The sequence below is a fragment of the Simplicispira sp. 125 genome, from assembly GCF_003096555.1.
In the GTDB taxonomy this organism is placed as follows: Bacteria; Pseudomonadota; Gammaproteobacteria; order Burkholderiales; family Burkholderiaceae_C; genus Simplicispira.
This window is the reverse complement of the sequence record NZ_QEKM01000001.1, coordinates 171,585-226,721: the sequence shown is the minus strand read 5'-3', so window position 1 is coordinate 226,721 and position 55,137 is coordinate 171,585. Positions and strand designations below refer to the sequence as shown.

Annotated in this window: 56 protein-coding genes (1 of these 56 cut by a window edge); 16 read left to right on the top strand and 40 right to left on the bottom strand. The window is 62.4% G+C overall.

Going from position 1 to position 55,137, the window contains the following annotated elements:
* The 9 genes from C8D04_RS01060 to C8D04_RS01020 all read right to left on the bottom strand — a co-directional run.
* Positions 1-1,882 carry the 5' portion of a D-(-)-3-hydroxybutyrate oligomer hydrolase gene (locus C8D04_RS01060; RefSeq protein ID WP_116003209.1) on the bottom strand. It extends 242 nt beyond the left edge of the window, so the window shows 1,882 of its 2,124 coding nt (coding positions 1-1,882); it begins with the start codon at positions 1,880-1,882; its stop codon lies beyond the left edge, outside the window.
* 50 nt (positions 1,883-1,932) lie between these two features.
* Positions 1,933-3,009, bottom strand: a complete 1,077-nt coding sequence (locus C8D04_RS01055; RefSeq protein WP_116003208.1) for a branched-chain amino acid ABC transporter permease — start codon at positions 3,007-3,009, stop codon at positions 1,933-1,935.
* 148 nt (positions 3,010-3,157) lie between these two features.
* Positions 3,158-4,141: a branched-chain amino acid ABC transporter permease gene (locus tag C8D04_RS01050; protein WP_116003207.1), complete on the bottom strand. Its 984-nt coding sequence runs from the start codon at positions 4,139-4,141 to the stop codon at positions 3,158-3,160.
* A 90-nt stretch (positions 4,142-4,231) separates the two neighbouring features.
* Positions 4,232-4,957 carry an ABC transporter ATP-binding protein gene (locus C8D04_RS01045; RefSeq protein ID WP_116003206.1) on the bottom strand — a complete coding sequence of 242 codons (726 nt, stop codon included), beginning with the start codon at positions 4,955-4,957 and terminating at the stop codon, positions 4,232-4,234.
* Positions 4,954-5,724 carry an ABC transporter ATP-binding protein gene (locus C8D04_RS01040; protein ID WP_116003205.1) on the bottom strand — a complete coding sequence of 257 codons (771 nt, stop codon included), beginning with the start codon at positions 5,722-5,724 and terminating at the stop codon, positions 4,954-4,956. Before C8D04_RS01040 ends, C8D04_RS01045 begins: the two co-directional genes overlap by 4 nt.
* Before the next feature lie 89 nt (positions 5,725-5,813).
* A complete protein-coding gene (locus tag C8D04_RS01035; protein ID WP_116003204.1) occupies positions 5,814-7,310 on the bottom strand; it encodes a PHB depolymerase family esterase in 1,497 nt (498 codons plus the stop codon).
* 149 nt (positions 7,311-7,459) lie between these two features.
* Positions 7,460-8,644, bottom strand: a complete 1,185-nt coding sequence (locus C8D04_RS01030) for a substrate-binding domain-containing protein (protein WP_116003203.1) — start codon at positions 8,642-8,644, stop codon at positions 7,460-7,462.
* Between the two features lie 170 nt (positions 8,645-8,814).
* Entirely contained in the window at positions 8,815-9,999 is a 1,185-nt protein-coding gene (locus C8D04_RS01025; RefSeq protein WP_116003202.1) for a substrate-binding domain-containing protein, read from the bottom strand.
* A gap of 151 nt (positions 10,000-10,150) precedes the next feature.
* Entirely contained in the window at positions 10,151-11,656 is a 1,506-nt protein-coding gene (locus C8D04_RS01020) for a sigma 54-interacting transcriptional regulator (protein ID WP_116005936.1), read from the bottom strand.
* 46 nt (positions 11,657-11,702) lie between these two features.
* Here C8D04_RS01020 and C8D04_RS01015 point away from each other — a divergent pair, with 46 nt between their 5' ends.
* Positions 11,703-12,122 (top strand): RNA-binding S4 domain-containing protein, encoded by a 420-nt coding sequence (locus C8D04_RS01015; RefSeq protein ID WP_116003201.1) that lies wholly within the window; start codon positions 11,703-11,705, stop codon positions 12,120-12,122.
* Between the two features lie 6 nt (positions 12,123-12,128).
* Here C8D04_RS01015 and C8D04_RS01010 read toward each other — a convergent pair whose 3' ends face one another.
* From C8D04_RS01010 to C8D04_RS00995, 4 genes are all read right to left on the bottom strand, one after another.
* Positions 12,129-12,572, bottom strand: coding sequence for a PaaI family thioesterase (locus C8D04_RS01010; RefSeq protein ID WP_116003200.1), 444 nt, complete (start codon positions 12,570-12,572; stop codon positions 12,129-12,131).
* The gene (locus C8D04_RS01005) at positions 12,569-13,246 is read right to left on the bottom strand and encodes a transglutaminase family protein (protein ID WP_116005935.1); all 678 of its coding nucleotides are present in this window, start codon (positions 13,244-13,246) and stop codon (positions 12,569-12,571) included. Before C8D04_RS01005 ends, C8D04_RS01010 begins: the two co-directional genes overlap by 4 nt.
* A gap of 87 nt (positions 13,247-13,333) precedes the next feature.
* Complete coding sequence (locus tag C8D04_RS01000) at positions 13,334-14,908, bottom strand: DUF3482 domain-containing protein (protein WP_116003199.1); 1,575 nt, start codon at positions 14,906-14,908, stop codon at positions 13,334-13,336.
* Positions 14,898-16,346 carry a DUF2868 domain-containing protein gene (locus C8D04_RS00995; RefSeq protein WP_116003198.1) on the bottom strand — a complete coding sequence of 483 codons (1,449 nt, stop codon included), beginning with the start codon at positions 16,344-16,346 and terminating at the stop codon, positions 14,898-14,900. The genes C8D04_RS01000 and C8D04_RS00995 overlap by 11 nt, the downstream gene beginning before the upstream one ends.
* A gap of 111 nt (positions 16,347-16,457) precedes the next feature.
* Between C8D04_RS00995 and C8D04_RS00990 the strand changes: the two genes are divergently transcribed.
* Positions 16,458-16,769, top strand: coding sequence for an I78 family peptidase inhibitor (locus C8D04_RS00990; protein WP_116003197.1), 312 nt, complete (start codon positions 16,458-16,460; stop codon positions 16,767-16,769).
* A gap of 31 nt (positions 16,770-16,800) precedes the next feature.
* Here C8D04_RS00990 and hemW read toward each other — a convergent pair whose 3' ends face one another.
* From hemW to C8D04_RS00965, 5 genes are all read right to left on the bottom strand, one after another.
* Positions 16,801-18,033, bottom strand: a complete 1,233-nt coding sequence (gene hemW, locus C8D04_RS00985) for a radical SAM family heme chaperone HemW (protein WP_116003196.1) — start codon at positions 18,031-18,033, stop codon at positions 16,801-16,803.
* 92 nt (positions 18,034-18,125) lie between these two features.
* On the bottom strand, positions 18,126-18,743 hold the full coding sequence (gene rdgB, locus C8D04_RS00980; RefSeq protein WP_116003195.1) for an RdgB/HAM1 family non-canonical purine NTP pyrophosphatase: 618 nt from the start codon (positions 18,741-18,743) through the stop codon (positions 18,126-18,128).
* A 42-nt stretch (positions 18,744-18,785) separates the two neighbouring features.
* Positions 18,786-19,517, bottom strand: coding sequence for a ribonuclease PH (gene rph / locus C8D04_RS00975; RefSeq protein ID WP_116003194.1), 732 nt, complete (start codon positions 19,515-19,517; stop codon positions 18,786-18,788).
* A 120-nt stretch (positions 19,518-19,637) separates the two neighbouring features.
* The gene (locus tag C8D04_RS00970) at positions 19,638-20,537 is read right to left on the bottom strand and encodes a PP2C family serine/threonine-protein phosphatase (protein ID WP_116003193.1); all 900 of its coding nucleotides are present in this window, start codon (positions 20,535-20,537) and stop codon (positions 19,638-19,640) included.
* Positions 20,534-21,550, bottom strand: a complete 1,017-nt coding sequence (locus C8D04_RS00965) for a serine/threonine-protein kinase (RefSeq protein ID WP_116003192.1) — start codon at positions 21,548-21,550, stop codon at positions 20,534-20,536. The genes C8D04_RS00970 and C8D04_RS00965 overlap by 4 nt, the downstream gene beginning before the upstream one ends.
* A gap of 74 nt (positions 21,551-21,624) precedes the next feature.
* Here C8D04_RS00965 and C8D04_RS00960 point away from each other — a divergent pair, with 74 nt between their 5' ends.
* From C8D04_RS00960 to C8D04_RS00945, 4 genes are all read left to right on the top strand, one after another.
* Positions 21,625-22,542 (top strand): YicC/YloC family endoribonuclease, encoded by a 918-nt coding sequence (locus tag C8D04_RS00960; RefSeq protein WP_116003191.1) that lies wholly within the window; start codon positions 21,625-21,627, stop codon positions 22,540-22,542.
* Positions 22,543-22,578: 36 nt separating this feature from the next.
* Entirely contained in the window at positions 22,579-23,199 is a 621-nt protein-coding gene (gene gmk, locus C8D04_RS00955) for a guanylate kinase (protein ID WP_116003190.1), read from the top strand.
* A gap of 15 nt (positions 23,200-23,214) precedes the next feature.
* On the top strand, positions 23,215-23,418 hold the full coding sequence (gene rpoZ, locus C8D04_RS00950; protein ID WP_116003189.1) for a DNA-directed RNA polymerase subunit omega: 204 nt from the start codon (positions 23,215-23,217) through the stop codon (positions 23,416-23,418).
* 93 nt (positions 23,419-23,511) lie between these two features.
* Positions 23,512-25,788 carry a bifunctional (p)ppGpp synthetase/guanosine-3',5'-bis(diphosphate) 3'-pyrophosphohydrolase gene (locus C8D04_RS00945; protein ID WP_116005934.1) on the top strand — a complete coding sequence of 759 codons (2,277 nt, stop codon included), beginning with the start codon at positions 23,512-23,514 and terminating at the stop codon, positions 25,786-25,788.
* Here C8D04_RS00945 and greB read toward each other — a convergent pair.
* Entirely contained in the window at positions 25,781-26,338 is a 558-nt protein-coding gene (gene greB / locus C8D04_RS00940; RefSeq protein WP_116003188.1) for a transcription elongation factor GreB, read from the bottom strand. The two genes, C8D04_RS00945 and greB, sit on opposite strands and share 8 nt — an antisense overlap.
* A 223-nt stretch (positions 26,339-26,561) precedes the next feature.
* Here greB and C8D04_RS00935 point away from each other — a divergent pair, with 223 nt between their 5' ends.
* A complete protein-coding gene (locus C8D04_RS00935) occupies positions 26,562-27,788 on the top strand; it encodes a multidrug effflux MFS transporter (protein ID WP_116003187.1) in 1,227 nt (408 codons plus the stop codon).
* 5 nt (positions 27,789-27,793) lie between these two features.
* On the opposite strand, the gene C8D04_RS00930 is transcribed toward C8D04_RS00935, so the two are convergent.
* The 3 genes from C8D04_RS00930 to orn form a co-directional block, all read right to left on the bottom strand.
* A complete protein-coding gene (locus tag C8D04_RS00930) occupies positions 27,794-29,272 on the bottom strand; it encodes a sensor domain-containing diguanylate cyclase (protein ID WP_116005933.1) in 1,479 nt (492 codons plus the stop codon).
* Positions 29,273-29,373: 101 nt separating this feature from the next.
* On the bottom strand, positions 29,374-31,209 hold the full coding sequence (locus C8D04_RS00925; RefSeq protein ID WP_116003186.1) for a DEAD/DEAH box helicase: 1,836 nt from the start codon (positions 31,207-31,209) through the stop codon (positions 29,374-29,376).
* Between the two features lie 253 nt (positions 31,210-31,462).
* Positions 31,463-32,041: an oligoribonuclease gene (gene orn, locus C8D04_RS00920; RefSeq protein ID WP_116005931.1), complete on the bottom strand. Its 579-nt coding sequence runs from the start codon at positions 32,039-32,041 to the stop codon at positions 31,463-31,465.
* Between the two features lie 37 nt (positions 32,042-32,078).
* On the opposite strand from orn, the gene C8D04_RS00915 reads away from it, so the two are divergent.
* Genes C8D04_RS00915 through rsgA form a run of 3 tightly spaced genes read left to right on the top strand, consistent with a single transcriptional unit; the run spans position 32,079 to position 34,690 of the window.
* A complete protein-coding gene (locus tag C8D04_RS00915) occupies positions 32,079-33,395 on the top strand; it encodes a M48 family metallopeptidase (protein ID WP_116005932.1) in 1,317 nt (438 codons plus the stop codon).
* Positions 33,392-33,727 carry a 4a-hydroxytetrahydrobiopterin dehydratase gene (locus C8D04_RS00910; protein WP_116003185.1) on the top strand — a complete coding sequence of 112 codons (336 nt, stop codon included), beginning with the start codon at positions 33,392-33,394 and terminating at the stop codon, positions 33,725-33,727. The genes C8D04_RS00915 and C8D04_RS00910 overlap by 4 nt, the downstream gene beginning before the upstream one ends.
* Before the next feature lie 18 nt (positions 33,728-33,745).
* Entirely contained in the window at positions 33,746-34,690 is a 945-nt protein-coding gene (gene rsgA, locus C8D04_RS00905; protein WP_116003184.1) for a ribosome small subunit-dependent GTPase A, read from the top strand.
* Between the two features lie 124 nt (positions 34,691-34,814).
* Here the strand turns inward: rsgA and C8D04_RS00900 are convergent, their stop codons facing one another.
* From C8D04_RS00900 to rpsP, 7 genes are all read right to left on the bottom strand, one after another.
* On the bottom strand, positions 34,815-35,894 hold the full coding sequence (locus C8D04_RS00900; RefSeq protein WP_116003183.1) for a hypothetical protein: 1,080 nt from the start codon (positions 35,892-35,894) through the stop codon (positions 34,815-34,817).
* A gap of 79 nt (positions 35,895-35,973) precedes the next feature.
* Complete coding sequence (locus tag C8D04_RS00895) at positions 35,974-36,960, bottom strand: CobD/CbiB family protein (RefSeq protein ID WP_116003182.1); 987 nt, start codon at positions 36,958-36,960, stop codon at positions 35,974-35,976.
* Between the two features lie 70 nt (positions 36,961-37,030).
* Positions 37,031-37,735, bottom strand: a complete 705-nt coding sequence (locus tag C8D04_RS00890) for a CoA pyrophosphatase (protein ID WP_116003181.1) — start codon at positions 37,733-37,735, stop codon at positions 37,031-37,033.
* A 76-nt stretch (positions 37,736-37,811) separates the two neighbouring features.
* Entirely contained in the window at positions 37,812-38,213 is a 402-nt protein-coding gene (gene rplS / locus C8D04_RS00885) for a 50S ribosomal protein L19 (RefSeq protein ID WP_116003180.1), read from the bottom strand.
* A 120-nt stretch (positions 38,214-38,333) separates the two neighbouring features.
* Positions 38,334-39,092, bottom strand: coding sequence for a tRNA (guanosine(37)-N1)-methyltransferase TrmD (trmD, locus tag C8D04_RS00880; RefSeq protein WP_116003179.1), 759 nt, complete (start codon positions 39,090-39,092; stop codon positions 38,334-38,336).
* Positions 39,093-39,111: 19 nt separating this feature from the next.
* Complete coding sequence (gene rimM / locus C8D04_RS00875) at positions 39,112-39,681, bottom strand: ribosome maturation factor RimM (protein ID WP_116003178.1); 570 nt, start codon at positions 39,679-39,681, stop codon at positions 39,112-39,114.
* Between the two features lie 86 nt (positions 39,682-39,767).
* Complete coding sequence (rpsP, locus tag C8D04_RS00870) at positions 39,768-40,019, bottom strand: 30S ribosomal protein S16 (protein ID WP_116003177.1); 252 nt, start codon at positions 40,017-40,019, stop codon at positions 39,768-39,770.
* A gap of 152 nt (positions 40,020-40,171) precedes the next feature.
* Between rpsP and C8D04_RS00865 the strand changes: the two genes are divergently transcribed.
* On the top strand, positions 40,172-40,693 hold the full coding sequence (locus tag C8D04_RS00865) for a GNAT family N-acetyltransferase (RefSeq protein ID WP_116003176.1): 522 nt from the start codon (positions 40,172-40,174) through the stop codon (positions 40,691-40,693).
* A gap of 7 nt (positions 40,694-40,700) precedes the next feature.
* Positions 40,701-41,147, top strand: a complete 447-nt coding sequence (locus C8D04_RS00860; RefSeq protein WP_116003175.1) for a TM2 domain-containing protein — start codon at positions 40,701-40,703, stop codon at positions 41,145-41,147.
* Positions 41,148-41,213: 66 nt separating this feature from the next.
* Here C8D04_RS00860 and C8D04_RS00855 read toward each other — a convergent pair whose 3' ends face one another.
* The 8 genes from C8D04_RS00855 to C8D04_RS00820 all read right to left on the bottom strand — a co-directional run bounded on the left by C8D04_RS00855 (position 41,214) and on the right by C8D04_RS00820 (position 48,632).
* Positions 41,214-42,224, bottom strand: a complete 1,011-nt coding sequence (locus C8D04_RS00855) for an inorganic phosphate transporter (RefSeq protein WP_116003174.1) — start codon at positions 42,222-42,224, stop codon at positions 41,214-41,216.
* A 22-nt stretch (positions 42,225-42,246) separates the two neighbouring features.
* Entirely contained in the window at positions 42,247-42,894 is a 648-nt protein-coding gene (locus tag C8D04_RS00850; RefSeq protein ID WP_116003173.1) for a DUF47 domain-containing protein, read from the bottom strand.
* 133 nt (positions 42,895-43,027) lie between these two features.
* Positions 43,028-43,390 (bottom strand): DMT family protein, encoded by a 363-nt coding sequence (locus C8D04_RS00845; RefSeq protein ID WP_116003172.1) that lies wholly within the window; start codon positions 43,388-43,390, stop codon positions 43,028-43,030.
* Between the two features lie 120 nt (positions 43,391-43,510).
* Positions 43,511-44,236 (bottom strand): ABC transporter ATP-binding protein, encoded by a 726-nt coding sequence (locus tag C8D04_RS00840; RefSeq protein WP_116003171.1) that lies wholly within the window; start codon positions 44,234-44,236, stop codon positions 43,511-43,513.
* Between the two features lie 2 nt (positions 44,237-44,238).
* A complete protein-coding gene (locus C8D04_RS00835) occupies positions 44,239-45,021 on the bottom strand; it encodes an ABC transporter ATP-binding protein (protein ID WP_116003170.1) in 783 nt (260 codons plus the stop codon).
* Positions 45,022-45,043: 22 nt separating this feature from the next.
* Positions 45,044-46,123, bottom strand: a complete 1,080-nt coding sequence (locus C8D04_RS00830) for an ABC transporter ATP-binding protein (RefSeq protein WP_116003169.1) — start codon at positions 46,121-46,123, stop codon at positions 45,044-45,046.
* Positions 46,124-46,135: 12 nt separating this feature from the next.
* On the bottom strand, positions 46,136-47,065 hold the full coding sequence (locus tag C8D04_RS00825) for a branched-chain amino acid ABC transporter permease (protein ID WP_116003168.1): 930 nt from the start codon (positions 47,063-47,065) through the stop codon (positions 46,136-46,138).
* A gap of 256 nt (positions 47,066-47,321) precedes the next feature.
* Positions 47,322-48,632 carry a replication-associated recombination protein A gene (locus C8D04_RS00820; RefSeq protein WP_116003167.1) on the bottom strand — a complete coding sequence of 437 codons (1,311 nt, stop codon included), beginning with the start codon at positions 48,630-48,632 and terminating at the stop codon, positions 47,322-47,324.
* Between the two features lie 115 nt (positions 48,633-48,747).
* On the opposite strand from C8D04_RS00820, the gene C8D04_RS00815 reads away from it, so the two are divergent.
* Entirely contained in the window at positions 48,748-49,335 is a 588-nt protein-coding gene (locus tag C8D04_RS00815) for a uracil-DNA glycosylase family protein (RefSeq protein ID WP_116003166.1), read from the top strand.
* A 73-nt stretch (positions 49,336-49,408) separates the two neighbouring features.
* The gene (locus tag C8D04_RS00810) at positions 49,409-49,765 is read left to right on the top strand and encodes a DUF1304 domain-containing protein (RefSeq protein ID WP_116003165.1); all 357 of its coding nucleotides are present in this window, start codon (positions 49,409-49,411) and stop codon (positions 49,763-49,765) included.
* Positions 49,766-49,777: 12 nt separating this feature from the next.
* On the opposite strand, the gene lolA is transcribed toward C8D04_RS00810, so the two are convergent.
* The 3 genes from lolA to C8D04_RS00795 form a co-directional block, all read right to left on the bottom strand.
* Positions 49,778-50,410, bottom strand: coding sequence for an outer membrane lipoprotein chaperone LolA (lolA, locus tag C8D04_RS00805; RefSeq protein WP_116003164.1), 633 nt, complete (start codon positions 50,408-50,410; stop codon positions 49,778-49,780).
* Between the two features lie 82 nt (positions 50,411-50,492).
* Positions 50,493-52,829 (bottom strand): DNA translocase FtsK, encoded by a 2,337-nt coding sequence (locus C8D04_RS19085; protein WP_116003163.1) that lies wholly within the window; start codon positions 52,827-52,829, stop codon positions 50,493-50,495.
* 60 nt (positions 52,830-52,889) lie between these two features.
* Entirely contained in the window at positions 52,890-53,564 is a 675-nt protein-coding gene (locus tag C8D04_RS00795) for a Crp/Fnr family transcriptional regulator (RefSeq protein WP_116005930.1), read from the bottom strand.
* A gap of 183 nt (positions 53,565-53,747) precedes the next feature.
* Between C8D04_RS00795 and trxB the strand changes: the two genes are divergently transcribed.
* Together trxB and rpmB are read left to right on the top strand one after the other, a co-directional pair.
* Complete coding sequence (gene trxB / locus C8D04_RS00790; RefSeq protein ID WP_116003162.1) at positions 53,748-54,707, top strand: thioredoxin-disulfide reductase; 960 nt, start codon at positions 53,748-53,750, stop codon at positions 54,705-54,707.
* Between the two features lie 186 nt (positions 54,708-54,893).
* Positions 54,894-55,127, top strand: a complete 234-nt coding sequence (gene rpmB / locus C8D04_RS00785) for a 50S ribosomal protein L28 (RefSeq protein WP_116003161.1) — start codon at positions 54,894-54,896, stop codon at positions 55,125-55,127.
* Positions 55,128-55,137 lie beyond the last annotated feature (10 nt).

Below are 55,137 nucleotides of genomic sequence, written 5' to 3'. Positions count from 1 at the left end.
CGGGCAGCACGGCAGGCAGGCCAATGAAGCTGTCAAAGTGCTGGGCGTTGGTGACTTCCAGGTAGCTGAGCTTGCTGGACGCGCCTTCGACCTTCTTGTTCAGTGCGGCATAGGGGCGCGAGGTGTGGCTGACGGGCAGCAGCGCGTCGGCCCGGCCGTGCACGATGAGCGTCGGCTTGCCGCGCAGGTTGCCGTTGCGGCGGGTCTCATCGACGCCCGCCTGCAGCTTTTTGGCGGCCGTGTCGGTGCCCGTGACCAGATTGCGCAGGCACAGCGCGCCTGCGGTGTTCCAGTCGGCCACGCCTGCGGCATTGAACGACAGGAAGTCACGTGCTGCGCCAAATTTGCCTGCATTGTTGATGAGTTGCACGCCGCTGCTGGGCGGCACACCATTGCCTGTGGCGAACATGCCCGCCAGAGCCGCAGGGGCCAGCGGCCCGACCGCGCCGGTGGACGTGATGGCAGCGTAGCTGAAGCCGCACAGGTGGTCCTTCACGCTGGCGCGCGAGAGCGAATTGGCAAAAGTCACCGCCACAGCAGGGGCCACTTCAAAGGCCGCCAGCGAGGCGTGCAAGTCGTTCGACTCCGGCTCCCAGCCGTAGCTGCGCAGCTTTTGCAAGGACTCTTCGGCCTGCGCCGCCACAGTACCGCCCGAGAGCAGACCTGCGGTCACCAGGGCCGCGCAGCGGTTGGGCGCGATCGGCAGTGCAGCGCCCGCAAAGCCCGCACCAAAGGCCGCCGCATAGGGCGAGCTGCTGATGGAAGGCGCCAGCGCAGCACACGACTGGTAAAGATTGGCGTAGGTGGTGAAATCAACCAGGGTCTTGCCCGTTACCGCCAGGGCCACGCCGCCGCGCTGCACCGTCACGCCGGGGTTGGCCGGCATCTCGATGGCGGGTTCGGACACGGCCACGCCGCTGATGAGGCCCTGCGTGTCCTGTTCGGCTGCGGCGATGGCAGCGCCGCCGCCGTTGGAGATGCTGGACGCTATGACGATGGTGTTGGCCGGGGTGAGAGACTTCAGGCGCTGGCCGTTGTCCAGCGCACCAAAGCGTTCGTTCAACACGTAATAGGCAAACTCCACGGCCTGCAGCGTGGTCTTGCCCCAATCCTTCTCGGCGTTCTGGCCCGAGTGCGCGTGCTTGAAGGCAAAGCGGTGGGGCGTGGCAGCGTTGAAGGCGGCCAGTTCCGCGGCGCTCAAACCGGCGTTGAAGGCCGCATTCTTGCCCGCCGCCGCAGCGCTGGTGCGCGTACCGTCGATCAACGGCACGGTGTCGTTCTCCAGGTCGTGCGGCGCCGCGCCCGTGCCCTTGTCCGAATAGGCCACGGCGCAGCCGCGCTTGAGGCCCCATTCCCCCGTAGAAATCGCGCCATAGACACCGCGCGAGCCCGAGGCCGTGGCCGTGATCACGCAGGGTTTCTTCGCGTCGAAACTGGCGGGTACCTGCACCATCAGCGTAACGTTCTGGCGGCCACTGCCGTCGTCGGCAAAGGCGATGTATTCGGTGCCGGGCACCTTGCCCTCGCCAGCGGTCACGACGCCCTTGGCGTCCACATTGGGGCCATACAGCGTGCCGTAGCCCCCATCCGCCGTCATGTCGAGCATGCCGCGGTAGCTGGTGTGGATAACCGTGCGACGCAGCTCGGCCGCCGTGGGCTTGAGCGGGTCGGCATAAGCAGGGGCCGCGGCTGCGGCCAGGCCTGTTTTGCCCAAACCAGCGGTGAGCAGGTCGTCTGTGCTGCCGTCATACGTGGTCACCTTGATGGCGCCCAGGTAAGCCGGCTTGGTGTTGACGTTGGCGTTGTTATCGCTACCACCACAGGCGGCCAGCACCGCAGCCGCGAGGGCTGCAGGAACGAAGGGACGGATACCGAGTTTCATGCGTTTGTCTCCAGAGAATGCTTTGTTGTGCAGGGATACCAGGGGGAAATTCAGCCCGCCTTGCGCGCCGCCGCCGCGCGCAGGCGACCCACCACACCGGTGGGAAAGTAATAGACCGAGAGGACGAACAGCACGCCGAGCCACAGCAACCAGCGGTCGGGCGAGAGCAACGCCGACAGCCAGGGCACGCTGCCCGCTGCCGCATCGCTGCCCAGGCGCAGCAAATCCTGCAGATAGCTTTGTGCCAATAGAAACAGCACAGCACCAATGGCCGAGCCGTAGATCGTGCCCATGCCCCCAATCACCACGATGAGCAGGCAGTCCATCATGATTTCAAAACTGAGCGACGTGTCCGGCCCGTTGTAGCGCAGCCAGATGGCCAGCATGCAGCCCGCGAGCGTGGCAAACAGCGCCGACAGCACGCTCGACGTGGTGCGGTACACCACCACGCGGTAGCCGATGGCTTCGGCGCGGAACTCGTTCTCGCGGATGGCCTGCAGCACCCGGCCAAACGGCGAGTTGACGATGCGCAGCAGCGCCAGCACCAGCGCCACCGCCACCACGAACAACAGGTAATAGGTCAGCAGGCGCCCGTCGAGCGAGACGCCCAGGAACGGCTCTTCGGCAAACTCGAACGAGGGCGACAGAAGCGCCGGCAACTTGAAGCTCAGGCCGTCCTCACCGCCGGTGATTTCGGACAGCTGCGAGGCCAGCGTCTGGAACGCCGCCGCCACCGCCAGGGTAATCATGGCGAAGAAAATGGCGCGCACCCGCAGCGAGAACAAGCCCACGGCCAAGGAGAGCAATAGCGACAGCAACAATGCGCCGCCAATGCCCACGCCCAGCGCCGTCCAGGTGGCGCCCAGCCGCGTGGAGGCTACAGCGATGCCGTAGGCACCAATGCCGAAGAACATGGTGTGTGCAAAGCTGACGATGCCGGTGTAACCCAGCAGCAGGTCAAAGCTGGCCACCAGCACCACAAAGATCAGCACCTTGGCCGCCACCGAAAGCGCCTTGACACCCGGGAACATAAAGGGCGCGAACGCCAGGCCCAGAAAGATGGCCACCAAAATCACCGCCAGCACCTTGCTGCGCGGGAAGTCGTTGGAAAGCAGTCGTTGGAACATACAAAACCTTTCCGCTATTCACCGTGTTTTTTGAGAATCACTGCGCCTGCAACCGGCGCAGCCGCTGCCAGCGACCGCCGTGCAAGGGCCGCCCCGCCGCACGGGCGGCGGCCCCCACGGGGGAAGGCGCGAAGCGACTTCAGGGGGGTCATCGATTAGCCACCGGGTACACACCCTGCGGGCGCCACAGCAAGATGGCCACCATGAGTGCAATGTTGGAGAACAGGGCCACCTTGGGTGCCAAAAAGCCCGTGTAGTTGGCCATCAGGCCCACCAGCAAGGCGCCGATGAGCGCGCCGCCGGTCGAGCCCAGGCCGCCGATGATGATGACGATGAAGATCAGCACGTTGACCTGCGCGCCCATCTGCGGGATCACGCTTTGCTGGTACAGGCCCCACATCACCCCGCCCAGGCCGGCCAGGGCCGAGCCCACCACGAACACGCCGACAAACAGGCGGCGGATGCGGTAGCCCAGCGACTCGACCATTTCGCGGTCCTGCACACCAGCACGGATCAGCAGGCCCACCTTGGTGCGCGCCAGCACCCAGGCCAGCACGCCGAACACCAGCAGGCCCACGACCACGGCCACCAGGCGGTATTTTTCGATGGCAGCGTCGCCAATCAGCAGCGAACCGCGCATGCCGTCGGGCAATGGCAGCGGAATCTGCGCCGGGCCCCAGACCACCTTGATGAGTTCTTCACCAATGATCATGCCGCCCATGGTGATCAGGATCTGCTTGAGGTGCTGGCCGTACACCGGCCGCACGATGAAGCGCTCGAACGCCAGGCCCACGGCACCGGCCACCGCCATGGCCACCAGCATGGCGGGCAGCACGGCCACCATGTTGCGCCACAGCTGGTCCGAGCCCGTCCAGTCACCCATGGCGCCCAGCACGCTGGTGGCCACAAAGGCGCCCAGGGCAATGAACACGCCGTGGCCGAAGTTGAGCACATCCATCAGGCCGAACACCAGCGTGAGGCCCGAGGCGATGATGAAAATGATCATGCCCATGGCCAGCCCCGCCACGGTGAGCGTGAGCCAGGTCGAGGGCGAGCCGATCAAGGGCAGCACGATGAGCGCCAGCAGCGGCACCAGTGCCAGCGGCTTCCAGTCAAAGTCACGGGAGATCATGGCGTGCCTTTCCAGAAAGGGAATTTGCTCTATTTTTAATAGCTGCTTGCGCTTGATGCGCAAGCGCTAGAGGCTGTTTTTTTATAAATTTCATAGCGACAACCCCAACAGCGATTTCTGCAGGGCCTCGTCTTGTGCCAGGGCGGCCATGCTGCCCGCATGCACGACGGCGCCGTTGTCCATCACGGCCACGGTGTCGCCCAGACGTTTGGCGAAGTTGATGTTCTGCTCGACCAGCAAAATGGTCACGCCACTCTTCTTGAGCTGGTCGAAGGCGTCGATCATGTTGTTGATGATGGCGGGCGCCAGGCCCTTGCTGGGCTCGTCCACGATGAGCAGGTCGCGCGGCTCGACGATGGCGCGGCTCACCGCCACCATCTGTTTCTGGCCGCCCGAGAGCTTGCCGGCGGGGTAGTCCCAGAACTTCTCGACCGCCGGGAAGAGCTTGAAAATCCATTCCAGCCGCGATGCATCCATCTGCGCCGCCGTGCTGGCGTTGCGCGCAGCCAGCAGCATGTTCTCTTTCACCGTAAGGTCGGAAAAAATGCCCATGTTCTCGGGCACGTAGGCAATGTTCAGGCCGGCAATCTGCGGCGTGTTCATCGCCGTGATGTCTTTGCCGGCAAAGTGAATAGACCCTTTGGAGGCATGCCACAAACCCATGATGGTGCGCAGCGTGGTCGTCTTGCCCGCGCCGTTGCGCCCGAGCAGCATGGTGAGCTGGCCCCGGGGAATAGCCAGGTCCACGCCGTGCAGGATGTGGTACGCCCCAATGTGGGTATGCACACCCTTGAGTTCGAGAAGGTTGGTGCTCATGCGGCCTCCTTGGAGACGCCCAGATAGGCCTCTTGCACCACAGGCGATGCAATCACGTCGGCCGGCAGCCCGTCGGCCACCAGCGTGCCATTGGTCAGCACGATGATGCGGTCGGCCAGCTCGCGCACCACGTCCATCTTGTGTTCCACCAGCAAAATGATCTTGGTCTTGTCTTTTTTGAGTTCGCGGATCAGGTTCAGGATCACGGGCGCCTCGTCGTGGCTCATGCCAGCGGTGGGCTCGTCAAACATGTACACCTGCGGCTCCAGCGCCATCAGCAGCGCCACTTCGAGCTTGCGCTGGTCGCCGTGCGGCAGGCTGGCCACGGGGGTGTCGCGGCGCTCGAACATGGCCACGGACTGCAGGATTTCCTCGGCCCGCGCGGTGAGCTGGCGGTGGTCGCTCCAGATACTCCACAGGTTCAGGCCGCGGCGGTGTTTTCCGCCCCGCGTGGCCTGCACGGCCAGGCGCACGTTTTCCAGCACACTGAGGTTGGGAAACAGGTTGGTCAGCTGGAACGCCCGGCCCAGCCCGGCGTGCGTGCGCTGCGAGACGGACTGGCCGGTCAGCTCACGCCCGCCCAGCGTCACGCTGCCGCTGCTGGCCTTGAGCTGGCCAGAAATCAGGTTGAAATAAGTGGTCTTGCCCGCGCCGTTGGGGCCCACGATGGCGGTCAGCGTGCCCGGCTCAAAAGAGCAGGTCACGGCGTTGACCGCCACGTGGCCGCCGAAGCGGATCGTCAAGTCCCGGGTGGCCAGGGTACTCATGGGTTCTTGCTCGCTTTCACAGTCTTCATCCTTAGAACCTATTTACGTTTTTGTGCCTGCCACCCGCGCCGTGCGGGGGTCCCGGCGGTTCAGGGACAGGTGCCGATCACGTAGTAGTTCGGGCCTGTCTTCTTCAATGTCGTTGTCGAAAAGATGTTCCACAGGCCCATGCTGTTCCCTGAGCCATTGGCATAGGTGAAGCCATACAGGGCATAGGCACGGCCGGCCATCGTGTGGGCATAGTTGCTGGCAGTGGTGCAGGTGGGCGCGTCACCACCGGCAGCAGCCAGCGTGGTGCCCGAAGCGGGGCTCGAGGCAGCGCCTTCTGCGCCATTGGCATCGGCGGCGCGCACGGTCCAGTGATAGGTGGTGGAGGCTGCGAGGCCGCTGTCGGTGTAGCTGGTGCCATACACGGTCAGTGCGTTGGCCTTGTTGCCATTGCGATAGACGTTGTAACCCGCGGCACCCGCCACACTGTTCCAGCCGATGGCCATGCTGCTGGCGGTGGCGCCCGAGGCGCTCACACCCGTGGGTGCGGGCAAGGCCACGGGATCGGGATCGGGATCAGGCACGGTGGTCGTGCCACCGCCACTGGTCAGGCGGTCCACCATGGCCTTGATGGCCGCCATCTGCGGGCCGGACTTCTTGGAATAGTTGGCGCTGTCATAACCCCACCAGTCCCAGCAGCTGTTGGTGGCTGCGGTGCTGGTCTGCGGGTACAGAACCACGATGTTGTTGCTGTCTGCCCAGCGGTTGTAACCCGTGTTGCGCACGTATTTCTGCTGCACATCGCTCACGTTCTGCTTGCAGCCGTGCAGCGCCACGTGCAGGCGGCAGGTGGCGTCGCCCCCCGCCTTGCAAGCCTGTGGAATATAGGCCCAGCCGGTGCTGGCCATGCCATGGTTGGTGATGAACTGGCCTTGCTTGAATTCGACAAAATTGCCCTCGGGCAAGGTGGCCGTGCTGCGTGCATTGAGTGGGCCATACAGGTGCTGCAACATGGCCCCAGCCAGATCGAAATTGCAGTTGTTGATATAGGGCGCGCCCTTGGCCGAGCAAGCGCTACCGTAGTCATCCGTCACCATGGAATGCTCGGCCGCCAGGTCCTTCTTGTAAACCACATTGGCGGCGGGCACAAAGCTGCTGTAGTAGGTCTTGAGGGCGTCCATCACGCCCGTTTTGACCACGCTGTCCACCGAACCCGAGAACAGATACACCTTGGAATTTTGCAGGTTGGACACCGGGTCCACATGCCCCTGGCTGGCCCAGGTATTGGTCGTGTTCACCAGCGTGCTGGTAGGAATACTGGCCGGACTGACCATGCAGCGCCCCGTGGCGCTGACGACAGAGCCCTCGGCGCAATAAAACGGGCCACCGGCCACAATGCCGGCGCCTTTGCCGAACACGGACGAATAAGCCACGTGCAGCTGGACCGCCATGAAGCCACCCGATGAGAGACCAGACACGGTGGTCTGGGTTTTGTCGATCTTGAGTGCAGGAAGGTCCACTGCGGCCCACGCAGGCGCTGCACCCACCACGGCCCATGCTGCAACTGCGGCGGCCGACCGAATCAATTTGAAGTCCATGTCTCTGTCTCCTGAATTTTTTGAGGCAAAACCCGTCCTGCCCCCCGTGTTTCCGGGGGGTCAGACGTCAATTCACTGGAAAAAGAGGGGCGGCCGCCCCTGCGGGATGAACCCCGGCGCGCACTGGCACCGGGCCTCGCCAACCCTGCTTACCGCGTGTTGCGGATCGGCACCTGCATCTCTTCAGGCTTGATTTCACGCACCAACTCCGGCACGCCCCAGGCGAAAGCCGGATCGACCTTGATCTTGAAGTGGTACATGCTCTGCATGGCCTGGTGGTCCTCCTTGCGGAAAGTCATCTTGCCCTTGGGCGTGTCAAAGCTCATGCCTTCCATGGTCTTGATGAGCTTATTGGTGTTCGTGTCGCCATTGGTGGCCTTGAGCGCCGTGACCAGCGCCATGGCCGACGAGAAACCACCCGCCGTGAAGAAGTCTGGCGGGGTCTTGAACTCTTTGTAGTGCGCTGCCACCATGGCATCGTTCACCGGGTTCTTGGGAATGCCGAAGTAGTAATACGTCGCGCCTTCCATGCCCGGGAAATTCTTGTAGGAAGCCATGGCGGGCAGGATGTTGCCGCCCGTCGAGATCTCGATGCCGTAGCGCTTCAAGTCCATGTCGGCAATCTTGAACGGATTGCCCGCGCCCGCCCATACGATCCAGATGATCTTGCGCCCCGGCTGGTCCTTGAGCTTGTCGATCAGCCGCTGCGCACCGGCCGTGAAGTCCGTCGTGGCGGCGGGCAGGTATTCCTCGTGCGAGAGCTTGGCTTTCTTCACCGAGTCCTTGAAGGCTTTCACGCCGTCACGCCCAAAGGCGTTGTCCTGCGCCAGCGTGGCAATGGTCACGCCCTCTTTGTCGATCGCCACGGCATTGCTGATGGCGTCCTGGCTGCTGTTGCGGCCCGTGCGGAAGATGTACTTGTTCCACTTGTCGCCGGTGATCGAATCGGCCACGGCGGGTTCGACAAGCAGGATCTTTTTGTATTCCTCAGCCACCGGCAGCATGGCCAGGGCTACGCCCGATGCCGTGGGCCCGACCGCGATGTCGGCCTTGTCGTCCGAGTAGGCCGTGGCCAGCAGACTCTTGCCCAGGTCAGGTTTGCCCTGGTCGTCTTTCTCGATCACCACCAGCTTCTTGCCTCCCACCATCATGGTGCCGCCGGTGGCGTACTCCAGGCCCATCATCAAGCCCGTCTGGGTTTGCTTGCCATAGGCTTCAAGCGGCCCCGTCATGCTGTGCACGTGGGCAATGCGGATCTCGCCCGACTGCGCAAAGGCGGGAGCGGCGAAGGTGGCGGCCAAAGCGGCCAGAGCTACAAGGGTACGTCGTTGCATGAGAAAGTCTCCTGTTGTGATGCCTGTATATTGCACAGTTCGTGCCAATCTGCAAATAGTTGATTTGCAAAGATTTTTAGCCCGAACTCCATGCAATAGTCTGATTTTTAGACACTCTGAATGTTTGATTTTCAGACAGTTGTCTATCTTTTTTTCAGGGTAACTACCGATCAGCGCTGGTTGCGGATCGGTAGATTCATTTCATAGGCCTTGATCTCGCGCACCAGATACAGATCCGCCATGGTGCCGGGCCGCGCACCGGGGGCCACACGGAAGTGGTACATGCTTTGCAGGGCTTGGTGATCCTCCTTGCGGAAAGTCATCATGCCCTTGGGCGTGTCGAAACTCATGCCTTCCATGGTCTTGATGAGCTTGTTGGTATTGGTGTCGCCATTCGTGGCCTTGAGCGCAGTCACCAAAGCCATGGCTGAGGAGAAGCCTCCGGCCGTGAAAAAATCGGGGGGTGATTTGTGCTTCAGATAGTGCTGTGTGACCAACCACAGGTTGGCCTGGTTGCGCGAGAAACCAAAGTAATAGTACGTCGCGCCTTCCATCCCCGGGAACTGGTTGTAGGCCACCATGGCCGGCAGGATGTTGCCGCCCGTAGCAATCTCGATACCGTGGCGTTTCAAATCCATGTCGGCAATCTTGAACGGGGTACCCGCACCCGCCCACACGATCCAGATGATCTTGCGCCCCGGTTGGTCCTTGAGCTTGTCGATCAGGCGCTGCGCACCGGCCGTGAAATCGGTGGTGGCGGCAGGCAGGTATTCCTCGTGTGCAAACTTGGCCTTTTTCACCGCATCCTTGAAGGCTTTCACGCCGTCACGCCCAAAGGCGTTGTCCTGCGCCAGCGTGGCAATGGTCACGCCTTCTTTGTCGATCGCCACAGCGTTGCTGATGGCGTCCTGGCTGCTGTTGCGGCCGGTGCGGAAGATGTACTTGTTCCACTTGTCACCGGTGATCGAATCGGCCACAGCAGGCTCGACCAGCAGAATCTTCTTGTATTCCTCGGCCACCGGCAGCATGGCCAGCGCCACGCCCGAGGCCGTGGGACCCACGGCGATGTCGGCCTTGTCGTCCGAGTAGGCCGTGGCCAGCAGACTCTTGCCCAGGTCAGGCTTGCCCTGGTCGTCTTTCTCGATCACCACCAGCTTCTTGCCTCCCACCATCATGGTGCCGCCGGTGGCGTACTCCAGGCCCATCATCAGGCCCGTCTGGGTCTGCTTGCCGTAGGCTTCGAGCGGCCCCGTCATGCTGTGCACGTGGGCAATGCGGATTTCGCCCGTTTGTGCAAAGGCGGGGGCTGCGAGGGTGGCCAGTGCGGCCAGGGCTACAAGGGTGCGTCGTTGCATGGCGTTGTCTCGTAAAGTTGTGTCCGAATGTTGCAGCATTCGTGCCAGCATGTTCCACACCCTGGGCAAGCCACTTGCCCCTTCTCAAGCCCTCCATTTGCCTGAAATTCAGGCAAATTATTCGACTGAATTCAAGACAGTTGCCTGATTTTTAATCAGGGTTTTCCAGCCTTCCGTACAAAGTGGCCCGCGAAATCCCCAACAGACGCGACGTCGCCAGCTTGTTACCGCCGTTGGCGGCCATGGCGGCAGCAATGGCCCGGCGCTCCAGCTCGGCCACCTGCACTGCCAGAGGACGCAGCAGGCTGTCCTGGCCAGCAGCCGCCTCGGGCAGGTGGACTTCCGCCACGGGCGCAGCCGGTTCCACGCCGCTCTCACGCAGGATCATGCGCAGCTGTTCAGCATCGATGGACTGGGAGTCGCTGCGCATGGCGGCCTGTTCCAGCACATTGCGCAGTTCACGGATGTTGCCGCGCCAGGGCTGAGCGGCCAGCAGGGCCATCGCATCGGAAAGCAGCTCGGGCGGAGCCGTTCCATTGCGCAGGGCCAGGTCTTCGCCCAGCACTTCGACCAACGCGGGGATATCGCCCGGTCGCTCGCGCAGCGGCGGCACGCGCACCGGCAGCACATGCAGGCGGTAGAACAGGTCTTCACGAAAGCGCCCCTCGCGCACCAGGGCGCCCAGATCGCGCGAGGTCGCGGCCACCACGCGCACGTCAAAGGGCACCAGCGTGTTCGAGCCCAGGGGTTCGATTTCGCCCTCCTGCAGCGCGCGCAGCAGCTTGGCCTGCAGGCTGGGCGGCATGTCACCGATCTCGTCAAGAAACAGCGTCCCGCCATCGGCCAGCTTGAATTTTCCGTCACGCCCCTTGCGGTCGGCGCCGGTATAGGCGCCCGGGGCCACACCAAAAAACTCCGCTTCCAGCAGCGTGTCGGGCACGGCCGCGATGTTCACGCCCACAAAGGGCCCACTGGCACGCTGCGATGCCGCGTGGATGGCGTGGGCCAGCAGTTCTTTGCCGGTGCCCGTTTCACCCAGCAGCAGCACCGGGCTGGCCGACTGTGCGGCCCGGCGCGCCTGGCGCTTGACTTCGGTGGCGGCCGGGCTGGAGCCCACAAAACTGGCAAAGGTGTATTTGGTGCGCCGGTCGCCCGCACCCGCGCCCCGCTGGGATTGGCTGCGCTGCGCGGCCAGCTCGCGGCGCGCATCGTCCAGGTCGCGCTGCAACAGGGCGAACTTGCTGATGAGCGGCTGCAGCGTGGTCTCCGGGTGGTCAAACAGCACGATGCCGATGGCGCCGATCACCTTGCCTGCGTCGTCGCGCAGCGGAATGCGGCTGACCACAAAAGTGCCTGCCCGGTTGGTCAGCAGGTCGATCAGCACGGCCTGGCCCGTCTCCAGCACGCGGCGCATCTGCGTGTTCGGGATCACCTCCTCGACGGTGCGACCCACAAACTGGTCGACGGAATTCAGCCCCAGATCGGGCAGAAAGCGCTGGTAGCCCTCATTCACCCACACGATGCGTCCCCGCAGGTCCACCAGAAACATGCCCTGGCTGACCGTGGAGAACAACTGGAACATGGAACGCGCCGCCAGCTCCAGGATGCCTTGCGCATCCAGCGGCAGTGCGGGTATCTGGTCGGAAGAATCTGGCATGGCGTGGATGGTAGCGTGCGGGCCTGCTGGCTGCACAATGACGGGCATGAGCACCCTGGAATCCCTGCGCATCGACAAATGGCTGTGGTGCGCACGTTTTTACAAGACGCGCAGCCTGGCGGCCGATGAAATCGCCAAAGGCCGCGTCACCGTCAACGGCCTGGCCGCAAAGGCTTCGCGCGAAGTGCGCCCCGGCGACACCGTGGTGCTGCGCCAAGGCCCTGTGCAGCGCACGGTGGTCGTACGCGCCCTGAGCAGCATGCGCGGGCCCGCGCCCGTGGCACAGCAGTTGTACGAGGAAACCGCCGAAAGCATCGCCCTGCGCGAAAAAGCACAGGAGCTGCGTCGCCTGGCGCCCGAGCCTGCAGCAGCCTTGCACGAAGGCCGCCCCACCAAACGCGACCGCCGCGACATCGACCGGGCCCGCGGCTGGGGCAGCCGCTGGAGCGCTTCGATCGACGACTGAGCGAAATCAGCCCGCCACTTCGCCCGGAATGGCTGGTCCGATCTTGAAGACACCGCTGGCACGTGCGCAGGGCACACCATCGGCACGCACCAGGCCCTGGGCAAACACCAGCGATCGCGTGGCACGCAGCAGTTCGGCCTCGCCTTCGACCCAGCAACCCAGCGGCGAGGGGGCCAGGTAGTCGATCTGCAGGCTGATGGTGGGCAGAAAGCGCATGCCCACCTCGCTGTTTTTGCGGTGCACCGACAGCGGCAACAGCATGTCGCAAAAGGTGGCCATCATGCCGCCATGCAGGTTGCCCATGGGGTTGCTGTGCCGCTGCTCGACCCGAAAGCCAAACTTGACCACATCGCCCTGGTGCAGCAGGTACAAAGGGCCATTGCCCTGCATGAACGACCCACCGGCCTCGAACGGGTGAAATCCCGGGGGAATCAGGGGCGGCTCCATCATCGCGTTTCCTTCTCCACGTCTTGTTGAAAACTGGCGGACTGCAACGCTGCCGGGTCCGTCATCCAGGACCCATAGACGTCTTGGAAATCCGCAACAATTTGCTCCAGCGGCAGGTCGTCAAAAGTGCCGCGCTGGCGCACATATTCCATGTGGCGGTTGCCTGCACGGTCAAAGGGGTGGTAGATCGAATCGCTGCGCCCATCAAATTCGAGGGGCAGCAAACCGAAACGCTCACACAAACCTATATTGAACGCCGGTGTCGCCTTCACCCAGCCGCCCTCGATCCAGATGTCGGTGTAACCGTGCCAGATGAACAGGTCGGTTTTCATGGTCTCTCGCATGCGCTCGGTGCTCAGATGGTTGCGCACATCGGCAAAGCCCAGCCGTGCCGGTATGCCGGCCGCACGGCAAGCGCCCGCCAACAAGACGGCCTTGGGAACACACCATCCATACCCACTGGCCAGCACCGTACTGGCCCGCATGCCCAGGGGAGACAGATCAATGCGATAGGGGTCGTAGCGAAACCCGTCACGCACCGCAAGGTACAACGCCACAGCGCGCTCTCGGGTGTCATTGCCTTGTGCATGCTGGCGGGCAAAGGCGACGATTGCAGGGTGGTCGCTGTCTATCACCGCCGTGGCGGTCGATGCAGCCGGAGTCGGGTGGTCGGTCATCTGGCGCAGTTTCACCCAAGCTACTGCTTGGTAACTGTCGCGCAGGTGCCAACGCCACCATGAACCTGTGCACCATGGGCACAAGAACTACTGCGGCTCCATCCCGGCAGCCGGGTCGCTGCCTGCCTTTTGCCGCACATCAGGCAAGGGCACGGGCGGCACAATGTGATCAACCCGGGGCAAGATCACCCCGGCATCCGGGTACAGGTGCAACAGCACATTGCGCAAAACCGTTTGCACGAGGGCGGCGCATTGAGCGTGCACCTGCGGCGCGGGCGGCAGAGCACTCGCTTGCGACCACAGATGCGCAATCTGCGCCTGTTCATTCAAAAGCACCGCCTGGACGGCCGCCGCCCATTCCAGCGGATCTTTCTTGCGGCGCCACTGGCCCTGCCCCCGCCCGAAATGGGCGATGGACAAATACAGCATGGTGGCTTTGCCCAGGGCTTCGGTGAGCGAATCGGCGCTCCAGCGCACGATTTTTTTGTCTTTGTGGGTATAGACGTTGTAGCCCCTGGCGAGGGCGGCACCGCCCAACGCGCCCATGATGCCGCCCACCAGCGCACCTGTTCCCAGCGACAGCCCTCCGGTCAGAAGGTCGGCGGCAAGCCCGGTCAGGATGCCGGAAACCACCCCTCCGGCCAGGGCCGACGAGGAGGCATCGACCGGTTTGAGGATCGCCAGTTTGCCGTTGGCCATTTCCATGATTTCAGCCGCCGAAACGCCGTCCAGCCGGTGCAAGGCAATCAGTTTGTCTGTGACGCTCTTGGTTTGCTCGGCATAGCGCTGCGCCAGGCTTTGCATACCCGACTCAAAGGGCGTCTGCTCCATATTGCGGCCTCCGGGGATGCGGGCACGCACGCTCTTCCAGGCATCCTTGATGCCATCAAACCAGCGCGCGTCCATTTCTACCGTGTCATTGGACAGGCGCAGCAGGTACTCGGCCAGCGCCTCGACCGAGGCATCGAAACGCCTGCGGTAGCCCTGCCCCAGCAGCAACGCCAGCTGGTGGTAGGCGGGGCGGTCGCTCTCCGGCAGCACCTGGCCGATTTCATTGAACAGCACCAGCTCCTGCAGCCAGCAACGCGTGTAGCCATCCAGGCACAGCACGCGCTGGACCACGGGGAAGCCGCCCAGGTAGTGGCGCCATTCGGCGGCGCGGCGGTCCCCGGCGCCTTGGTCACCCCCCTGGTTGAGCAATACCAGCACGGGCTTGCCCACCCAGGCCAGGATCTCCAGTTCAGGCAGCACATACACCGCGTCCACGGGGCTCTCCAGCAGGTTCACCGGGTACAACACCACGCTGGCCCGCGCACGCAACTCCAGGGCCAAGCGCTGCCCCCGCCACAGGGCAGGGTGAAAGCGCCGGTCCCAGACTTCACGCACCAGCCAGGCCAGCCAGCGCTGCTTGCGGCGCAAGCGGCCCGCCAGCCGAAAGCTGTCGCCAAACCCCGGGGTGTCCCATAAGCGCAAGGCACCGCCGTCTGGCGCAACGACCAGGTCGTAGGCGGCCAGCGCCTGGGTCACATCGGGGGCGTCTTCCACTTCGCCCACATCCTGCCCCAGCAGGGTACGCACCAGGCTGGTCTTGCCCACATTGGTATGGGAGACCACAAAAATGTCGATACAGGGCGATGGCGGGGGCGCAGTGTCAGTGGTCATGGTTCAGCCGTTGGTGCAGGGCCTGCAGGTCTTCTTCGCGAGTTTGCTGCAAATCGACGAACAGGGGCTTGCAGCCCACCTTGTCCAGCACGCGGCGCCATTGGTTGCAGCGCTGGCGCAGGCGGTCGATGTCCTGGAGCGGAAAGCCCCCCATGTCGACCACCGGCACCACAGGTGTATCGCTCCCTGCGCTGCGCTGCAAACGCTGGAGCAGCACGCCCTGGGCATCGGCTTCTGCCGTGGCCGCCAGCGGGAAAAGGGCCAGTACCGCCACATGGCCTTCGGGGTGAATCGCTTTCTTCCAGTCGGTGGCATCGTTGCCCATCAAAACCGGTGGCTCGATGGCAGTGTCCACGGCCAGGCCGTAGATGCGCTCGAGCATCGTGGCCAGCCTGCGGCGCACGTCGGGCGACAGGGCATAGCGGAACGGCACCACCACGACACCGATGCTCTGGCCCCTCCAGAGAGCGCCCAGGGTAATGAAATAAGCCCCGCGCATCGGCAAGGGGAAAGCACGCCGCAAACGCCAGCGGGCCAGCGCGTTGAGCAGCACCAGGCACAGCCGGGGCGCCGCAACCCACACCAGCACGGAGGCACCATACAGCCAGATCCAGGGCTCGGCGACTTCGCCCGCACTGCCCGGCATGCGCAAGCGGTCAATGTGCTGCGCATCCGGAATCGGCAGGTTCAGCAGCCAGGCGCCTGGCGCCAGCACCACGCTGACGATGGCGTGCAACAGTTCGCCGTTCACAAAGGCGTAGGTGGTTTTCCAGCCTGCACGGTACTCTTCGCTGATGCCCCGGGCCCAAAAACTGCCCACTGCGCCCAGTGCAAACAGCAGCGCGGCAAGGTGGGCTGCGAGCCTGAAGCGCACCGCCTGCAAAGGCGCCGCCAGCGTGGCCCAGGCCTGGCGGAAGTCCGCAGCCCAGGGGCGGCTTTTCCCACTGCGCAAGCCCAGCATCTCCCAAACCCACCAACGCCCCAAGGCAGCGGCTGGCAACCCGTGCGACCCGTGGCCCGGGCTAATCCGGCGCCACAGCCAGGCCAGGCAGAGCCAGGTAAACACCAGCCAATTCCAGCCAATCAACAGCACCAAAGGCCATTCCACCACGTCGATATGGGGCTGCGCCGCCAGGTAGTCGGTGGCAAAACCGGCCAGCAAGGCGCACACGGCCAGTACCCATCCCGCCCAAAAAGGCAGTCTGGGCACTCGCAGCCGAACCACCTGATCAGGGCTGCGGCGCTGGATTTCCTCCAGTGCCCACTGCGCCCTGCGGGCCACGAAGACATGAAAGGGCGCACCACGCCCCACCAGCTCCCGTGCGGCACGGGTCGCCTCATGGGCATCGCCCGCGGTCCACAGCCCCCCGTTGTCCCGGGTTTGTTCCAGCACCCGGACCAGGGTGATTTGCTGGGCTTGCAATTCGGTCAGCAGCATGTCGATGGTTTCATGGTCTCTTTGAGGATACCCGGACAATCGCTTACAGCAAGAGCACGCCCCCTGCGCCGCGCTTGCGTTAGCCTTGCATTTTTTGACAGGAACCCACTGATGCTGAAACACGCTGTTTTGAAGGGCCTTGTGCCCGCCCTGGTTGTGCTGCTGGCAGGCTGTGCCAGCCAAGGCCCGGCCACCGGCCCCAGCGGTGCACCGCTGGGGGGCACCTGCAACGCCCAGCCAGCGCAATCGGCCGTCGGCAAAAACAGCACGGCCAAGGTGGTGGAGGCGGCGCGCGTCTCCGCCGGTGCGCTGATGGCACGCATCATCCGGCCGGGGCAAATGGTGACCAAAGAATTTGACGCCGAGCGCCTGAACCTGGAAGTCGATGCCGCAGGCCGCATCGTCGCAGTGCGCTGCGGCTGATCTGGCGCCCACTGCGGGGCCGCTGTAGCCCTCAATCGGCCAGAAACAGCTCCTGCAAATCGCTCAGGAAGTCGAATCCCCGCTCCGTCGGCTGCACACGGGCCATGTCGCGCACGATCAGGCCTTTGCGCTCGGCCTCGTCCAGCGCCTTGGCCAGCACCGTCACGGGCAAACCGGTGCGCTCGGTAAAGTCCTGCAGCGCAAACCCACGGCGCAGGCGCAGGGCGTTGAGCATGTATTCAAACGGCAGGTCGGCGCGGCGCACATCGTCGTCCAGCGCCAGGGCGTTGCCCGCCAGGGCGCTGTCCATGTACAGGCGCGGCTCGCGCAAGCGGGCCTGGCGCACCACGCGGTGCGCAAAGCTGATCTTGCTATGCGCGCCGGCACCAATACCCAGGTAGTCGCCAAATTCCCAGTAATTGGTGTTGTGCACGCACTCGTGGCCGGCGCGGGCATAGGCCGAAATTTCGTAGCGCTGCAGCCCCACCTGCCCGGTCAGCTCGGTGATGCGGTCGAGCATGGCGTAGGCGTCATCGTCGGGCGGCACCACAGGCGGGTATTTGGCAAAGAAAGTGTTGGGCTCGATCGTCAGGTGGTAGACGGACAGGTGCGGCGGTGCCAGCGCCAGCGCGGTGCGCAGGTCTTGCTCCAGCCCGGCCAGATCCTGGCCGGGCAGCGCGTACATCAGGTCGAGGTTGAAGGTGTCGAACGCCTGGGCGGCTTCCTCTACCGCTGCCAGGGCCTGGGCACGGTCGTGCACACGGCCCAGGGCCTGCAGGTGCTGGTCGTTGAAGCTTTGCACGCCGATGGACAGGCGCGTGACGCCCGCCGAGCGGAAGGCGCGGAAGCGGTCTTTCTCGAAGGTGCCGGGGTTGGCTTCCAGCGTTACCTCGCAGCCCGCCGCCAGCGGCAGGCGGGCGCGGATGTCGCCGAGCAGCCGGTCAATGGATGCGGGCGCAAACAGGCTGGGCGTACCGCCGCCGATGAAAATGCTTTGCACCTGGCGGCCCCAGACCAGAGGAAGCGCGGCTTCCAGGTCGGCGCACAGGGCATCGAGGTAGCGCTGCTCGGGCAGCGCTACCTCGCCCGCCCACGCATGCGAGTTGAAGTCACAGTACGGGCACTTCTTCAGGCACCAGGGCAGGTGTACGTAGAGCGACAGCGGCGGCAGGCTGGTGAGCTGCAGCAGGCCGGGGCGCATGTAGTGCTGGATGTCGCGCACGAGGACGCCGGGCGGTGCTGCGGGGACGATGGGGATGTTCATGGTGATATCAAAAGCATAGCTGCTTGCGCTTGTTCATCAACGATTTCAATATTAAAAATAGTTGAAACTGTTTATTTACGAGCGCTGGCAGCTCACTTTTTTGATTCATCCACAAGCCAGCGCTCGCGCATCAACGCCCGCATTTGCTGGGCTGCGCGCCCGCGGTGGCTGTGTGCGTTTTTGACCTCGGGGGGCAACTCGGCAAAAGTTTGCCCGAATTCCGGGATGAACATGACGGGATCAAAGCCAAAACCATGCGCACCGCGCGGCGCGCGCGTGATCTCGCCCACCACGCGGCCCACGGCGATCAGTGGCTCGGGGTCTTGCGGGCTGCGCACGGCGACCAGGGTGCTGACCAGGGCAGCGCGGCGGTTGTCCTGGCCCTGCATCTGCTCCAGCAAGGCGCGCACGTTGTTGTCATCGCCTTTCTCGTACCCGAACTGGGTGGCGTAGTAAGCGGTGTCCACACCCGGCAGGCCGCCAAAAGCATCGACACACAGGCCGGCGTCATCGGCCAGCGCAGGAAGGCCGGTGTGGCTGCTGGCAAACCGCGCCTTGGCCAGCGCGTTCTCGACAAAGGTGCGGTGCGGCTCCTCGGCCTCGCCCACGCCCAGGTCGGCCTGGCGCACCAGCTCCACCCCCAGCGGCGCAAACATGGCTTGCAGCTCGGCCAGCTTGCCACGGTTGTTGGATGCCAATACGATTTTCATAGTCGAATCACCCTCTAACGATTATCCATCAAGCGGAGCAAGCTATTCTTTTTGTAGTGCTATCTGCTGCATCTGCATCAGCTCGCCAATGCCTTTTTCGGCCAGTGCCAAAAGCTGGTCCATCTCGCGCCGCGTGAAAGCCACGCCCTCGGCCGTGCCCTGCACTTCCACGAAATGCCCGGCGCCGGTCATGACGACGTTCATGTCGGTGTCACATTGAACATCTTCCACATACTCAAGGTCGAGCACGGGCTGGCCCTGCACGATGCCCACCGAGATAGCGGCCACCGGCTCGCGGATGGGCGAGGTCGTCAGCTTGCCGCTGGCGAGCAACCGGTTGACTGCATCCTGCGCTGCCACCCAGGCGCCCGTGATGGCGGCGGTGCGCGTGCCGCCGTCGGCCTGGATCACGTCGCAGTCGAGCACGATGGAGCGCTCGCCCAGAAGCTTCAGGTCAAACACCGCACGCAGCGAGCGTCCGATGAGCCGCTGGATTTCCTGCGTGCGGCCGCTTTGCTTGCCGCGCGCGGCCTCGCGGTCGCTGCGCGAATGCGTAGCGCGCGGCAGCATGCCGTATTCAGCAGTCACCCAACCCTCGCCACTGCCGCGCTTGTGCGGTGGCACTTTTTCTTCCACGGTGGCCGTGCACAGCACCCGGGTGTTGCCAAACTCAATCAACACCGAACCTTCGGCGTGCATGGTGTAGTGGCGGGTCATGCGCACAGGGCGCAACTGGTCGACGGCGCGGCCGCCGCTGCGTTCAAAAGTGGTCATGGAATTTCCGGTGTAACAAATGGGTGGGCCTCATGCACAACCCAGGGCCCACCCGAAGCGTGCGACCAAGGCCTGCGACCACCGCGCAAGGGTCGGCGCGCAGCGACACTCAGGGGGTTGTCATGCTTTGCGTGCGGCAGAGCGGCGAATGGCCTCGTTGATTTCGGCAATGGAGCGTTCGATGGCTTCATCGTCCAGATCGTCGACGAGGCCATCAATGGGCCCTGCCTGGATGGTGGAAGCGAACACATCGTCACTGATGCTGTCGGTGGACACGCCCTGGGTGGACTCGTAGGCGTCGGGGGTTTCCCACTCCATGGCCACTACCGTGACGTTGTCGCTGCTGTCACCCGCTTTGCGCAAAGCCTGTTCCACCAGTTCCGGCACGGAATTTGATACTGTCTGGCTGCCCAGCTGCTTGCCGATTTCCTCGTCGCTGAGGGTGCCCCACAGGCCGTCGGAGCACAGCAGAATACGGTCGCCCTGCTCCAGGTGCACGGGCCCCGTCATGTCATAGATGGGTTTGGTGGGCGAGCCCAGACAGGTGAACAAGACATTGCGGTTGATGCGCTCCAGCCCGATCGGCATGTTGCGCAGCTCCAGGTAGGAGTGATCGCGCGTGCGCGTCAGCAACTCGCCACCGCGCACCATGTACAGGCGCGAATCGCCACAGTGGATCCAGGTGGCACTTCCCGCCTGCACCACAGCGGCCACCAGCGTGGTGCGCGGCGAATCGATCATGCCTTTGTCGCTGGCATAGCGCAGGATCTGGTGGTGGGCCGCCAGCAGTGCAGAGGACAAAAACTCCTGTACATCCTCCAGCACAGGCCGCGCCTGGCGCTGGAACAAGGCCGCCACGGTCTGCATGGCGATCTGCGCAGCCACCTCGCCCTCGGGGTGTCCGCCCATGCCGTCGGCCAGCACGAACAGGCCGGATTCCCGCGTGTAGCAGTAACCCATACGGTCTTCATTCTTCTCACGGCCACCACGGCGGCTGATCTGGAATACGGAGAATTTCATTTGGGCTTGGCTCCGATTCCTGTGGCGTCACCCACTTTTTGTACATTTTTCTTGGTGTCGGACACCAGGGTATCGAGTTGCAGGCGCATTTTTTCGCCCACACTCAGCTTGGTATAGCGGCGCTCACCTTCGCGCGAGAGCTCCTTTTGCAGCGCAAACACCGACTGCGGGCGCGACAGGGGATCGAGCGCCATGCACCATTCGACCACCTCGATGAGGTTGTCCGAATACACCCCGCGCAGCTTGGCCAACGCCAGCGACAGCCGGTCTTTTTCCTGGCGCTGCGGCGCCTCGTTGGGCGGAAAACCCTGCATGCAGGCGTAAATGCATGCGCCGATGGCGTAGATGTCGGTCCAGGGACCCATGGACGAGTCGCGCCGGTACATCTCGGGAGCGGCAAATCCGGGCGTGTACATGGGGCGGATGAAGTTGCCTTCCTTGGACAGCACCTCGCGCGCGGCGCCAAAGTCGATCATCACGGCCTTGTTGTCGTCGGTGATGAAGATATTGGCCGGCTTGATGTCCAGGTGCAGCATCTTGTGCTGGTGCACGATGCGCATGCCGCGCAAGACTTCATCGAACAGACTGCGGATGGTGGACTCGCGGAACACCTTTTGCGTCTTGAGATCGCGCGCGGTGATGATGAAATCCTGCAGGGTTCCCCCCTCCAGGTAGTTCATCACCATGTAGACGGTTTCGTTCTCACGAAAAAAATTGAGCACGCTGACCACCGAGGCGTGCGAGATCTGGGCCAGCGCGCGCCCTTCCTCAAAGAAACTCTTGAGCCCCAGACGGTAGAGCGACAGTTTTTCGGGGGGCACCTTGGGCAACAACTCGCCCGGAGCGCGGGTCGCCAGCGACGACGGCAGGTATTCCTTGATGGCCACCTGCTGCCCCTCGGCATCCACGGCCAGGTAGACGACACCAAAACCACCGGAGGACAACCGGCGGATCACACGGTAACCACCAATCGTGGTATCGGGCGGCAGCGGCGCCGGTTTGATTTTTGACATATTTTGCGCAGAAGATTTGGGGGCCGATCAGAACCCGGATAATCGCCGGATCGCAAGCAACCATCAAAAGCCCAATGCCAGTTTACAGTATGACCGGATACGCCAGCGCCCAGCACGGTGCGGGCGCCGGGAGCAGCGAAGCCGAAGCCCGGCCGCTCCCCGGGCGGCGCCTGGGACTGGAGATCCGCTCCGTCAACAGCCGCTTCCTTGATCTCTCGTTCCGCCTTCCTGACGAACTGCGCGCCATGGAACCCGTGCTGCGCACCCTGCTGACCGCGAAGATCAAACGCGGCAAGGTCGAAGTGCGCGCCACACTGGAAAGCGGCGACTCTTCGACCATTCCCGATCCGTCGCCGCGCATGCTGCAACGCCTCAACTCAGCACAGGACGCCGTGCGCGCCTGGCTGCCCCAGGCAGCCCCTTTGAGCGTGGCAGAGGTCTTACGCCTGTGCACAGGCCAGGGCGCAGGCACCGAGGACTGGAGTGAAACCGTACCGGCACTGGCCGAACAGGCCCTCACTGCCTTGCTGGAAGCCCGGCAGCAGGAAGGTGCGCGCCTGGTGACCATGCTTCGGGGCCACGTCAAGCAATTGGGCGCCTTGGCCCAGCAGGCGACGCCCCTGGTTCCCCTGCTGGTAGAGCAGCAGCGCCAGCGTTTTATGGAACGCTGGAAGGAAGCCATGGGCCTGGCCGAAGGCGCCGCAACGCCCGAGGCCGCACAGGATCGCGCCTTGTCAGAGGCCACGGCCTTCGCCATCCGCATCGACGTGGCCGAGGAAGTCACCCGCCTGCAATCGCACCTGGACGAAATCGAAAGGCTGCTGAAAAAAGGCGGCGAGGTCGGCAAGCGCCTGGACTTTCTCATCCAGGAACTGCACCGTGAGGCCAATACCCTGGGCTCCAAATCATCGGCGCTTGACCTCACACGCATCAGCGTGGACATGAAGGTTCTGATCGAGCAGATGCGCGAGCAAGTGCAAAATATCGAGTGACGCTTTAATTTTCATAGCGCATTGCGCTCACCCCTTATGGAATATCCAGGCAATCTATTCGTCGTCGCTGCACCCAGCGGAGCGGGCAAGTCCAGTCTGGTCAAGGCTTTGCAGGAACTCGACTCCCAGGTGCACGCCTCGGTTTCGCACACTACGCGCGGCCCCAGAGGCCAGGAAAAACACGGGCGCGAGTATTTTTTTGCGTCGGAGTCAGAGTTCGACGCCATGGTGGCATCCAATGCTTTCGTGGAATGGGCCAATGTGCATGGCCGCCGCTATGGCACCTCGAAAAAGGCCATCGAAGAACGCATCTCCCAGGGCAACGATGTGATTCTGGAAATCGACTTCCAGGGCGCACTCCAGATCAAGGAGGTTTTTGCCAATGCCGTGCTCATTTTTATCCTGCCCCCGAGCTGGGACGAATTGCGTTCGCGTCTGGAGCGCCGTGGCGAAGACTCTGCCGAGGTCATCGAGGTGCGCCTGAAGAACGCGGCCAAGGAGATGGCCCAGGTAAGCCGATTCGACTTCGTTATAATCAACGAGTTATTTGAGCGTGCGCTTTTCGATCTGAAAGCCATTGTCCATGCACAGCGACTCAAATATGCGGCCCAGCGCCGCGCGCGCGCAGAGACTTTTGTGTCGCTCAACATTTCCTGACACCCCGGAGAAACCATGGCCCGCATCACCGTCGAAGATTGCCTTGAGCAAATCCCCAACCGTTTCCAACTGGTGCTGGCAGCCACGTACCGCGCGCGCATGCTCAGCCACGGACATGCTCCCCGCATCGAAAGCCGCAACAAGCCCGCCGTGACAGCGCTGCGCGAAATCGCTGCAGGCAAAGTGGGCATTGAAATGCTCAAGAAGGTTCCCGGCTGATATTTCTGCCGCCGACCTAAAAAAGAAGCACCGCCAGGCGGTGCTTTTTTTATGGATCCCATCTCCAGGCGGCAGCCGCGCTACATTAAAGGCATGAAAGCGGTGTTGAACAATTCCCCTGCGGGCGACATTCGACCGGGCGAGTCCTCGGCGATTCCGGGCGCCAGTTCTGCGGCGGCTGCCAATGCAGCAGCGGCCAGCTTTGCCGCACTCACCGACAGCCTGGACTACCTGGATGCCACCCAGGTAGAGATGGTCCGCCAGGCTTACCGCTACGCCGACGAGGCACACCTCGGCCAATTACGCAACAGCGGCGAGCCCTACATCACCCATCCGATTGCGGTTGCCGCCCAATGCGCCACCTGGAAGCTCGACGCCCAGGCGCTCATGGCCGCACTGCTGCACGACGCCATGGAAGATTGCGGCGTCACCAAAGCTGATCTGATTGACCGCTTTGGCGCACCCGTCGCCGAACTGGTCGATGGGCTGACCAAACTCGACAAACTGCAGTTCGACACCCGCGAAGAAAACCAAGCCGAGTCCTTCCGCAAGATGCTGCTCGCCATGGCCCGCGATGTACGGGTCATCCTGATCAAGCTGGCCGACCGCACACACAACATGCGGACCTTGTCCGACATGCCGCGCAGCAAATGGGGGCGCATTTCGTCCGAAACGCTGGAAATCTACGCGCCCATCGCCCATCGCCTGGGACTCAACCAAACCTACCGCGAACTGCAAGACCTCTCTTTCCGGCATCTGCACCCGTGGCGTTACGTCACGCTCGCCAAAGCGGTGGGCAAGGCGCGCAATCGTCGCCGCGACCTGGTGCAAAAAGTCCAGGCCGATGTCGATGCCGCCTTTGCACGTATTGGCATGCAGGCCCGGCTGGCTGGGCGCGAAAAAACCCTCTACGCCATCTACCAGAAGATGGAACTCAAGCACCTGAGCTTTGCACAGGTGACCGACATCTATGGCTTTCGGGTGATCGTCCCCGGCATCACGGATTGCTACACCGCCTTGGGCGTTCTGCACCAGATGTACAAGCCTGCGCCAGGCAAGTTCAAGGACCATATCGCCATTCCAAAACTCAATGGCTACCAGTCGCTGCACACTACGCTGGTAGGCCCTTCAGGCGTGAACATCGAATTCCAGATGCGCACCGAAGAAATGCACCTGATTGCGGAGGCCGGTGTGGCAGCCCACTGGCTTTACAAGGCGCAGAGTACGGACGGTACAGCGGCAGAGCGGCTGGGCACCAAATGGCTGCAGTCCCTGCTCGACATCCAGAATGAAACCCGTGACGCCGCCGAGTTCTGGGACCATGTGAAGGTGGATCTGTTCCCGGACGCGGTGTATATCTTCACCCCCAAGAGCCAGATCATGGCCATGCCCCGCGGCGCCACCGTGGTCGATTTTGCCTACGCCATCCACAGCAATGTCGGCAACCATACCAGCGCGGCCAAAATCAACAACGAGCAGGTTCCGCTGCGCACCGAACTGAAAAACGGCGATGTGGTGGAAATCATCACCACACCCAACGCAACCCCCAACCCGGCCTGGTTGGGTTTTGTGCGCACCGGGCGTGCGCGCTCCAAAATTCGCAACCATCTCAAGACCCTGGCGCAAAGTGAATCGGAAAGCCTGGGCGAAAAACTACTGACACAGGCACTGCGTGCAGAAGGCCTGGAGCAGTTGCCAGATTCTGGTGATGAGACCCTGCCGATCTGGGACAAACTCCTGCGCTTCACTGGAAGCCGCTCGCGCAGCGACCTGATGACCGACATTGGTCTGGGCAAACGTGTTGCCTCCATTGTGGCCAAGCGGCTGGTCGGGTTGATGTCTGAGCACGGCCACCGCCCCAACGCACTGCTCCTGACACGGGAACGCTACACCTCGCACGAGACAGTGTCCCAAGGGGGCGTTACCCTGGATGGCAGCGAAGGCGTGTCTATTAAATATGCCCCATGCTGCCGCCCCATCCCGGGCGACAGCATCGTGGGCTATCTGGGCCGTGGCGAGGGACTTGTCGTGCACGTCGCGCAATGTGCGGTGGCCAAGCGCCTGCAGAACAAGGACAGTGAGCGTTTTATTGCGGTGGACTGGTCGGAAGAACCGGTGCGCATGTTCGAGACACGCATCATCGTGACCGTGAACAATGGCAAGGGTGTTCTGGCCCGCATTGCTTCCGAACTGGCCAATTCGGAAGCAGACATCACCCATGTGGACATGGACGATGAGACTGCGCTGGACACCATCGACCTGCGCTTCATCATCGCCGTGCGAGACCAAGCCCACCTGGAAGCAGCCCTGCGCAATCTGCGCCGCACACCTGCCGTATTGCGGGCCATGCGCGCGCTGCCGCTCAGCTGATCGCTTGCGGATAGGAAACCGCGAGTATTTCAAGGGCCCGGGAGCCCGCCGGTGTGGGCAACGCCACTTCGTCGCCCACCCGCGCCTTGAGCAGCGCACGGGCCACTGGGGAAACCCAACTCACCTGCCCTAGACTGCTGTCGGCCTCGTCAATGCCCATGATGGTGATGGTGCGCGTGACATCCAGATCATCCACATACGTCACCGTGGCGCCGAAAAACACCTGCTCGCTGCCTGCATGGAGGGCGGGATCGACGATTTCGGCCATTTCCAGCCGCTTTGTCAGAAAGCGAATCCGTCGGTCGATTTCGCGCAAGCGCTTCTTGCCATAGAGATAGTCGCCATTTTCCGAGCGGTCGCCATTGCTGGCTGCCCAGTGCACGATTTCAACCATCCGGGGTCTCTCGTTGTCCATCAGCTCCAGCCACTCGGAGCGCAGCCGCGCATAGCCCCCGGGCGTCATGTAGTTCTTGGTTCCTGCAGGCAAAGGTGGCAGTTCGTGACCGTCGTCCTCGTCTGCATCGGTTTCTTTGGTAAATGCCTTGCTCATGTCGAATCTATCGGTACATTTGGTAAAAAAATTCTTCGGTCCGCGGAATGGGAACCCGCCACTTCATACCAGCGCCAGCTTACCCGTTCAGCCTGCAATGTCGACCGCCCGCTCCGGCAAAAGGCGCTGTCTGCACGGGCGCGGCACACCGCCGTGCTTTCGCCCATAATTTGCTGCTTCTCTGCCGCGCACAGCCTGCGCTTCACCCGCCTGCCTTGTCACTATGAACCCGCAAGCCAATGAACTCTGGCGCGCGCCCCGTTGGGCGCTGGCCGTACTGCTGGCTTTGCTAGGCATGCTGGGCCCGTTCTCGATCGACACCTATCTGCCGGCCTTCTCAGGCATCGCTGGCGCTCTGGGTGCCACTCCGGTCGAAATGCAGCAAACGCTCTCAGCCTACCTGTTTGGCTTTGCTTTCATGAACCTGTTCCATGGCGCGCTGGCAGACAGCTTTGGCCGCAGGCCCGTCGTGCTGTGGGGCATTGCCATGTTCACCCTGGCATCGGCGGGTTGCGCCCTGGCGCAGAGCATTGAACAACTGGTGCTGTTCCGTGCCCTGCAGGGCCTTTCAACTGGTGCGGGCATTGTTGTGTCGCGGGCGGTCATCCGTGACATGTTCCCTCCCGCCCAGGCACAGAAGGTGATGAGCCAGGTCACCATCTATTTCGGTGTGGCACCAGCCGTCGCGCCCATTGTGGGTGGATGGCTTTATGTGCATACCGGCTGGCACAGTATTTTCTGGTTTCTCACCGCCATCGGAGTAGCGCTGTGGACAGCCAATTACCGGCTCCTGCCAGAGACCCTGCACACCGACCACCGCCAGCCATTCAATGTGCAGCACCTGATGCGTGGTTACTGGCAACTGGGCTCCAGCCCGCGCTTTTTGCTGCTGGCACTGGCCAGCGGTGTTCCCTTCAATGGCATGTTCCTGTATGTTCTGGCGGCCCCGGCGTTTCTCGGCCAGCACCTGGAACTGGCTCCTACGCAGTTTTTCTGGTTTTTCATGCTGACCATCTCGGGCATCATGTCCGGCGCCTGGCTCAGCGGCCGCCTGGCGGGGCGCATAGCACCCAAACGGCAGATTCGCCACGGGTTTCTGATCATGCTCACCATGTCAGTCCTGAACCTGGTGGCCAACCTGTTTTTGCCCCCCCATGTGGCCTGGGCCATGCTGCCCATCGCCCTCTTTGCTTTTGGCTGGGCGCTGATGGTTCCGGTGGTAACGCTGCTGGTCCTCGATCTCTACCCTGAGCGCCGGGGCATGGCCTCGTCCTTGCAAGCCTTTGTCGGATCGACAGCCAACGGGCTGGTGGCAGGCGTGGTGGTGCCCTTGATCATGCATTCGACTCTGCTATTGGCCACCGCATCTCTGCTCATGATGAGCGTTGGGCTTGTGGCCTGGATCTACCTGCACCACCGCTGGCCCGAAATCGGGCAGCACGCGGGCTGAAAGACTCAGGCTTGCGAATCGCTGCTGCCACGGCGCTCGCGGGGTTGCTGCTGATAGTAGTGCTGCTTTTCGACATACATGGCTTTGTCTGCACGATGCAAGGTCGACTCGACCTGATCGCCCGAGGAGCAGGTGGCCGTGCCCATGGCTAGACTCAAATGCTGCCCGGGATAGAACTGGTTGCTGATGTCCACCAAAGAGCTGATGCGCTCCTGCACCGCGAGCGCCCCCCGTTCATCGGTGCCTGGCAGCAGCACCGTGAATTCGTCTCCACCAATACGCGCAGCGCAGGCTGATGCCTCCACGGCCTTGGCCAGCACCTCGCCCATTCGCCGCAGCAGCGCATCACCCGCAGCATGGCCATGCTCATCATTGATGGACTTGAGGCCATTGAGATCAATGGTGATCACACTCAAAGGCCAGGGTCCCTTGCGCGTGATGCGGTTGAGTTCCTCGACATAGAAGGTCCGGTTGCGCAACTGGGTGAGTACATCGTGCTTGCCCAAGTATTCCAGATAGGCTTCGGCCTTCTTGCGCGCTGTGATGTCCACCAGTGACAGGAGAACCAGATCCCATTGCTCATGGTGGTCTTCGAGCACCGAAAACTGCATGTGGATGTACACGGGCTCTCCCGAAAGCGCATAGTTGATGACCTCGCGCTGCTGGAACAGTTTGCCGTCCCAGAGGTCCTGCAACTGTTCGGCGAAAGAATCGTGCATCTCGCCGCGAAAAATGCGCCCGATGTTGTTGAGCAATTCGCCCTTGTCCACGGCGCCAAACATCTTCAGTGTCAGCTGATTGATGTCGATAACCCGTATCTCTTCCATGCAACGCGAAACAAACTCGGGGTGCACCTTGATGAAAGTCTTGAAATCGCGAATACCCTGGGCACGCACCCCATCCATGAGGCGCTTGACGGCTGAAAAATCCTCTACCCAGAGCGACACAGGGGAATGCTCGAACAGGTCGCGCGCATAGCGTTCGCTGCGCTGTAGTTTGAGGGCGCTCTGCACCTGGGCCGTTACATCGTCCAGCGAGACCAGTACCCGACTCCAAGTTGCCTCATGCCCTGGGAGGATGCGCGCCCGGATTTTTACATCCAGACGCCGCCCATCCAGAGCGTAATTGACCGTCTGGTTGGTGAACTCCGGTGAGCCCGACCACAGTTGCGACAACTCATGGGCGACCTGGGTTTGCATGTCATCCCGAAAAACCTTGTCCAGGTTGTGCATCAACTCGGTCTGGCTGGATGCGGCAAAAAGCTCCAGCGTGCGCTGGTTCACCCGCAAAACCTTGTAGCAAGCAATGCACTGGTGCACTCTGGCAGGGTCCTGCGCCAGGTGTTCACGCAGATCGGTCACACCCTCGGCGCGCCAGGCATCGAATAGCTGTTTGAGTGCACTGAAGTCTTCCAGCCAGAGCGATGTGGGCGCCAGCTCGAACATGTGCTCGAAGTCGGTACCCGAAGAGAGTGTTGGCGGCACGGTAATTTCTCCTGTTTCGTCCATTGTCCGGGCAGCTTTTGATTTTGTCTTGCGGATGACCAAAAAAAACCGGCCCTCAAGGCCGGTTCAGGTTGCTGCGGTCAGCGCGCAGGACGCGCTGGGCGCTTGCGTGCGTCGTGCGGGACAAACGACTTGCCTGCACCTGGTTTGGAGAACGATGGCTGCGGACGCGGCGCGAAATCACCGCGCGGGGCGGCTCCTTCATGCCGTGGAGCAAAACCGCCACGGGCCTGCTCACCAAAGCCAGGCTTGCGGCCAGCACCTTCACCGTCGCGGCGCGGAGCAAAACCACGGTCGTCACGGCCACCACCAAAACCACCCGGCGCAGGCCGGCGGTCGTCGCCGGGGCGCCCTTGCACGCGCTGGCGGTCATTGAAACCACCGCCAAATCCGCCGCCAAAATTGCCACGGTCAGCGCCGCGCGAAGGAGGCGCACCGAACTTGCGATCACGCCCGCCGCCGCCAGCACCGCCCCGGTTGGCATAGTCGGGCGCAGGGCGCGACGATGGCATGCGCTGCATGGGCTCAAGACCTGGGATGACCTCGGCCTTAAACTGCTGGCGGCTGTAACCCTCGATGTCGAAGATCTTGCGACGATCGCGGAACTCGGCAAAGGTCACGGCCAGGCCATCGCGGCCTGCGCGGCCGGTACGGCCAATGCGGTGCGTATAGTCCTCAGCCTTCATGGGCAAACCATAGTTGAAAACGTGGGTCACGGTGGGCACGTCAATGCCACGCGCGGCCACATCGGTAGCGACCAGAATTTGCACTTCGCCACCGCGCAGCGCCATCAGGCGGCGGTTGCGCAAACCCTGGCTCAAAGCGCCGTGCAGTGCCACGGCGCTGAAGCCGTCCTGTTGCAAATCGGCGGCCAGGCCGTCGCATTCCACTTGGGTGCTGGCAAAAACGATGGCCTGGTTGATGGTGGTGTCACGCAGCCAGTGATCGAGCATCTTGCGCTTGTGCTGGGCGTTGTCGGCCCAATACAGCATCTGCTTGATGTTGGTGTGTCGTTCCTGTGGCGAATCGATCTGGATCTTCTGCACCGAAGCACCGCCGTCGTGCATCACGCGCATAGCGAGCTGCTGGATTCGGGGGGCAAACGTGGCGCTGAACATCATGGTCTGCTGGCGCTGGCTGGTTAGCTGATTGATCTCGGCCAGATCGTCAGAGAAGCCCAGATCAAGCATGCGGTCAGCCTCATCGACCACCAGGAACTGCACCTTGTCAAGCTTGATCTGCATCGAGCGCTGCAGGTCCAGCAGGCGGCCGGGCGTCGCCACCACCAGGTCGGCGTTTTGCAACTTGGCGATCTGCAGTTGGTACGGCATGCCGCCCACCACATTGGCCACACGCAGGCCGCGCACATGCTTGACCAGGTCGATGGCATCGTGCGCCACCTGCTGCGCCAGTTCGCGCGTGGGGCAGACAATCAGGGCGCCCGGAATAGCCGGCTTGAAGTTGCGCGTGTTGGTCGGGTCCTTGCGCTTGGCGCGCTTCGGGGCGGCCTCGCCGCGTGCGGCGGCTTCCGCGACAGATTTCTCAAACTCTGCACGGGCAGCCGCTTCAGCCTGGGCCTGCTGGCGAATCAGCGTATGCAGCACGGGCAGCAGGAACGCAGCGGTCTTGCCGCTACCGGTCTGGCTGGAAACCATCAGATCGATGAAGCGACCGCCTTCGGAGCCCGAACCCATGGCCAGGGGAATGGCCTTGAGCTGAACGCTGGTGGGCTGGGTATAGCCCAGGTCGGCAACGGCCTGCACGAGTTCGGGCGCCAGGCCCAGTTCGACAAAGCCATTGGGCTCGGCAATCACGTCGGCAGCCAGATGCTCAGGGGCATCCTGCACAGAAATTTCGGCGACAAAGGAAGATTCAGCAGGCGCGAATTCGCCCTGCACTTGGAAAGTGTCAGTCATATTTTTCTCACACGAAAACACCCACAAGCGCAGCTTGTGGTGGGTTCGTCAATGGTCAAAAAACATCAACCATCAAACGAAACCTGCGCCAGCGTCGCGCTGGTGCGGGTGGGTATTCATCGCAACATGGAAGGCCTTGGCCTGTTCCAGGATTTGCGGACCCAGTGTGTGAAGGGAGATGCACAAATATTGCAGTGCATGTGCATTGCAAGTCTGCGATTATCGCACAACTTCGGGTTTTCCCGCAAGCACCCTACAAAGACAGGAAGTTTGTCCGGTAATGCGCCAGTTCTTCGATGGACTCCTGCACATCGGCGAGTGCCGTGTGTTTCTGGGCCTTTTTGAAGCTGCTGTAGGCCTCGGGCTTCCAGCGTTTGGCCAGTTCCTTGAGGGTGCTCACATCCACGTTACGATAGTGGAAGAAGGCTTCCAGGCGGGGCATGTAGCGGGCCAGAAACCGCCGGTCCTGGCCAATGCTGTTGCCGCACATCGGCACCTTGCCCTTGGGCACATAGCGCGCCAGGAACTCGATGATCTGCTCCTGCGCCTGCTCTTCTGTCAGCATGGACGCCTTGACCTTGTCGATCAGGCCGCTGCGGCCATGCGTGCCTTTGTTCCAGGCATCCATTTTCCCCAGCAGCTCATCGGACTGGTGGATCACCAGCACCGGGCCTTCCACCCGGGGCTCCAGCGAGGGGCCGGTAACGACCACAGCGATTTCGATGATGCGCTCCACTTCGGGGTCCAGCCCGGTCATTTCACAGTCGAGCCAGACAAGGTTCAGGTCGGATTTAGCCAGCACAGGGGCTGGTGCCATGGGTGTTTGAGACATGGGCGGCATTGTCGCTGATGCCCTACACTCGCGCGACATGCCCGTAGACACCCCTGCTTCCCTCTCGCCCTCGCTGGCCCTCACTCTGGCTTTTGCCTTGGCCCTGGTCGCCGGCTTCCTGCTCAAGGCCTGGTTGACATCGCGGCAGATTCGCCACGTGGCACGCCACCGCCAGGGCGTCCCGGCCACGTTCGCCGCGCACATTCCGCTGCAGGCCCACCAGAAGGCTGCCGACTACACCATCGCCAAGGCGCGCTTTGGCCTATTGGAAATGGCCCTGGGCACTGCAGTTCTGATGGGCTGGACGCTGATGGGCGGGCTCGATGCGCTGAACCAGGCGCTGCTGTCCTTGCTGGGCGGCGGCATGCGCCAGCAGTTGGCCCTGCTGGCCGCGTTTGCACTGGTCAACGGCCTGATCGATCTGCCCGCCACGTTGTACCAAACCTTTGTGCTGGAGCAACGCTTTGGCTTCAACCAGATGACGCTGCGGTTGTGGTTGACCGACCTGCTCAAGTCCACGCTGCTGGGAGCGCTTATTGGCCTTCCTGTTGCAGCAGCCGTCCTGTGGCTGATGGGCGCTGCAGGGATGCTGTGGTGGTTATGGGCCTGGGGCCTGTGGATGGGACTGAACCTGCTGCTCATGGTGGTGTACCCCACCTTTATTGCCCCGCTGTTCAACAAGTTCCAGCCCCTGCAGGATGAGTCGCTCAAAACCCGCGTCACCGCCCTCATGCAACGCTGCGGTTTCGCGGCCAAAGGCTTGTTCGTGATGGACGGCAGCCGCCGCAGCGCGCATGCCAATGCCTACTTCACGGGTTTTGGCGCGGCCAAGCGCGTGGTGTTCTATGACACCTTGCTCAAACAACTCACTCCCGGCGAGGTAGAGGCAGTGCTGGCACATGAACTAGGGCACTTCCACCACCGCCATATCCGCAAACGCATGGTGGGCCTGTTTGCCATGAGCCTGGCGGGCTTTGCACTGCTGGGCTGGCTTTCAAGCCAGCCCTGGTTCTTTACAGGCCTGAGCGTACAACCCAGCCTGGCGCTGCTGGTGACCGATACACCTGCAGCACCCAACGACGCCCTGGCGCTGTTGCTTTTTCTATTGGCGGTGCCGGTCTTTACCGTGTTTCTGGCACCCCTGTTCGCCCAGCTCTCACGCCGCCATGAATTCGAAGCGGACGCCTATGCCATGGCCCAGGCCAACGGGGCAGACCTTGCTTCGGCGCTGCTCAAGCTCTACGAGGACAATGCCTCTACGCTCACGCCAGACCCGCTCTACGTGAAATTCCATTACTCGCACCCGCCGGCTGTCGAAAGACTGGCGCGCATGCCCACCCCTGCATCCACATGACATCCTATTTAAAGAAAAAAGACTGGTCAACGCTTACCCGCAAAGCGCTGACAGCTACAGAAATAGTAGCAAAACTGGCCCAACTCGAAGGCTGGAGCCTGCACGGAGACGGCGCCAACGTGGCCATCGAAAAGACCTACCGCTTCGCCAACTATTTCGAAACCATCGCTTTCGTGAATGCTCTGGCCTTCATCGCCCACGCCGAAGACCACCACCCGGATCTGTCCGTGCATTACAACCGCTGCGTGGTGCGCCTGAACACGCACGATGTGGGCGGTTTGTCGGCCAGCGACTTTGACTGTGCGGCGCGCTTTGACGCCTTGGTCGCGTGATGCCGATGCCGCATTTCCATGGCTGAGCGCAGCACCCTCCAGGAAGGCCTGATCGTTGCCAGCCATGGGCGGCACTGCATGGTCGAGTCGCCCGACGGCGAGCGCCGCATTTGCCACCCGCGTGGCAAGAAAAGCCAGGCTGTGGTGGGCGACCATGTGCTGTGGCAGGCGCCCCCATCCGGGCAGGGCAGCGAGGGCACGATCGAGAAGGTACAGGAACGGCGCAACCTTTTCTACCGCCAGGATGAGATCCGCACCAAGTCGTTTGCGGCCAATCTGGACCAGGTGCTGATCCTCATTGCGGCCGAGCCCGTTTTTTCCGAAAGCCAACTGGCCCGCGCGCTCATTGCAGCCGAGGCCGCGCACATCACTCCGCTGATTGCCCTGAACAAGAGCGACCTGACCGAACCCTTCGCCCGGGCGTGGGAGCGTTTGCGTCCCTACCGCAACATGGGCGAAGGCCGCTCCTATGAGGTGCTGGCACTGTCCCTGGCGCAGGCCGATGCCACCAGCCGCGCCGAGCTGGTACGCCACCTGCAAGGCAAAACCACGCTGGTGCTGGGCCCCTCTGGATCGGGCAAGAGCACGCTCATCAACCTGCTGGTGCCGGGTGCCACGGTGCTCACCGGGGAGATCTCACAGGCCTTGAATTCAGGCAAGCACACCACCACCAGCACCACCTGGTACTGGATGGACGGGGAGCGCACCACGGCGCTGATCGACTCGCCGGGGTTTCAGGAGTTTGGACTGCAGCACATCGCCCCCATGCAACTGGCTGGCTGCATGCCCGACATCGCGGCGCATGCCAGCCACTGCAAGTTCTACAACTGCACCCATCTGCATGAACCGGGCTGCGGCGTACTGGCAGCCCTGCGACAGGGCGAAGGCAGCAACGGGCTCAGCGCCCATCGCCACAAAATCTACAGCGAATTGTTCGCCGAACTGGGGCAGACGCGGTACTGATTCCATTTCCAAATCATTCGTGTCTAGGCGCGAAGCCGCAGACAATGCTGCAGCACGGCAAGGCGAAGCAACAACGACACGGGTGATTTAGAAATGGAATGAGCAGGCACCGCACAAGCCAGGCTTAGCAACGACCCAGCCACACCAGGTAGTCGTCCCAGCCCGGCTCGTGCGTCACGGCCAATTCAAGGGCCTGCGCATCGGCCAAACAACGCTGTGCCACGGTCAACGCAGCCTGCACGGCGGCGGGGCTGTCAGCCACATAGCAGCACAGATGGCGCCAGCCGTCGCGCTGCACCACATGGCTGCAAATGCCCTGCTGGTGCACCGCCAGAGACGCCGTCCAGGCCTTTTCGAACGCCCGTGCCGCTGCCAGCGCGCTGGCCGTGTCCACGGGCAGGCTGGCATCCACCCGCCAACCCAGGTCGGCACGGCCTACCAAGGTGTTGGCGCTGCGGTTGACCTGGACGTGTATTTCGCTGCCCTGGGCGCTGCGGCCCTGGAGTGCCTCCCAGTCGGGTGAACCCGCCGGAAACTGGCCATTGCGTCCCAAGGCATCGCGCCACAGTGCATCCACCACGGCCACCGCCTGGTCCAGCGGCAAAGGCGGTGCAGCATCGAAACCCGTGCCTTCGCTCAGGCCATCTTCTTCAAACTCCACCAGCCCCACTTTTACCGCCAGATCGAACTCGCCCAGCATGTGGTCCAGCAAGATGAACGCCATGTGCCGCGCATGGTCCTGCATGTCCATGGGCACTGGCTGGGCAAACGACAGACCCAAGGCCACCCGGCCTTCGAACTGCCCTGCGCGCACCAGGAGGTCGCGGCTGGAGAGTTCAAACTTGTCCATGCGCATACCAAAGCCCTCGCCGGCGCGCTGGCGAAAAGCCACCACTGCCCACGGCAAGTCCTGGGGCGTTTGGGACACCACGGCCTGTACGGCAGCAAAGTGCGCTGTGCTGCCGTGCGAGGTGAACACCAGCTGCGCAGCGGTGCCCACAGGACCCTCGGCAGCGCCGCCCGCCACTTCAGCCGCCACACCAGGTACCACAGGCTCCAGCAGGGCATTGAGACGCTCCACCAGGTCATGCGCGGACAGGGCTTGCAATGCGCCCTGCTCTGCCTGCATAGCCTTCCAAAACGCACGGGATCCCTCGGCCAGTTGCTCAGGCGTGGGGGGAAGGGTGTCTGTTGTCTCGTTCATCGATCTGCCAAAAATAGGAATAAATAGGGCTATAGCGCTTGATACACAAGCGCTAACAGCTATCAATTTTGAAAATCAATCAACCCAGCAAACGGGCCAGGGTCAGCAAGGCCAGCAACAGCAGCCACACCACGACCGAACGCCAGACCAGGCCCACCACACTGCGCAGATGGCCTACCTCAGGCTCGCGCCCGGGGGTGCTGTCACTCTCACCGATGCGGGCGTCCACCTCGAAATCCTGCGTCATCTGCGCATCGGCACGCGACTTGAGCGCCTCGCCGCCCAGGCGCACATTGATGGCCCCTGCAGTCGCGGCCAGGATTACGCCGTCGTTGTCATTGGGGAAACGCTGGGCATGAAAGCGCCAGCCGTCGATGGCCTCTTCAAAACTGCCCACGACGGCAAAAACCAGCGCCGTCAGGCGTGCAGGCACCCAGTCGATCGCAGTCCAGGCATCGGCCGTGGCCTTGCGCAAGGATGGGCTGGCCCGCTGCGCAGCGTCGCCGCCCTGGTCGGCCCAGTAGCGGGAAACAAACTCGGCCATGCGGTACAGCACCGCACCCATGGGCCCCAACCCCAGCGCAGCCAGCACAGAGAACCAGGCCAATACCCCGAACACATGGCGGTGCGCGGCCAACACCGAATATTCGATGACGTGGCGGACCACCTCGCTGCGCGGCAGGTCACCCACATCCACCTGCTGCCAATGCGCCAGGCGTTCACGGGCAGCGTCTTCATCGCCCACTTCCAACGCATCGCGAATACCGGTGAAATGGTGGCTGAACTGCCGAAAACCCAGGGTGACGTAAAGCACTGCCACGTTCCAAAGCACCGCCACCGGCCAGCCCACGAACCAGAGCAGCCCTTGGTACACGGCCAGCACAAACAGGGGAGGCACCAGCACTGCGAGCGCCCAGGCCACCCAGCCGTGGTGCGACTTGCCCGCATCGAAATTGCGGCTGACCGACAGTGACCAGGCGCGCAGCCCGGCATGGATCGGGTTGCTGCGCGCCAACGGGCGGGCCTGCTCGACCAGCAGCGCAAACAGGATGGCAAAGAAACTCATGGACGTGGATGATACCGACCCGATGGACAGACCTTGCCTGCACAGAGCCCCCACACAGACCCCAGCGCCTTCATGCCTGCATGAAACGGTAAAAATTGCGCAGCATGCCCGCCGTGGCACCCCAGATGAAATGGCTGCGCACACCGTCGTCGTAGGGCATGGAGAACCACTCGCGGCGCACGCCCTCCCACTCCACCGCGTGGCGCTGGTGGTGCGCCGGGTCGAGTAAAAAAGCCAGGGGCACCTCGAAAATCGCGGCTACTTCATACGGGTTGGGGTGCAGCACGCAATCGGGCCGCACCAGAGCGACCACGGGCGTGATGATGAAAGAGGAACCCGTCTGGTACGTGGGCAACGAACCCAGCACTTCGACAAAGCGCCGCTCAAGGCCTACTTCTTCCTGCGCCTCGCGCAAGGCGGTATCGGCGGGACTGCTGTCCCCGGGATCGGCCCGCCCGCCTGGAAACGCCACCTGGCCCGAGTGCGTAGACAAGTGCAAGGTGCGTTCGGTCAGCAGCACCATAGGCTGGTCGCGCTGCACGATGGGCAACAGTACCGAGGCGCGGGCCGGTGCCCGCTCGCTGAAGCGTTTCTCCGAGGCAATCTCGGGCGCCCAGACGGGCGGCGCCCGAAAACGCTCCCGCAGTGCCTGCGCCGTTTGCTGCGCCGCAGGCACTGCCGGCAGGTGTGCGTCCACCCCCAGCACCGGTATGGCACGCGGGTCGAAGTCGGGCAACCGGTGCACCGGCGGTTCAGAGGGGGGAGAAAAAGCCATGGGGGAAATGCAGAAAAGCAAAAAGCCGCTACAGACAGAAGCTGCAGCGGCTCGGGCCGTTCAGTCAAGCAATGCTTTACGCTGCGGTCGCCGCAGCAGCAACAGCCGCCGTCTTGTTGACGCGCTGGGGCAGCTTTTCTTTGATACGCGCCGACTTGCCGCTGCGCTGGCGCAGATAGTACAACTTGGCACGGCGCACATCACCACGGCGCTTGACTTCGATCTTGGCGATCAGCGGGCTGTAGGTCTGGAACGTACGCTCAACACCTTCGCCGCTGGAGATCTTGCGCACGGTGAAGCCACTGTTGATACCGCGATTGCGCTTGGCGATCACGACACCTTCGTAGGCCTGCAGGCGCTTGCGGGTGCCTTCGACCACGTTCACGCTCACGATGACCGTGTCGCCGGGTGCAAATTCAGGGATGGTCTTGCCGAGGCGGGCAATTTCTTCCGCCTCGAGGGTCTGGATCAGGTTCATGTTTACATCTCGCGATCATGTCCGCGCCAAGATTGGCAGCGTCGGGATTGACGTTTGGGCCCCGCATCAAGTGTGCGAAGCGGCCGGGCAGAGGATCGAAAAGCCTTTGATTATAGCTTCTCAGCGCAGACCGTCCAGAACCTGCTCGTCCAGTCGGCTCAGCCGCCCCGCCGCCCGCGCTGCATCAATCAGTTCCGGGCGGTGGCGCAGCGTCATGGCAAGGCGCTGCGCACGGCGCCAGCGTTCGATGTTCGCGTGGTGGCCCGACATCAGTTCGGCAGGCACCGCCTGCCCTTCCCATTCTTCAGGGCGGGTGTAATGCGGGCAGTCCAGCAGGCCATCGAGCGCTGGATTGAAACTGTCGAACTGGTGGCTGCCTTCGTCGTGCAGCACCCCCGGCTGCAGCCGCGCCACCGCATCGAGCAAAGCCAGCGCAGCAATTTCGCCGCCCGAGAGCACAAAGTCGCCCAGGCTGATCTGTACGTCGACATGGCTATCGATGAATCGCTGGTCAATACCCTCATAGCGGCCGCACAGCAGCACAGCGCCCTGGCTGGCCGACCAGCGCTCTACGGCACCATGGTTCAGAGACTTGCCCATCGGAGAAAAAAGAACCACGGGCGCCTCGTGGCCCGCTGCGTCCCGGCGGTCTGCACGCACGGCGTCCAGACAGCGCAACAAGGGCGGCGCCATCATCACCATGCCCGGGCCGCCACCGAACGGGCGGTCGTCCACGCGGCGGTAGTTGCCCTGCGCGTAATCACGCGGGTTCCACAGCCGCACATCGACCAGGCCCGTGCCATACGCGCGGCGCGTCACGCCGCTGGCCAGGAACGGGCCAAACAGCTCGGGGAAAAGGGTAATGACGTCAAAGCGCATGCTGCGCAGGCCTGGCGGCTTAGTAGTCGGGTTGCCAGTCCACCGTGATGCGGCGCTCCGGCAGTTCGACCTTGTCGACATAGGCCGACACGAACGGTACCATGCGCTCTTGCGGCTTGCCGTCCTGTTCATAGACGATCACCAGCACTGTCTGGGGGCCGGTAGACAGCAGCTCACGCACCTGCCCCAGGGCAACACCTTCACGGTTGACCACATCCAGGCCGATCAGATCGACCCAGTAATACTCATCGCTCTGGGTCTGGGGAAAATCTGCACGGGGCACAAAAATGCGTGCGCCGCGCAACAGTTCAGCGGTATTGCGGTCGTCCACGCCCTGCGCCCAGGCCACGACGGAATCAGAATGCGTGCGCGACTGCCGGATGGCCAGCCGGGCCGTTCCGCTGAACGTGCGAGCGCCCCGCTCGCTGGGCTGCAAAAACCAGCTACGGGCCGCCAGCAAGGCTTGCGGATCAGTGTTGTGCGACAGCACCTTGAACCAGCCCTTGACACCCCAGGCATCGGCGATTCGCCCGACCTCGACGGCATCCAGGGGCAGCTCGGCGGGCTCCAGATTCAGTGCGAGAGTCATGGCATAGGCCTGCGAAGAAATGAAAAAAGGCGGGTTCCGCCAGCCATGGACCGACGCAACCCGCCCTTGTGGAAGCTACAAGAGCCTCAGGCAGCCTTCTTGGCCGCTTGCTTGATCAGACGATCCACCGTAGGGGACGACTGTGCACCCACGCCCACCCAGTAGGCCAGACGGTCTTGCGCAATGCGCAGGCCTTCTTCGGTTTCCTTGGCCGTGGGGTTGTAGAAACCCAGGCGCTCGATAAAGCGGCCATCACGGCGTACGCGCTTGTCAGCAACGACGATGTTGAAGAAAGGACGGCCCTTGGAGCCGCCGCGAGAGAGTCGAATGACGACCATGATTTATCCTTCGGGTGGTGGGCCGGCGCACAGCGCACAGGCCACAGAAATTCGCAACGTTTGAGACACGCGACATGACCACCCGGTCAGCGACACGCTGCAAAGCCGCCGATTATATCTTTGTTTGCTCCTGAGAAACGGTTCTTGAATTTATGCCACTGATTCGACCCAGCCATGACGGCGATCTCGCTGCCATCACCGCCATCTACGCCCACCATGTATTGCATGGTACGGGCACTTTCGAGATCGATCCGCCCAGCGCCGCCGACATGGCGGCCCGCCGTGCCGAGGTACTGGCCCGCGGCCTGCCCTGGCTGGTAGCCGAGCAGGACGGGCAGGTTCTGGGCTTTGCCTACGCCAACTGGTTCAAACCCCGGCCCGCCTACCGTTTTTCAGCCGAAGACTCGGTCTATGTGGCCGACAGCGCACGGGGCATGGGCATGGGCCGCGCCCTGCTCACCGCACTGGCAGCCCATGCCGAGGCGGCCGGCGTACGCCAGCTCATGGCGGTCATCGGCGATTCCGCCAATGAAGGCTCCATCGCCCTGCACCGTGCATTGGGTTTTTCCGAGGTGGGGGTGATGCGCGCCGTGGGCTGGAAACATGGCGCTTGGCGCGACATCGTGCTCATGCAAAGACCCCTGGGCTCCGGCAACGCCACTTCCCCCGAATAATGCAGGGATGAAAAACAAGACCATCGCTGCTTGGCTCACCTTTTTTGGCGGGCCACTGGGCCTGCACCGCTTCTACCTGTACGGCATGGGCGATTTGCTGGGCTGGATGCTGCCGATTCCCACGGCGCTGGGGCTGTATGGCATTGAGCGCGTGCAGCAAATGGGGCTGGACGATCACTGGAGTTGGGTACTTATCCCGTTGCTGGGTTTTACCATCGCCGGGTGTGCGCTGCGCGCGATTCTGTATGGATTGACCACCCCGGAGCGATGGAACGCGCGCTTTAACCCCACGGCACCCGCCGACGCCGCGCCGGGCCAAACCCACTGGCTCACCATTGGCGCCATCGTGGTGTCCCTGATGATTGGCACCGCCGTGCTCATGGCCAGCCTGGCCTTCAGCTTTCAGCGCTACTTTGAATACCAGATCGAGGAAGCGCGCAAGATCTCCCAGTAATAAGCAAAATAGCTGCTGAGGCTTGTATAACAAGCGTCAGCAGCTATTTATTCGATAGCATAAAAATCAGAACATCTGCAGACTGATCCAGTAGGCGATAGCGGCCACGAACGCGCTGGCCGGAATCGTCAAAATCCAGGCCCAGACAATATTGCCTGCCACACCCCAGCGCACAGCACTAGCGCGCTGCGTAGAACCCACGCCGACGATGGCCCCGGTAATGGTGTGTGTGGTGGATACCGGAATGCCCAGCATGGTGGCCAGAAACAAGGTCATGGCGCCACCCGTCTCTGCGCAAAAACCGCCGACAGGTTTGAGCTTGGTGATTTTCTGGCCCATGGTCTTGACGATGCGCCAGCCGCCAAACATCGTGCCCAGGCCAATCGCTGCATAGCAGATCACGATGCTCCACAGCGGCGGTGACGCGTCGGAGGCCGAAGCGTAACCCGTGGCAATCAGCAGCAGCCAGATGATACCGATGGTCTTTTGCGCGTCATTCCCGCCATGCCCCAGGCTGTACGCCCCGGCTGATATCAGCTGCAAGCGCCGGAACCACTTATCAACCCCACTGGGGCGTGCCCGGCGAAAAATCCACGCGACAGCCACCATCATGAGCGAGCCCAGCAGGAAACCCAGCAACGGCGAGATAAAGATGAAAGCCACCGTTTTCAAAATACCCGCGGACACCAGAGCACCCGCTCCTGCCTTGGCGATCACGGCCCCCACGATGCCACCAATCAGCGCGTGCGACGAGCTGCTGGGGATGCCGTAGTACCAGGTGATCAGGTTCCAGCAGATGGCGCCGACCAGCGCACCAAACACGACGTGGGTGTCCACCACACTGGGCTGCACGATGCCCTTGCCAATGGTGGCAGCCACGCTGAGGTGAAAAATGAAAATGGCGACGAAATTGAAGAAGGCGGCAAACACCACTGCCTGCCCGGGGCGCAGCACGCCGGTGGAGACCACCGTGGCAATCGAGTTGGCAGCATCATGAAACCCGTTCATGAAGTCGAACAGGACCGCCAGCACTACCAGCATCACCACGACCCACAGGCCGATTTGTACGGTTTCCATGGAAGGATCGCTTCCGGACAGGTCAGGAGTTCTCGAGGACGATGCCCTCGATCAGATTGGCCACATCCTCACACTTGTCTGTGATGGTTTCCAGCAGCTCGTAGATCGCCTTGAGCTTGATCAGCTCCCGCACATCCGGCTCTTCACGGAACAACTTGCTCATGGCACTGCGCAGCACCCGGTCGGCATCGCTTTCAAGCCTGTCGATCTCTTCGCAGGTCTTGAGGGCGGCCTCCGCCGTGGCCGGGTCGGCCAGCTTGTTGAGCAGCTTGACGGCATCGCGTACACGCTCGCAGCACTTGACGCTCAGATCCGTCAGCCGCGAGATCTCGTCCGTCATGTGGCGGATGTCGTACAGACTCATGGTCTCGGCCGAATCCTGGATCAGGTCGGCCACATCGTCCATGGTGTTGATGAGCGAATGGATTTGCTCCCGGTCGATCGGCGTGATGAAGGTCTTGTGCACCGCCTTGTTGATGTCGTGCGTCACGCGGTCTGCAGAACGTTCGGCGTTGTCCACGTCCTGGGCATACTTCTCGCGCAGATGGGGATCGTTGTAGTTGGCCACCAGTTGCGAAAAAGCATGTGCAGCTTCAACGATGCGGTCCGCATGCTGGTTGAACATCTCGAAAAAATTGCCTTCGCGCGGCAAAAGCTTGCCAAACAGCATAGGGGCTCCCGGGGGTGGAATCGAAAATGGATAAAGATGTAACGAAACTGTGACCGTTTCGTAGATAGCGGAAGTTTAACCGCACGTTTTCAGCGGTACCCGCCACAAGGCTGACGTTGAAAGCTTGCCGGTATCAGGCGCCCCTGAAAATGAAATACACCGCGCCGACCATGCACAACCCCGCCCAAAGGTAGTCCCACTTGAGCGGTTGTCCCAGGTAGAAAACGGCAAAAGGCACGAAGACGGACAGCGTGATGACTTCCTGAATGATCTTGAGCTGCCCCACATCAAACTGCGTAAAACCAATGCGGTTCGCCGGGACCTGCAAAAGATACTCAAACAGCGCAATCCCCCAACTGGCCAGTGCCGCCACGTACCAGGGCGATGTCGCCAGATTTTTCAGGTGCCCGTACCATGCAAAGGTCATGAAGACATTACTGGCGACCAGCAACAGCACCGTTTGTACGGGCACGGACAGGGATAGCAGGGTATTCATCGCATCGCTACCTCACTACGTATTCATCAAAAAACCAGACGGCCCAGTGCAAAAAAGACACCGCCTTGTGAGGCCGGTGTCTTTGGGGCCCTGCGGAGACCTCCGCAGGCATTGCAGTGCTTATTCGCCCAGGTAGGCAGCACGCACCTTCGGGTCGCTCAGCAGTTCCTGGCCGGGGCCGGTCATCGTGATGATGCCAGACTCCATCACGTAGCCACGGTCGGCAATGGCCAAGGCCCGGCTGGCGTTTTGCTCGACAAGGAGAATGGTCACGCCCAGGGCGTAGACATCGCGCACCACCTCGAAGATCTTGTCCACCATGATGGGCGAGAGGCCCATGGAGGGCTCGTCCAGCAGCAGCAGCTTGGGCTGGCTCATCAGCGCACGGCCCATGGCCAGCATCTGCTGTTCGCCGCCCGACATGGTGCCCGCGAGCTGGTCCTTGCGCTCGCGCAGGCGCGGGAAGATGGTGAACATCTTCTCGATGTCGGCCAGGATGCCCGCCTTGTCCTTGCGGATGTAGGCGCCCATCTGCAGGTTTTCGGTGATGGTCATGCGGGCGAACACGCCACGGCCCTCGGGCACCATCACCAGGCCTTTTTTCACCAGATCCCAGGCGCCCTTGCCCTTGATGCTCTCGCCCAGGTACTCGATGCTGCCATCGCCCATGGGCTGCGTGCCTGTAATGGCCTTCATGGTGGTGGTCTTGCCGGCACCGTTGGAGCCGATGAGGGATACCAGTTCGCCTTCGCGTACCTCAAAATCCACGCCCTTGACGGCCTGGATGCCGCCATAGGACACCTTCAGCCCCTTGACCTTCAGCAATACATTCGATTTTTCGGCCATGCTCAATGTCCTCCGGTGCCCAAATAGGCCTCAATCACTTTTTCGTTCTTCTGCACCGTCGCCGGCGTGCCCTCGGCGATCTGTTTGCCGTAGTCGAGCACCGTGACGCGGTCGCACAGGCCCATCACCAGCTTCACGTCGTGCTCGATGAGCAAGATGGTGCGGTTGTCGTTGCGAATACGGTCGATCAATTCGCGCAGCATCACCTTTTCGGTGGCGTTCATGCCGGCAGCCGGCTCGTCCAGAGCAATGAGTTGCGGGTCGGTGGCCAGGGCACGGGCGATTTCCAGGCGACGCTGGTCACCGTAGCTCAGGGTGCGCGCCTTGTAGTCGGCAAAACCGCCAATGCCCACGTAATCGAGCAACTCTTGCGCACGCTTGGCAATGGCGGCTTCCTCCGCCTTAAAGCCCTTGGTGCGCAGTATGGCGCCCAGCAGGCCGGACTTGGTGCGGATGTGCCTTCCTACCATCACATTCTCCAGCGCCGTCATTTCAGCGAACAGTCGAATATTCTGGAAGGTGCGTGCAATGCCGGCCTTGGCCACCTCGTGCACAGCCGTGGGTTCGTAGGGCTTGCCGGCCAGTTCAAAAGTGCCGCTATCGGGGGTGTAGAGGCCGGTGATCACGTTGAAAAACGTGGTCTTGCCAGCGCCGTTGGGCCCGATCAGGCCATAGACCTGACCGCGTTCAATGGTGATGCCCACATCGGAGAGGGCCTGCAAGCCGCCGAAGCGTTTGGAAATGCCTGCAACCTTCAGCACCACATCTTTGGATTTCTCTGCCATGTTCTGTCTTTCTGCGGTGTGTTCAGGTCTTCTGCGTCAGGCTCTTGCCGTGGTCAGGCGCGGGCCACAGGCCACGGGGGCGCAGCAGCATGACGATGATCATGGCCAGGGCGATGAGCAACTGGCGCAGGATAGCTGCGTCCAGACGTCCATCGGTCATGGCCTGCAGCGGGCCGGCCACATAGCGCAGCACCTCAGGCAGCGCAGACAGCAGCACGGCACCCAGAATCACGCCAGGAATGTGGCCGATACCACCGAGCACCACCATGGAGACAATCATCACAGACTCCATCAGGCTGAACGACTCAGGAGACACAAAGCCCTGGAAGGCGCCGAACATGGCACCCGAGACGCCACCGAACGAGGCGCCCATACCAAAGGCAAGCAGCTTCATGTTGCGCGTATTGATACCCATGGCCTTGGCGGCAATTTCGTCTTCACGGATGGCCATCCAGGCGCGGCCAATGCGCGAATCCTGCAGGCGGTAGCAAATCACAATGGTGATCAGCACCAGAGCCAGGAACAGGTAGTAGTACAGCGTGACCGAGTTGAGGTCATAACCGAATACTTCGAGTGTTTTGCCGAAATTGATACCAAACAGCTTGACCGAATCGATCTGCCCAATGCCCTTGGGACCGTTGGTCAGGTTAACGGGGTGGTCGAGGTTGTTCAGGAAGATGCGGATGATTTCACCGAAACCCAGCGTCACGATGGCCAGGTAGTCGCCGCGCAACTTGAGCACAGGAATACCCAGCAGCACCCCGGTGCACGCCGCGATGATCAGCGCCAGCGGTATCACCAGCCACAGCGAGATATGCAGCCCATCGGGAAACATTGCAGCAACATACGCAAAATTTTCTGCCAGGTGGGGCGACGCCAGCAGGGCGAACATATAGGCGCCCACCGCATAGAAGGCCACGTAGCCCAGGTCGAGCAGGCCAGCGTAGCCCACCACAATATTGAGGCCCAGGGCCAACAGCACATACAACAGGGCCAGGTCGGCAATACGCACCCAGGCGTTGCCGAAGGACTGAAGAATGAGCGGGAGGACCAGCAGGGCAATGCCGCCCAAGACCCAGTTGATGGTTTTTTTGTTTGTCATGGCAATCGGTCCTCAGGCACGGTCGGCCACTCGTTCACCCAGCAGGCCCGAGGGGCGCAGCGTGAGGATGATGATGAGCACGATGAATGCAAAGATGTCGGTGTAGTGGCTGCCCAGCAATCCGCCTGTCAGCGTGCCGATATAGCCCGAACCGATCGCCTCGATCAGCCCGAGCAGGATGCCTCCCACCACAGCGCCTGCCAGGTTGCCAATGCCGCCAAACACGGCTGCGGTAAATGCCTTGAGACCCGGCAGGAAGCCCATGGTGTGCTGCGCCGTGCCGTAGTTGGACGCATACATGATGCCGGCAATGGCCGCCAGGATGGCGCCAATGATGAAGGTGGCCGAAATAACCATATCGGGCTTGACGCCCATGAGCGAGGCCACACGCGGGTTCTCTGCCGTGGCACGCATGGCGCGGCCCAGGTTGGTGTGGTTCACCAGGTACATCAGCAGGGCCAGGGACACGGCCGTCACACCCAGAATCAGGATCTGCGTGGGCGTGATGTAAGCGCCACCAATCTCGAAGGGCGAACTCGGCAGCAGCGTGGGATAGGGCTTGTAGTTGGGCTTCCAGATGATCATGGCCAGCGTCTGCAGCAGTATCGACATACCGATGGCCGTGATCAGGGGCGCCAGGCGAGGACTGTTGCGCAGCGGCCGGTAAGCCACCTTCTCAATCACAAAATTGAGCGTTGCCGCCACCACACAGGCGATGAGGGTCGCCAACAGCAGAATGACCCAGCCCGGCGCACTAGGCATGGCTGCCTGCATCATTCCGATGCAGCTCCAACTGGTCAATGCACCGATCATGAGCACTTCGCCATGTGCGAAATTGATCAGTTGAATAATGCCGTACACCATCGTATAGCCCAAGGCTATCAAGGCGTACATGCTGCCGAGAACCAGACCGTTGATGATCTGCTGCAGCAAGATTTCCATAAGAAAAGTCCTTCGTTTGTGACGGGTCCACACTGGAGGCACCTGGATCGGTACAGCCTTTTGAGCCCGCCTGCCATCTAGCAAAAAACCCGCCGGTAAAGCAGCCATGCGGGTTTGAGGACGGAATTGTAGCCACTTGCATACCGTTCACCATTGCACGTTCGGGGGGGTTTTCCCTTGGGTTTTTGCCCCATCAGGCAGGTTCCCGGTGCATAAGAATTGATTATGGAGACAGTCTTATTGATGTGCGGACTTATCAATCAGGCGGCGCTGCCCTGTTGCGCGCGCGCAGTTCCTGCAACTTTTCACCGATACGGATTTCCAGGCCGCGCGGCACGGGCAGGTAAAAGCCGGGGTTTTGCATGCCTTCGGGCCAATAACTTTCGCCCGCAGCAAACCCACCGGGTTCATCATGCGCATACCGGTAGCCTTTGCCGTAGTCCAGCTCTTTCATGAGCTTGGTCGGCGCGTTGCGCAGGTGCAGAGGCACAGGGCGCGTACCGTCTTGCTTTACAAAAGCACGCGCCGCGTTGTAGGCCTTGTAGACCGCATTGGATTTAGGTGCGACTGCAAGATAAACCACGCATTCGGCCAACGCCAGTTCACCCTCGGGGCTGCCCAGGCGCTCGTACACCTCGGCGCAATCGAGCGCCAGGCGCAGCGCGCGCGGGTCGGCCAGGCCCACATCTTCAGAGGCCATGCGCACCAAGCGGCGCGCCATGTAGCGTGGATCGGCTCCACCATCGAGCATGCGTACCAGCCAGTACAGCGCCGCATCAGGGTCAGAACCGCGCACCGACTTGTGCAGCGCGCTGATCGTGTCGTAGAACTGCTCGCCGCCCTTGTCATAGCGTCGCATGCGCTCGCCCAGCACCTTGAGCACCCAGGCATCGGTGATCTCCGCCAGTTGCTCCTGCTGGGCCGCCATGCCCAAGGTTTCCAGGGTGTTGAGCAGGCGCCTGGCATCGCCATCGGCATAGGCCACCAGGCGCTCAATCGCATCATTTTCGATAGCTGGCAGCGCTTGCTGCGCCTGCGCTAGAGCCACAATTTGCTTCAAATCCTCGGTAGAGAGCGGTTGCAGCACGTACACCGCTGCGCGCGAGAGCAGCGCCGAGTTGACCTCGAACGACGGGTTCTCGGTCGTGGCGCCGATAAAAGTAAACAGCCCGCTCTCCACATGCGGCAAAAAGGCATCCTGCTGGCTCTTGTTGAAGCGGTGCACCTCGTCCACAAACACCAGGGTGCGCTGCTGCACCAGCCCATCACGCGCGGTTTCGGCCAGTTGCACGGCCTCGCGGATATCCTTCACCCCACCCAGCACGGCGCTGATGCTGATGAACTGCGCATCAAAGGCATCGGCCATGAGGCGCGCAATGGTGGTCTTGCCCACGCCAGGCGGCCCCCAAAAAATGCAACTGTGCGGCCGACCCGACTCAAACGCGAGACGCAGTGGCATACCCGGCCCCAGCACATGCTGCTGGCCAATGACTTCAGAGAGCTGGCGCGGGCGCAGGCGCTCGGCCAGGGGTTGGTGGGGTGCGGCAGGGTGTTTCACGGTTGCCATGGATGGTAGCGGGCAATAGGACCACAATAAACACCCACGGAGGTATTCCATGGCCGCTCATATGGCGCCAATCAGCAGTTCCCACCCCTGCGGCGAAAACGCCTGCATCGCCTGAATGCCCGCCGCAGAATCCCTCGACGCCTTGTTGGTGCGTGTACGCGCCTGCCAACTCTGCGCGGCGCACCTGCCGCTGGGCCCCCGCCCGGTGCTGCAGGCGGCCACCGGTGCACGCATCCTCATCGCCAGCCAGGCGCCGGGGCGCAAGGTGCATGCCTCGGGCATTCCGTTTGACGACGCCAGCGGCGAGCGCCTGCGCGCCTGGATGGGCATCACAAGCGCCACGTTTTACGACCCCCACCAGGTGGCTATTTTGCCCATGGGGTTTTGCTTTCCCGGCACGGGCCGCTCGGGCGACCTTCCCCCGCGCCCCGAATGCGCCCCAGCCTGGCGCAAGCCCTTGCTCGACCACCTGCCTGATGTGCGGCTCACCCTGGTTCTGGGCCAGTACGCGCTGGCTTGGCATCTACCCCTGCAGCGCGGCACGCTGACCGAAACAGTGCGGCAATGGCGCAGCCGCAGCCCTGTGCTGCTGGCGCTGCCCCACCCCAGCCCGCGCAACAACGGCTGGCTGCGGCACAACCCGTGGTTTGAGGACGAACTGTTGCCCGTTCTGCGCGAACGGGTGGCCCGCGCGCTGGCCTGACAACGGGCCTCCCTGCGCGTTCTACCCATTCCAGCTATGCTGACGGACCCATCCCTGCACCCCATACCCCGCCATGCTGCTTGCCGCCAACACCGTCGTTGCATTGATTGCGTTGCTCCACGTCTACATTCTGGTTTTGGAGATGTTTTTATGGGACAAGCCCGTCGGCCTGCGCGCCTTTGGCATGAAACAGGATCTGGCCACAGCCACGCGGGTGCTCGGAGCCAACCAGGGGCTGTACAACGGCTTCCTGGCTGCAGGGCTGTTCTGGGGTCTGTGGCTGGGCGACGCCGGCCTGCAGGTCAAAGTCTTCTTTCTGCTGTGCGTGCTGGCGGCCGGTGTTTTTGGCGCAGCCACGGCCAGCCGCAAGATTTTGTTCATTCAGGCAATACCAGCGACCATCGGCCTGGCATTGCTGGGGCTGGCCTGAACAGGCGCCCGGCTATTGCTTGAGCACGTCCACCCCTGCCGGTGGTTTGAACTGGAAGGTGGCAGCAGACAGCGAAGGATTGGCCTGCAGCCGGGCAAAGCGGATGACCGAGCGCTGACCAAAGCTATCGAGAATCTCCAGCACCTCCAGTTGATCGCCACGCAACCCCACGCGCACGCTCTGCAACTGCCCATCCCGGGCCTTGGGCGTGGCCTGCACCCACTGCAGGCCATCGTGTTCAGGCGCGGATTCGAGCGCAAAGTCAGCACGCAAGGCCCGCAGATCAGGGGCTGAAGCCAGCAAAGCTGCCGGCGTGCTGCCCAGCGCCTGCGCCTGGGGCCGCTGGGTCACCTGGTTCAGGTCCACGTCGTAGAACCACAGCGTCTGGCCATCGGCCACGATGGTTTGCTCGAACGGTTTTTTGTACTCAAAACGAAACCGCCCCGGGCGCTGGAACTCAAAATATCCACTGGAGGTTTTCTGGCGTGCGGCCTGCCCATCCTTGCCCGGGGTGGTCACCACCTGGGAAAAGTCGGCCCGTGCGGCCTGCGTGCCCTGCATGAAGGACTCAAGGCTTTTTAGGCCATCAGCGCTTGCCCACTGGGCGCTAGCAGCTATCAAAAAAGTAATGATTGTTTTCTTCATGGCAGTTCCTTCAACGCACCGTACTCAACCCGCAGCGCACGCAATGGCCGTGGCCCACCCCAGCGGCGCAGGGGGATGGCCCTCACTCTCGTGCTGGCACCAGCACCTCGCGCTGGCCGCTGGTGGTCAGCGCGCTGACCAAACCGGCTTTTTCCATGTCTTCGAGCAGGCGCGCCGAGCGGTTGTAGCCAATACGCAGCTTGCGCTGCACGTACGAGATGCTGGCCTTGCGATCCTTGAGCACCACTTCGACCGCCTGGTCATACATGGGGTCTTTTTCGCCGCCATCACTCCCGCCTTCACCATTGAGATCACCGTCGCCGTCCATGGTTCCGCCTTCAAGCACACCCTCTATGTAGTCCGGCTCCCCCTGTTGCTTGAGGTAATTGACGACACGGTGCACTTCTTCGTCTGACACGAAGGCGCCGTGCACGCGGATCGGCAGGCCGGTGCCGCTGGCCATGTAGAGCATGTCGCCCATGCCCAGCAAGGCCTCGGCGCCCATCTGGTCGAGGATGGTGCGGCTGTCGATCTTGGAGCCTACGGAGAAAGCAATGCGGGTAGGAATGTTGGCCTTGATCAAGCCCGTGATCACGTCCACACTGGGGCGCTGCGTGGCCAAAATCAAGTGGATACCAGCGGCGCGCGCCTTTTGCGCCAAACGGGCGATCAGCTCTTCAATCTTCTTGCCGACCACCATCATCAGATCGGCCAGTTCGTCGATAACGACGACCACATGCGGCAGGCGCTGCAGCGGCTCGGGCGCCTCGGGGGTCAGGCTGAAGGGGTTGCTGATGAACTCTTCACGTGCTGCGGCTTCGTCAATCTTCACGTTGTAGCCGGCCAGATTGCGTACGCCCAGCTTGCTCATCAGCTTGTAGCGCCGCTCCATCTCGCCCACGCACCAGTTCAGGCCGTGCGCGGCCTGCTTCATGTCGGTCACCACAGGCGCCAGCAGGTGCGGAATGCCCTCGTAGACCGACATTTCCAGCATCTTGGGGTCGATCATCAAGAGGCGCACGTCCTTGGCCTCGGCCTTGTAGAGCAGCGAGAGGATCATGGCGTTGATACCCACCGACTTGCCCGAGCCCGTGGTACCGGCCACCAGCACGTGCGGCATCTTGGCCAGATCGGCCACCACCGGGTTGCCCACGATGTCCTTGCCCAGACCCATGGTCAACATGGACTTGGCCTCGTGGTAAACCTGCGAGCCCAGAATTTCCGAGAGCTTGATGGTCTGGCGCTTGGCATTGGGCAACTCCAGCGCCATATAGTTCTTGCCGGGAATCGTCTCCACCACGCGGATCGACACCAGGCTCAAGGAGCGCGCCAGATCCTTGGCCAGGCCCACCACCTGCGAGCCCTTCACGCCGGTGGCCGGTTCGATCTCGTAGCGCGTGATCACCGGGCCCGGCATGGCGGCCACCACGCGCACCTCCACGCCAAAGTCCTTGAGTTTCTTCTCGATCAAACGGCTGGTCATCTCCAGCGTTTCGGGCGACACCGTTTCCTGGCGCTGCTGGGCGCCGTCGAGCAACTCCACCAAAGGCAGACGGCTGTCGGGCATATCGGTGAACAGGGGTTTCTGGCGCTCTTTCACGACGCGCGTGCTCTGGGGAACTTCGACCAGAACAGGCTCGATGATCTGGACAGGGTGCGGGTGGTGCACCTCGGTTTCGGCGCGCTCTTCAAACACCACTTCCGCGCGCTCGCGCGCAGCGCGCTTGCCTTCGGCCAAATCCTTGGCCACCTCGCGCTTGGTGCGGCCCAACTGCACCAACGCATCGATGCGGGAGCCCAATCCTTCAGCCACATGCCCCCATGAGAAACGAAATACCAGCGCTGCGCCCAACACCGCCAGCACGATGCAGGCCAAGCCCGAGCCGGTGAAGCCCAGCCAGCGCATGCTGGCCGGCCCCACCAGATACCCCAGCACGCCACCGGCATGGCCTGGCAGGGCGGCTTCGAAACGGTACAACCGCGACCACTCCAGCGCCGTGCTGGCACACAGCAGCAACACCAGGCCGCCCCAGAAAAGACTGCGCCAGACCAGCGGGTGGCTGACTGCGGTAGCGTGCGGCACCTCGCCCCCGCGCATCCAGTGCGCCAGCGAAGACAGCCAGGCACGCACGCCGGCCGCCACGCACCACCAGACGGAAAACCCCAGAACAAAATAACTGCCATCGGCCAGCCAGGCCCCCAGGCGGCCTACCCAGTTACGCACCAGTACGGCCCCGCCCACGCCGGAGGTGGACCACGCCGGGTCCATGGGCGAATAACTCAGCAAGGCCAGCAGCCAGAAAACCAGGGCCAGCAGGCCCACGACCAGCCCCATTTCATGGCCAAAACGGGCACCTGCAGTGCGTGGGGCGGACTTGTCGCCCGAGGATGCGTTCAGTGTGTTCAGGGAATAGGTCATAAGCGTGCGGGCGAAGCTTACCCCATGGCTCCCTGCCTGCGCAGGGCGCCTGGGCGAGCGTCAACTCAGCGTGGACAAGCGATTTTTCAGAATCATTGCGCCCGACGGCAGGGTTTCGATGAAGCCCCGCGTTTCCAGGTCTTTCATCACACGGCTGACCATTTCCCGCGAGGCACCGATGGTTTTCGCCAGATCCTGTCGCGACACCTTGCCCATGATCATCTGCTGCCCGTTCGCGTCGGTCTCCGCCTCTTCCAGCAAGGCATGCGCCACACGGCCATACACATCCAGCAAGGCCAGTGACTCTATCTTGCGGTCGGCCTGGCGCAGGCGCTTGACCAGTCCGCGCATCACGACCAGAGACATCGCGGTGTTCTCGCTCAGGCAGCGGGTGAATTCTGCACGCTCCAACTGCAGCACGTCCGTCTGCACCTCGGCCCGCACGGTGGCGCTATGGGGTTCGTTGTCGATGATGCTCATCTCGCCCAGGTAGTCGCCCTGGCCCAAGGTGGCCAAAATCACCTCGCGCCCGCGGCTGTCGGCGGCCGTGACGCGGGCGCGCCCTGTCAGCAGCAGGTACAGCGCATCGGACTTCTGGCCCTGTTCCACCAGGGCTTCACCGCGCTTGAAGCGACGCTTGACCACCGCGCTGCCAATGGCTTCGGCCTGTGCCACCGTCAAACGGGAAAACAGGGGAACACGGCGCAGCAGATCCAGGTTCGACAACATCGCCATAGCAACATCTCCTTGCAATAAACCGACGGCACGCACGGCCATTGGTTTTTTCAATCTCCGTGACAGAAACAAGATTTGGGTGCGATCAGCAACACTTGGTTGATACTTGGGGTTTCATCCCCCAAATGGGCTGATACCCTTCTTTTTTCATGCGCCTTGGGCGCACAAACCCGAGCTTTTACCATGTCCACCCCCCAACACGCCAAAGTTCTCATTCTCGGTTCCGGCCCTGCGGGCTATACCGCAGCCATCTACGCGGCCCGCGCCAATCTGAACCCGGTGCTGATCACCGGCATGGCCCAGGGCGGACAGCTCACCACCACCACCGAGGTGGACAACTGGCCCGCCGACGTGCATGGCGTGCAGGGCCCGGCGCTGATGCAGCGCTTCCTGGAACACGCCGAGCGCTTCAAAACGCAGATCATCTTCGACCACATCAACAAGGTCGATTTCAGCCAGCGCCCGTTCACGCTCACGGGCGACAGCGGCACGTACACCTGCGACGCCCTCATCATCGCCACAGGCGCCTCAGCCAAATACCTGGGGCTGCCTTCTGAGGAAGCCTTCATGGGCAAAGGCGTATCGGGCTGCGCCACCTGCGACGGCTTCTTCTATCGGGACCAGGAGGTGTGCGTCATCGGCGGCGGCAACACCGCCGTGGAAGAGGCCCTGTACCTGTCCAACATCGCCAGCAAGGTCACGCTGGTGCATCGCCGCGACAAATTCACGGCCGAGCCGATCCTGGTGGACCACATGATGGAAAAGGTAGCCGCAGGCAAGATCGAACTCAAAACCTTCCACACTCTGGATGAGGTGTTGGGCGATAACTCTGGCGTGACCGGTATCCGCATCAAGAATGTCAAAGACGGCACGACCCAGGACATCGCGCTGCAAGGCTGCTTCATCGCCATTGGCCATGCTCCCAACACCGAGATTTTCCAAGGCCAGCTCGACATGGAAGGCGGCTACATCATCACGCGCGGCGGCCTCAAGGGTTTTGCCACGCAGACCTCGGTCCCCGGCATCTTTGCCGCGGGCGACGTGCAGGACCACGTATACCGCCAGGCCATCACCAGCGCCGGCACCGGCTGCATGGCCGCACTGGACGCACAGCGCTACCTGGACCAGGGCTCTGCCGCCTGAGAACGCGCTATAATCCGTGGCTTTGCTAAAACTGGCTGCGCATTGCGGTGTGCGGCTGGGGCCCTGATGGGCCACCGGCAATCGGGTTACCGCCACCCTTTCTGGCGAGGTGAGGCTGCAAGCATGCCGGGTTTTTAACAACCGCAGGCCCTTGCTGGCAGCCGTTATATATATCGGAGTGTCCTCATGGCACGCGTCTGCGAAGTAACGGGCAAGAAGCCCATGGTCGGGAACAACGTTTCCCACGCCAACAACCGAACCAAGCGCCGGTTCCTGCCGAACCTGCAATACCGCCGCTTCTGGGTCGAAACCGAAAACCGCTGGGTGCGTCTGCGCATCTCCAACGCTGGTCTGCGTCTGATCGACAAGAACGGTATTGATTCTGTGCTCGCAGACCTGCGCGCACGTGGCCAAGCTTAAGGAGAAACAC

What these genes read in the sequence shown, in the direction of transcription:
- C8D04_RS01055 (WP_116003208.1), bottom strand. Translation starts at nt 3,009, where the DNA reads ATGTTCCAACGACTGCTTTCCAACGACTTCCCGCGCAGCAAGGTGCTG.
- C8D04_RS01050 (WP_116003207.1), bottom strand. Translation starts at nt 4,141, where the DNA reads ATGATCTCCCGTGACTTTGACTGGAAGCCGCTGGCACTGGTGCCGCTG.
- C8D04_RS01045 (WP_116003206.1), bottom strand. Translation starts at nt 4,957, where the DNA reads ATGAGCACCAACCTTCTCGAACTCAAGGGTGTGCATACCCACATTGGG.
- C8D04_RS01040 (WP_116003205.1), bottom strand. Translation starts at nt 5,724, where the DNA reads ATGAGTACCCTGGCCACCCGGGACTTGACGATCCGCTTCGGCGGCCAC.
- C8D04_RS01035 (WP_116003204.1), bottom strand. Translation starts at nt 7,310, where the DNA reads ATGGACTTCAAATTGATTCGGTCGGCCGCCGCAGTTGCAGCATGGGCC.
- C8D04_RS01030 (WP_116003203.1), bottom strand. Translation starts at nt 8,644, where the DNA reads ATGCAACGACGTACCCTTGTAGCTCTGGCCGCTTTGGCCGCCACCTTC.
- C8D04_RS01025 (WP_116003202.1), bottom strand. Translation starts at nt 9,999, where the DNA reads ATGCAACGACGCACCCTTGTAGCCCTGGCCGCACTGGCCACCCTCGCA.
- C8D04_RS01020 (WP_116005936.1), bottom strand. Translation starts at nt 11,656, where the DNA reads ATGCCAGATTCTTCCGACCAGATACCCGCACTGCCGCTGGATGCGCAA.
- C8D04_RS01015 (WP_116003201.1), top strand. Translation starts at nt 11,703, where the DNA reads ATGAGCACCCTGGAATCCCTGCGCATCGACAAATGGCTGTGGTGCGCA.
- C8D04_RS01010 (WP_116003200.1), bottom strand. Translation starts at nt 12,572, where the DNA reads ATGATGGAGCCGCCCCTGATTCCCCCGGGATTTCACCCGTTCGAGGCC.
- C8D04_RS01005 (WP_116005935.1), bottom strand. Translation starts at nt 13,246, where the DNA reads ATGACCGACCACCCGACTCCGGCTGCATCGACCGCCACGGCGGTGATA.
- C8D04_RS01000 (WP_116003199.1), bottom strand. Translation starts at nt 14,908, where the DNA reads ATGACCACTGACACTGCGCCCCCGCCATCGCCCTGTATCGACATTTTT.
- C8D04_RS00995 (WP_116003198.1), bottom strand. Translation starts at nt 16,346, where the DNA reads ATGCTGCTGACCGAATTGCAAGCCCAGCAAATCACCCTGGTCCGGGTG.
- C8D04_RS00990 (WP_116003197.1), top strand. Translation starts at nt 16,458, where the DNA reads ATGCTGAAACACGCTGTTTTGAAGGGCCTTGTGCCCGCCCTGGTTGTG.
- hemW (WP_116003196.1), bottom strand. Translation starts at nt 18,033, where the DNA reads ATGAACATCCCCATCGTCCCCGCAGCACCGCCCGGCGTCCTCGTGCGC.
- rdgB (WP_116003195.1), bottom strand. Translation starts at nt 18,743, where the DNA reads ATGAAAATCGTATTGGCATCCAACAACCGTGGCAAGCTGGCCGAGCTG.
- rph (WP_116003194.1), bottom strand. Translation starts at nt 19,517, where the DNA reads ATGACCACTTTTGAACGCAGCGGCGGCCGCGCCGTCGACCAGTTGCGC.
- C8D04_RS00970 (WP_116003193.1), bottom strand. Translation starts at nt 20,537, where the DNA reads ATGAAATTCTCCGTATTCCAGATCAGCCGCCGTGGTGGCCGTGAGAAG.
- C8D04_RS00965 (WP_116003192.1), bottom strand. Translation starts at nt 21,550, where the DNA reads ATGTCAAAAATCAAACCGGCGCCGCTGCCGCCCGATACCACGATTGGT.
- C8D04_RS00960 (WP_116003191.1), top strand. Translation starts at nt 21,625, where the DNA reads ATGCCAGTTTACAGTATGACCGGATACGCCAGCGCCCAGCACGGTGCG.
- gmk (WP_116003190.1), top strand. Translation starts at nt 22,579, where the DNA reads ATGGAATATCCAGGCAATCTATTCGTCGTCGCTGCACCCAGCGGAGCG.
- rpoZ (WP_116003189.1), top strand. Translation starts at nt 23,215, where the DNA reads ATGGCCCGCATCACCGTCGAAGATTGCCTTGAGCAAATCCCCAACCGT.
- C8D04_RS00945 (WP_116005934.1), top strand. Translation starts at nt 23,512, where the DNA reads ATGAAAGCGGTGTTGAACAATTCCCCTGCGGGCGACATTCGACCGGGC.
- greB (WP_116003188.1), bottom strand. Translation starts at nt 26,338, where the DNA reads ATGAGCAAGGCATTTACCAAAGAAACCGATGCAGACGAGGACGACGGT.
- C8D04_RS00935 (WP_116003187.1), top strand. Translation starts at nt 26,562, where the DNA reads ATGAACCCGCAAGCCAATGAACTCTGGCGCGCGCCCCGTTGGGCGCTG.
- C8D04_RS00925 (WP_116003186.1), bottom strand. Translation starts at nt 31,209, where the DNA reads ATGACTGACACTTTCCAAGTGCAGGGCGAATTCGCGCCTGCTGAATCT.
- orn (WP_116005931.1), bottom strand. Translation starts at nt 32,041, where the DNA reads ATGTCTCAAACACCCATGGCACCAGCCCCTGTGCTGGCTAAATCCGAC.
- C8D04_RS00915 (WP_116005932.1), top strand. Translation starts at nt 32,079, where the DNA reads ATGCCCGTAGACACCCCTGCTTCCCTCTCGCCCTCGCTGGCCCTCACT.
- C8D04_RS00910 (WP_116003185.1), top strand. Translation starts at nt 33,392, where the DNA reads ATGACATCCTATTTAAAGAAAAAAGACTGGTCAACGCTTACCCGCAAA.
- rsgA (WP_116003184.1), top strand. Translation starts at nt 33,746, where the DNA reads ATGGCTGAGCGCAGCACCCTCCAGGAAGGCCTGATCGTTGCCAGCCAT.
- C8D04_RS00900 (WP_116003183.1), bottom strand. Translation starts at nt 35,894, where the DNA reads ATGAACGAGACAACAGACACCCTTCCCCCCACGCCTGAGCAACTGGCC.
- C8D04_RS00895 (WP_116003182.1), bottom strand. Translation starts at nt 36,960, where the DNA reads ATGAGTTTCTTTGCCATCCTGTTTGCGCTGCTGGTCGAGCAGGCCCGC.
- C8D04_RS00890 (WP_116003181.1), bottom strand. Translation starts at nt 37,735, where the DNA reads ATGGCTTTTTCTCCCCCCTCTGAACCGCCGGTGCACCGGTTGCCCGAC.
- rplS (WP_116003180.1), bottom strand. Translation starts at nt 38,213, where the DNA reads ATGAACCTGATCCAGACCCTCGAGGCGGAAGAAATTGCCCGCCTCGGC.
- trmD (WP_116003179.1), bottom strand. Translation starts at nt 39,092, where the DNA reads ATGCGCTTTGACGTCATTACCCTTTTCCCCGAGCTGTTTGGCCCGTTC.
- rimM (WP_116003178.1), bottom strand. Translation starts at nt 39,681, where the DNA reads ATGACTCTCGCACTGAATCTGGAGCCCGCCGAGCTGCCCCTGGATGCC.
- rpsP (WP_116003177.1), bottom strand. Translation starts at nt 40,019, where the DNA reads ATGGTCGTCATTCGACTCTCTCGCGGCGGCTCCAAGGGCCGTCCTTTC.
- C8D04_RS00865 (WP_116003176.1), top strand. Translation starts at nt 40,172, where the DNA reads ATGCCACTGATTCGACCCAGCCATGACGGCGATCTCGCTGCCATCACC.
- C8D04_RS00860 (WP_116003175.1), top strand. Translation starts at nt 40,701, where the DNA reads ATGAAAAACAAGACCATCGCTGCTTGGCTCACCTTTTTTGGCGGGCCA.
- C8D04_RS00855 (WP_116003174.1), bottom strand. Translation starts at nt 42,224, where the DNA reads ATGGAAACCGTACAAATCGGCCTGTGGGTCGTGGTGATGCTGGTAGTG.
- C8D04_RS00850 (WP_116003173.1), bottom strand. Translation starts at nt 42,894, where the DNA reads ATGCTGTTTGGCAAGCTTTTGCCGCGCGAAGGCAATTTTTTCGAGATG.
- C8D04_RS00845 (WP_116003172.1), bottom strand. Translation starts at nt 43,390, where the DNA reads ATGAATACCCTGCTATCCCTGTCCGTGCCCGTACAAACGGTGCTGTTG.
- C8D04_RS00840 (WP_116003171.1), bottom strand. Translation starts at nt 44,236, where the DNA reads ATGGCCGAAAAATCGAATGTATTGCTGAAGGTCAAGGGGCTGAAGGTG.
- C8D04_RS00835 (WP_116003170.1), bottom strand. Translation starts at nt 45,021, where the DNA reads ATGGCAGAGAAATCCAAAGATGTGGTGCTGAAGGTTGCAGGCATTTCC.
- C8D04_RS00830 (WP_116003169.1), bottom strand. Translation starts at nt 46,123, where the DNA reads ATGACAAACAAAAAAACCATCAACTGGGTCTTGGGCGGCATTGCCCTG.
- C8D04_RS00825 (WP_116003168.1), bottom strand. Translation starts at nt 47,065, where the DNA reads ATGGAAATCTTGCTGCAGCAGATCATCAACGGTCTGGTTCTCGGCAGC.
- C8D04_RS00820 (WP_116003167.1), bottom strand. Translation starts at nt 48,632, where the DNA reads ATGGCAACCGTGAAACACCCTGCCGCACCCCACCAACCCCTGGCCGAG.
- C8D04_RS00815 (WP_116003166.1), top strand. Translation starts at nt 48,748, where the DNA reads ATGCCCGCCGCAGAATCCCTCGACGCCTTGTTGGTGCGTGTACGCGCC.
- C8D04_RS00810 (WP_116003165.1), top strand. Translation starts at nt 49,409, where the DNA reads ATGCTGCTTGCCGCCAACACCGTCGTTGCATTGATTGCGTTGCTCCAC.
- lolA (WP_116003164.1), bottom strand. Translation starts at nt 50,410, where the DNA reads ATGAAGAAAACAATCATTACTTTTTTGATAGCTGCTAGCGCCCAGTGG.
- C8D04_RS19085 (WP_116003163.1), bottom strand. Translation starts at nt 52,829, where the DNA reads ATGACCTATTCCCTGAACACACTGAACGCATCCTCGGGCGACAAGTCC.
- C8D04_RS00795 (WP_116005930.1), bottom strand. Translation starts at nt 53,564, where the DNA reads ATGGCGATGTTGTCGAACCTGGATCTGCTGCGCCGTGTTCCCCTGTTT.
- trxB (WP_116003162.1), top strand. Translation starts at nt 53,748, where the DNA reads ATGTCCACCCCCCAACACGCCAAAGTTCTCATTCTCGGTTCCGGCCCT.
- rpmB (WP_116003161.1), top strand. Translation starts at nt 54,894, where the DNA reads ATGGCACGCGTCTGCGAAGTAACGGGCAAGAAGCCCATGGTCGGGAAC.